Origin of the sequence: Ramlibacter sp. WS9 (assembly GCF_003797765.1) — a bacterium.
GTDB lineage: Bacteria > Pseudomonadota > Gammaproteobacteria > Burkholderiales > Burkholderiaceae_C > Ramlibacter.
The window spans coordinates 57,456-112,735 of sequence record NZ_RKMB01000013.1 but is presented as its reverse complement, the minus strand read 5'-3'; the positions used below and the strand labels follow the sequence as shown (position 1 = coordinate 112,735).

The 55,280-nt window shown below is 65.6% G+C and carries 53 protein-coding genes and 1 tRNA gene (2 of these 54 cut by a window edge); 34 read left to right on the top strand and 20 right to left on the bottom strand.

Annotated features, from left to right (window positions below; genetic code table 11):
* The 4 genes from pheT to EEB15_RS19400 all read left to right on the top strand — a co-directional run.
* On the top strand, positions 1-1,717 hold the 3' portion of the coding sequence (gene pheT / locus EEB15_RS19415; protein ID WP_141511530.1) for a phenylalanine--tRNA ligase subunit beta. 701 nt of this gene lie to the left of the window's left edge; the window shows 1,717 of its 2,418 coding nt (coding positions 702-2,418); its start codon lies beyond the left edge, outside the window; its stop codon occupies positions 1,715-1,717.
* 45 nt (positions 1,718-1,762) lie between these two features.
* Positions 1,763-2,098, top strand: a complete 336-nt coding sequence (locus EEB15_RS19410; RefSeq protein ID WP_141511615.1) for an integration host factor subunit alpha — start codon at positions 1,763-1,765, stop codon at positions 2,096-2,098.
* A gap of 116 nt (positions 2,099-2,214) precedes the next feature.
* Positions 2,215-2,664: a MerR family transcriptional regulator gene (locus EEB15_RS19405; protein ID WP_141511529.1), complete on the top strand. Its 450-nt coding sequence runs from the start codon at positions 2,215-2,217 to the stop codon at positions 2,662-2,664.
* A gap of 105 nt (positions 2,665-2,769) precedes the next feature.
* Positions 2,770-2,846 (top strand) — tRNA-Pro (locus EEB15_RS19400).
* A gap of 33 nt (positions 2,847-2,879) precedes the next feature.
* Here EEB15_RS19400 and EEB15_RS19395 read toward each other — a convergent pair.
* Positions 2,880-4,331, bottom strand: a complete 1,452-nt coding sequence (locus EEB15_RS19395; RefSeq protein WP_141511528.1) for a sensor histidine kinase — start codon at positions 4,329-4,331, stop codon at positions 2,880-2,882.
* On the opposite strand from EEB15_RS19395, the gene EEB15_RS19390 reads away from it, so the two are divergent.
* The 3 genes from EEB15_RS19390 to EEB15_RS19380 are packed head-to-tail and all read left to right on the top strand — an operon-like array spanning position 4,230 to position 8,454.
* Complete coding sequence (locus tag EEB15_RS19390; protein ID WP_233259550.1) at positions 4,230-5,096, top strand: adenylate/guanylate cyclase domain-containing protein; 867 nt, start codon at positions 4,230-4,232, stop codon at positions 5,094-5,096. The two genes, EEB15_RS19395 and EEB15_RS19390, sit on opposite strands and share 102 nt — an antisense overlap.
* Positions 5,097-5,112: 16 nt before the next feature.
* The gene (locus EEB15_RS19385; protein WP_141511526.1) at positions 5,113-6,264 is read left to right on the top strand and encodes a type VI secretion system-associated FHA domain protein; all 1,152 of its coding nucleotides are present in this window, start codon (positions 5,113-5,115) and stop codon (positions 6,262-6,264) included.
* Between the two features lie 60 nt (positions 6,265-6,324).
* A complete protein-coding gene (locus EEB15_RS19380; RefSeq protein ID WP_141511525.1) occupies positions 6,325-8,454 on the top strand; it encodes a serine/threonine-protein kinase in 2,130 nt (709 codons plus the stop codon).
* A 41-nt stretch (positions 8,455-8,495) separates the two neighbouring features.
* On the opposite strand, the gene EEB15_RS19375 is transcribed toward EEB15_RS19380, so the two are convergent.
* The 7 genes from EEB15_RS19375 to EEB15_RS19345 all read right to left on the bottom strand — a co-directional run bounded on the left by EEB15_RS19375 (position 8,496) and on the right by EEB15_RS19345 (position 15,170).
* Complete coding sequence (locus EEB15_RS19375) at positions 8,496-9,044, bottom strand: NUDIX hydrolase (RefSeq protein ID WP_141511524.1); 549 nt, start codon at positions 9,042-9,044, stop codon at positions 8,496-8,498.
* 88 nt (positions 9,045-9,132) lie between these two features.
* Entirely contained in the window at positions 9,133-10,197 is a 1,065-nt protein-coding gene (locus EEB15_RS19370; RefSeq protein WP_141511523.1) for a TRAP transporter substrate-binding protein, read from the bottom strand.
* Positions 10,198-10,269: 72 nt separating this feature from the next.
* The gene (locus EEB15_RS19365; protein WP_141511522.1) at positions 10,270-11,586 is read right to left on the bottom strand and encodes a TRAP transporter large permease; all 1,317 of its coding nucleotides are present in this window, start codon (positions 11,584-11,586) and stop codon (positions 10,270-10,272) included.
* Positions 11,583-12,062 (bottom strand): TRAP transporter small permease, encoded by a 480-nt coding sequence (locus EEB15_RS19360; RefSeq protein ID WP_141511521.1) that lies wholly within the window; start codon positions 12,060-12,062, stop codon positions 11,583-11,585. Before EEB15_RS19360 ends, EEB15_RS19365 begins: the two co-directional genes overlap by 4 nt.
* Positions 12,063-12,173: 111 nt before the next feature.
* A complete protein-coding gene (locus EEB15_RS19355; RefSeq protein WP_141511520.1) occupies positions 12,174-12,875 on the bottom strand; it encodes a fumarylacetoacetate hydrolase family protein in 702 nt (233 codons plus the stop codon).
* Positions 12,872-13,906: a gentisate 1,2-dioxygenase gene (gene gtdA, locus EEB15_RS19350; protein ID WP_141511519.1), complete on the bottom strand. Its 1,035-nt coding sequence runs from the start codon at positions 13,904-13,906 to the stop codon at positions 12,872-12,874. The genes EEB15_RS19355 and gtdA overlap by 4 nt, the downstream gene beginning before the upstream one ends.
* A gap of 67 nt (positions 13,907-13,973) precedes the next feature.
* Positions 13,974-15,170 (bottom strand): 3-hydroxybenzoate 6-monooxygenase, encoded by a 1,197-nt coding sequence (locus tag EEB15_RS19345; RefSeq protein ID WP_141511518.1) that lies wholly within the window; start codon positions 15,168-15,170, stop codon positions 13,974-13,976.
* 90 nt (positions 15,171-15,260) lie between these two features.
* Here EEB15_RS19345 and EEB15_RS19340 point away from each other — a divergent pair, with 90 nt between their 5' ends.
* Complete coding sequence (locus EEB15_RS19340) at positions 15,261-15,698, top strand: MarR family winged helix-turn-helix transcriptional regulator (RefSeq protein ID WP_141511517.1); 438 nt, start codon at positions 15,261-15,263, stop codon at positions 15,696-15,698.
* Between the two features lie 14 nt (positions 15,699-15,712).
* Here the strand turns inward: EEB15_RS19340 and EEB15_RS19335 are convergent, their stop codons facing one another.
* Genes EEB15_RS19335 through EEB15_RS19325 form a run of 3 tightly spaced genes read right to left on the bottom strand, consistent with a single transcriptional unit; the run spans position 15,713 to position 18,896 of the window.
* The gene (locus EEB15_RS19335; RefSeq protein WP_141511516.1) at positions 15,713-16,039 is read right to left on the bottom strand and encodes a 2Fe-2S iron-sulfur cluster-binding protein; all 327 of its coding nucleotides are present in this window, start codon (positions 16,037-16,039) and stop codon (positions 15,713-15,715) included.
* Positions 16,039-17,517 carry a glutamine synthetase family protein gene (locus EEB15_RS19330; protein WP_141511515.1) on the bottom strand — a complete coding sequence of 493 codons (1,479 nt, stop codon included), beginning with the start codon at positions 17,515-17,517 and terminating at the stop codon, positions 16,039-16,041. Before EEB15_RS19330 ends, EEB15_RS19335 begins: the two co-directional genes overlap by 1 nt.
* Positions 17,514-18,896: a Rieske 2Fe-2S domain-containing protein gene (locus EEB15_RS19325; protein WP_141511514.1), complete on the bottom strand. Its 1,383-nt coding sequence runs from the start codon at positions 18,894-18,896 to the stop codon at positions 17,514-17,516. The genes EEB15_RS19330 and EEB15_RS19325 overlap by 4 nt, the downstream gene beginning before the upstream one ends.
* Before the next feature lie 114 nt (positions 18,897-19,010).
* Here EEB15_RS19325 and maiA point away from each other — a divergent pair, with 114 nt between their 5' ends.
* Together maiA and pgeF are read left to right on the top strand one after the other, a co-directional pair.
* On the top strand, positions 19,011-19,652 hold the full coding sequence (maiA, locus tag EEB15_RS19320; RefSeq protein WP_141511513.1) for a maleylacetoacetate isomerase: 642 nt from the start codon (positions 19,011-19,013) through the stop codon (positions 19,650-19,652).
* The gene (gene pgeF, locus EEB15_RS19315; protein ID WP_141511512.1) at positions 19,653-20,396 is read left to right on the top strand and encodes a peptidoglycan editing factor PgeF; all 744 of its coding nucleotides are present in this window, start codon (positions 19,653-19,655) and stop codon (positions 20,394-20,396) included.
* Here pgeF and EEB15_RS34275 read toward each other — a convergent pair.
* Positions 20,328-20,615, bottom strand: coding sequence for a hypothetical protein (locus EEB15_RS34275; protein ID WP_141511511.1), 288 nt, complete (start codon positions 20,613-20,615; stop codon positions 20,328-20,330). The two genes, pgeF and EEB15_RS34275, sit on opposite strands and share 69 nt — an antisense overlap.
* Positions 20,616-20,703: 88 nt before the next feature.
* Between EEB15_RS34275 and EEB15_RS19305 the strand changes: the two genes are divergently transcribed.
* Genes EEB15_RS19305 through phbB form a run of 3 tightly spaced genes read left to right on the top strand, consistent with a single transcriptional unit; the run spans position 20,704 to position 24,404 of the window.
* Positions 20,704-22,395: an alpha/beta hydrolase gene (locus EEB15_RS19305; RefSeq protein WP_141511510.1), complete on the top strand. Its 1,692-nt coding sequence runs from the start codon at positions 20,704-20,706 to the stop codon at positions 22,393-22,395.
* A 53-nt stretch (positions 22,396-22,448) separates the two neighbouring features.
* Positions 22,449-23,630 carry an acetyl-CoA C-acetyltransferase gene (locus EEB15_RS19300; protein ID WP_141511509.1) on the top strand — a complete coding sequence of 394 codons (1,182 nt, stop codon included), beginning with the start codon at positions 22,449-22,451 and terminating at the stop codon, positions 23,628-23,630.
* A gap of 36 nt (positions 23,631-23,666) precedes the next feature.
* A complete protein-coding gene (gene phbB / locus EEB15_RS19295) occupies positions 23,667-24,404 on the top strand; it encodes an acetoacetyl-CoA reductase (RefSeq protein ID WP_141511508.1) in 738 nt (245 codons plus the stop codon).
* A 57-nt stretch (positions 24,405-24,461) separates the two neighbouring features.
* Here phbB and EEB15_RS19290 read toward each other — a convergent pair whose 3' ends face one another.
* Complete coding sequence (locus EEB15_RS19290) at positions 24,462-24,953, bottom strand: RNA-binding protein (RefSeq protein WP_141511507.1); 492 nt, start codon at positions 24,951-24,953, stop codon at positions 24,462-24,464.
* Between the two features lie 88 nt (positions 24,954-25,041).
* On the opposite strand from EEB15_RS19290, the gene EEB15_RS19285 reads away from it, so the two are divergent.
* Positions 25,042-25,575 carry a septal ring lytic transglycosylase RlpA family protein gene (locus EEB15_RS19285; protein WP_199236573.1) on the top strand — a complete coding sequence of 178 codons (534 nt, stop codon included), beginning with the start codon at positions 25,042-25,044 and terminating at the stop codon, positions 25,573-25,575.
* A 20-nt stretch (positions 25,576-25,595) separates the two neighbouring features.
* Here EEB15_RS19285 and EEB15_RS19280 read toward each other — a convergent pair whose 3' ends face one another.
* The gene (locus EEB15_RS19280; protein ID WP_141511506.1) at positions 25,596-26,444 is read right to left on the bottom strand and encodes a GNAT family N-acetyltransferase; all 849 of its coding nucleotides are present in this window, start codon (positions 26,442-26,444) and stop codon (positions 25,596-25,598) included.
* Positions 26,445-26,521: 77 nt separating this feature from the next.
* Between EEB15_RS19280 and EEB15_RS19275 the strand changes: the two genes are divergently transcribed.
* From EEB15_RS19275 to EEB15_RS19245, 7 genes are all read left to right on the top strand, one after another.
* A complete protein-coding gene (locus EEB15_RS19275; protein ID WP_158290168.1) occupies positions 26,522-27,517 on the top strand; it encodes a DnaJ domain-containing protein in 996 nt (331 codons plus the stop codon).
* Entirely contained in the window at positions 27,514-28,509 is a 996-nt protein-coding gene (gene dusA / locus EEB15_RS19270) for a tRNA dihydrouridine(20/20a) synthase DusA (protein ID WP_141511504.1), read from the top strand. Before EEB15_RS19275 ends, dusA begins: the two co-directional genes overlap by 4 nt.
* Positions 28,510-28,679: 170 nt before the next feature.
* Entirely contained in the window at positions 28,680-31,046 is a 2,367-nt protein-coding gene (locus EEB15_RS19265; RefSeq protein ID WP_141511503.1) for a bifunctional salicylyl-CoA 5-hydroxylase/oxidoreductase, read from the top strand.
* Positions 31,046-31,573 (top strand): MarR family winged helix-turn-helix transcriptional regulator, encoded by a 528-nt coding sequence (locus tag EEB15_RS19260; RefSeq protein WP_141511502.1) that lies wholly within the window; start codon positions 31,046-31,048, stop codon positions 31,571-31,573. The genes EEB15_RS19265 and EEB15_RS19260 overlap by 1 nt, the downstream gene beginning before the upstream one ends.
* 9 nt (positions 31,574-31,582) lie before the next feature.
* Positions 31,583-32,446 (top strand): enoyl-CoA hydratase family protein, encoded by an 864-nt coding sequence (locus EEB15_RS19255; protein WP_141511501.1) that lies wholly within the window; start codon positions 31,583-31,585, stop codon positions 32,444-32,446.
* 9 nt (positions 32,447-32,455) lie between these two features.
* Complete coding sequence (locus tag EEB15_RS19250; protein ID WP_141511500.1) at positions 32,456-33,619, top strand: acyl-CoA dehydrogenase family protein; 1,164 nt, start codon at positions 32,456-32,458, stop codon at positions 33,617-33,619.
* A complete protein-coding gene (locus EEB15_RS19245) occupies positions 33,616-34,011 on the top strand; it encodes a RidA family protein (protein ID WP_141511499.1) in 396 nt (131 codons plus the stop codon). The genes EEB15_RS19250 and EEB15_RS19245 overlap by 4 nt, the downstream gene beginning before the upstream one ends.
* A gap of 41 nt (positions 34,012-34,052) precedes the next feature.
* Here the strand turns inward: EEB15_RS19245 and EEB15_RS19240 are convergent, their stop codons facing one another.
* Complete coding sequence (locus EEB15_RS19240) at positions 34,053-34,691, bottom strand: GntR family transcriptional regulator (RefSeq protein ID WP_141511498.1); 639 nt, start codon at positions 34,689-34,691, stop codon at positions 34,053-34,055.
* A gap of 133 nt (positions 34,692-34,824) precedes the next feature.
* Between EEB15_RS19240 and scpA the strand changes: the two genes are divergently transcribed.
* The 12 genes from scpA to EEB15_RS19180 all read left to right on the top strand — a co-directional run bounded on the left by scpA (position 34,825) and on the right by EEB15_RS19180 (position 50,207).
* Complete coding sequence (gene scpA, locus EEB15_RS19235) at positions 34,825-37,014, top strand: methylmalonyl-CoA mutase (protein ID WP_141511497.1); 2,190 nt, start codon at positions 34,825-34,827, stop codon at positions 37,012-37,014.
* Between the two features lie 58 nt (positions 37,015-37,072).
* The gene (locus EEB15_RS19230; protein ID WP_141511496.1) at positions 37,073-37,795 is read left to right on the top strand and encodes an SGNH/GDSL hydrolase family protein; all 723 of its coding nucleotides are present in this window, start codon (positions 37,073-37,075) and stop codon (positions 37,793-37,795) included.
* Positions 37,795-38,817, top strand: coding sequence for a methylmalonyl Co-A mutase-associated GTPase MeaB (gene meaB / locus EEB15_RS19225; RefSeq protein ID WP_141511495.1), 1,023 nt, complete (start codon positions 37,795-37,797; stop codon positions 38,815-38,817). The genes EEB15_RS19230 and meaB overlap by 1 nt, the downstream gene beginning before the upstream one ends.
* 24 nt (positions 38,818-38,841) lie before the next feature.
* Positions 38,842-40,374, top strand: coding sequence for an acyl-CoA carboxylase subunit beta (locus tag EEB15_RS19220; RefSeq protein WP_141511494.1), 1,533 nt, complete (start codon positions 38,842-38,844; stop codon positions 40,372-40,374).
* Between the two features lie 2 nt (positions 40,375-40,376).
* Positions 40,377-41,195 (top strand): YdcF family protein, encoded by an 819-nt coding sequence (locus tag EEB15_RS19215; protein ID WP_233259547.1) that lies wholly within the window; start codon positions 40,377-40,379, stop codon positions 41,193-41,195.
* Positions 41,196-41,209: 14 nt separating this feature from the next.
* Positions 41,210-43,261 (top strand): acetyl-CoA carboxylase biotin carboxylase subunit, encoded by a 2,052-nt coding sequence (accC, locus tag EEB15_RS19210; RefSeq protein ID WP_141511493.1) that lies wholly within the window; start codon positions 41,210-41,212, stop codon positions 43,259-43,261.
* Positions 43,261-44,349 (top strand): alkaline phosphatase D family protein, encoded by a 1,089-nt coding sequence (locus EEB15_RS19205; RefSeq protein WP_141511492.1) that lies wholly within the window; start codon positions 43,261-43,263, stop codon positions 44,347-44,349. The genes accC and EEB15_RS19205 overlap by 1 nt, the downstream gene beginning before the upstream one ends.
* On the top strand, positions 44,346-44,828 hold the full coding sequence (locus EEB15_RS19200) for a VOC family protein (RefSeq protein WP_141511491.1): 483 nt from the start codon (positions 44,346-44,348) through the stop codon (positions 44,826-44,828). The genes EEB15_RS19205 and EEB15_RS19200 overlap by 4 nt, the downstream gene beginning before the upstream one ends.
* A 151-nt stretch (positions 44,829-44,979) precedes the next feature.
* Positions 44,980-46,800: an FAD-dependent oxidoreductase gene (locus EEB15_RS19195; protein WP_141511490.1), complete on the top strand. Its 1,821-nt coding sequence runs from the start codon at positions 44,980-44,982 to the stop codon at positions 46,798-46,800.
* Complete coding sequence (locus EEB15_RS19190; RefSeq protein WP_141511489.1) at positions 46,797-48,656, top strand: 2-oxoacid:acceptor oxidoreductase subunit alpha; 1,860 nt, start codon at positions 46,797-46,799, stop codon at positions 48,654-48,656. The genes EEB15_RS19195 and EEB15_RS19190 overlap by 4 nt, the downstream gene beginning before the upstream one ends.
* Positions 48,653-49,708, top strand: coding sequence for a 2-oxoacid:ferredoxin oxidoreductase subunit beta (locus tag EEB15_RS19185; RefSeq protein ID WP_141511488.1), 1,056 nt, complete (start codon positions 48,653-48,655; stop codon positions 49,706-49,708). The genes EEB15_RS19190 and EEB15_RS19185 overlap by 4 nt, the downstream gene beginning before the upstream one ends.
* A 58-nt stretch (positions 49,709-49,766) precedes the next feature.
* Positions 49,767-50,207, top strand: coding sequence for a cyclic nucleotide-binding/CBS domain-containing protein (locus EEB15_RS19180; protein ID WP_141511487.1), 441 nt, complete (start codon positions 49,767-49,769; stop codon positions 50,205-50,207).
* Positions 50,208-50,227: 20 nt separating this feature from the next.
* Here the strand turns inward: EEB15_RS19180 and EEB15_RS19175 are convergent, their stop codons facing one another.
* From EEB15_RS19175 to EEB15_RS19165, 3 genes are read right to left on the bottom strand one after another with little or no spacing between them, the layout of a single operon-like run.
* Complete coding sequence (locus EEB15_RS19175; RefSeq protein WP_141511486.1) at positions 50,228-51,751, bottom strand: amidase; 1,524 nt, start codon at positions 51,749-51,751, stop codon at positions 50,228-50,230.
* Between the two features lie 10 nt (positions 51,752-51,761).
* A complete protein-coding gene (locus tag EEB15_RS19170; RefSeq protein WP_141511485.1) occupies positions 51,762-52,715 on the bottom strand; it encodes a tripartite tricarboxylate transporter substrate binding protein in 954 nt (317 codons plus the stop codon).
* A 23-nt stretch (positions 52,716-52,738) separates the two neighbouring features.
* A complete protein-coding gene (locus EEB15_RS19165) occupies positions 52,739-53,866 on the bottom strand; it encodes an FAD-binding oxidoreductase (protein ID WP_141511484.1) in 1,128 nt (375 codons plus the stop codon).
* 30 nt (positions 53,867-53,896) lie between these two features.
* Here EEB15_RS19165 and EEB15_RS19160 point away from each other — a divergent pair, with 30 nt between their 5' ends.
* Positions 53,897-54,520: a helix-turn-helix domain-containing protein gene (locus tag EEB15_RS19160; RefSeq protein ID WP_233259546.1), complete on the top strand. Its 624-nt coding sequence runs from the start codon at positions 53,897-53,899 to the stop codon at positions 54,518-54,520.
* 4 nt (positions 54,521-54,524) lie between these two features.
* Here EEB15_RS19160 and rsxB read toward each other — a convergent pair whose 3' ends face one another.
* Both rsxB and EEB15_RS19150 read right to left on the bottom strand, forming a co-directional pair.
* Positions 54,525-55,175: an electron transport complex subunit RsxB gene (rsxB, locus tag EEB15_RS19155; RefSeq protein ID WP_141511483.1), complete on the bottom strand. Its 651-nt coding sequence runs from the start codon at positions 55,173-55,175 to the stop codon at positions 54,525-54,527.
* 7 nt (positions 55,176-55,182) lie between these two features.
* A protein-coding gene (locus EEB15_RS19150) for a polyhydroxyalkanoate depolymerase (protein WP_141511482.1) crosses the window boundary here: on the bottom strand, positions 55,183-55,280 show its 3' portion. It continues 1,261 nt past the right edge of the window; 98 of the gene's 1,359 nt are visible here — the last part of the coding sequence; the start codon falls outside the window, past its right edge — the gene reads right to left on this strand; it ends in the stop codon at positions 55,183-55,185.

Sequence of the window (55,280 nt, the reverse complement as noted above, 5' to 3'; positions counted from 1 at the left end):
GACGCCGCAATGGATGGTCGATCGCCTGGCGCGTTGCGGGCAACGCAGCGTTACGGCACTGGTCGACATTTCGAACTACGTGATGTTCGAGTTCGGCCGCCCGTCGCACATCTTCGACTACGACAAGATTCACGGCGCGCTGGAAGTGCGCTGGGGCAAGCCGGGCGAGCAGCTGAAGCTTCTCAACGGCAATACGGTGACCGTGGACGAGAACGTCGGCGTGATCTCCGACGACAAGGAAGTCGAGTCGCTCGCCGGCATCATGGGCGGCGACGCCACCGCAGTGTCGGACGACACGCGCAATGTCTACGTCGAGGCCGCCTTCTGGTGGCCGCAAGCGATCCAGGGCCGCTCGCGCCGCTACAACTTCTCCACCGACGCCGGCCATCGCTTCGAGCGAGGCGTCGACCCGAGCCAGACGGTGGAGCACATCGAGCACGTCACGCAGCTGATCATCGACATCTGCGGCGGCGAAGCCGGGCCGATGGACGACCAGGTCGCCAAGCTGCCCGAGCAAGAGCCAGTGACCCTGCGCGTCGCGCGCGCGGCCAAGGTGATCGGCATGCCGGTGACGCAAGAGCAATGCAAGGACGCGCTGTCGCGCCTGGGCCTGCCGGTTACGGCCGGCGAGGGCACGCTCACCGTCACGCCACCCCCGTATCGCTTCGACCTCACGATCGAGGAAGACCTGATCGAAGAAGTGGTGCGCATCATCGGCTACGCGAACCTGCCGACCACGCCGCCGCTGGCGCCCATCACGGCCAAGCTGCCGCCCGAGTCACGGCGCAGCCGCTTCGCGGTGCGCCGGCTGCTCGCCGCGCTGGGCTACCAGGAAACCATCAATTTCAGCTTTGTCGAAGAAAGCTGGGAGCGCGACCTGGCGGGCAACGCCGACCCGATCCGCCTGCTGAACCCGATTGCCAGCCAGATGAGCGTGATGCGTTCGTCGCTGCTCGGCTCGCTGCTGCAATCGCTCAAGTTCAACCTGGACCGCAAAGCCGAGCGCGTGCGCGTGTTCGAGTTGGGCCGGGTGTTCTTGCGCGATGCTTCCGTGGTAACCACCGACAGCACCGTGCGGGGCATCCACCAGCCGATGCGCGTTGCCGGCCTGGCGTATGGCGACGTGGATGGCTTGCAATGGGCGCGCAAGGGCGCGGGCGCGGACTTCTACGACATCAAGGGCGATGTGGAAGCCTTGCTCTCGCCGCTGAAGGCGCAATTCAAGCCGGGCACGCATCCTGCGCTGCATCCCGGGCGATGCGCGACGGTGTGGGTCGATGGCCGCGAGATCGGCGTGGTCGGCGAACTGCATCCACGCTGGCGGCAGGGCTGGGAGCTCGCGCATGCGCCTGTCCTGTTCGAACTGGACCTGGACGCGGTCGTGGCGCGGCAGGTGGCCGTGTTCGAGCCGGTGCCCAAGTTCCAGCCGGTGCAGCGCGACATCGCTGTGATCGTCGCCGACGCGGTGACGCACGACGCCGTCATGGAAGCCGTGCATTCGGCACCGACCGGGGGGCTGCTGCAAGGCGCGATGCTGTTCGACCTGTACAAGCCCAAGCAGGCGTCGCCCGGACTGGGCACCCACGAAAAAAGCCTGGCCGTTCGCTTGACGCTGGCGAGCACCGAAGCCACACTGACCGACGATCAGATCGACGCGGCGGTCAAGGCTGTGGTCGACCGCATCGCCGCCGGCCTCGGCGGCCGTTTGAGGGGATAAGGGACGATGGACGCGCTCACAACAACAGTGCAGCAAGACGACACGATGGACTTCGCGGTCGAGAGCCTGGAGACCCCCGCGCTCACGAAGGCCCAACTGGCCGAACTGCTGTTCGAGCAGATCGGGCTGAACAAGCGCGAGTCCAAGGACATGATCGACGCCTTCTTCGACCTGATCTCCGACAGCCTGGTCGAGGGCAAGGACGTCAAGATTTCCGGCTTCGGCAATTTCCAGATCCGCACCAAGGCGCCTCGCCCCGGCCGCAATCCGCGCACCGGCGAAGCGATTCCCATCGATGCGCGCCGCGTGGTCACCTTTCATGCGAGCCACAAGCTCAAAGAGCAGATCCAGGGCAACGGCGGCCCGCCCGAAGCCGCCTGAGTCGCGCCGGTTTTGGGGCGCTCGCCCCAAAAGCAACGCAGTGTGCGGTATTGCCTATGCAGACCCGCCTGTCTTAGAGTAACCTAGCAGCTTTCTCTCCTACAACATTGATTTCAATGGAGAAAGCCCTCCCATCGATACCCGCCAAGCGCTACTTCACCATCGGTGAGGTCAGCGACCTGTGTGGCGTCAAGCCTCACGTGCTACGGTATTGGGAGCAGGAATTCACGCAGCTGCGCCCGATGAAGCGGCGCGGCAACCGGCGGTACTACCAGCACCACGAGGTGCTGATGATCCGCCGCATCCGCGATTTGCTCTACGATCAGGGCTTCACGATCAGCGGCGCGCGCAACAAGCTGCAGGAGCTGGTGCAGGTCGAGCGCGACAAGCGCAAGGCCGGCGAGGTGATGCTGGACGGCGTGGAGGTGATCGAAGTCGAGGATTCGACTTTCGAGGACTTCGAGGACAGCGCGCCGCCCGATGAGCGCGACCTGGTTTCGCAGAAGCTGCTGCTGGTGCGGCGCGAGCTGTTCGAGATTCGCGACCTGCTCTCGTCGACGCATTGACCCATTCGTGAGCCATCGCGGAACCGGCTTTGCCGGGCCGCTGATGGCGCCCCCTTGAGGGGGAGGCGCTGAAGGCGCATCGGGGGTGGGTTATACTCCGAGGCTCGGCGTGTAGCGCAGCCTGGTAGCGCACTTGCATGGGGTGCAAGGGGTCGAAGGTTCGAATCCTTTCACGCCGACCAATCGATCAGAAACTATGGGCCATGACGGCGACGTCATGGCCCATTTTGTTTGGGCAACCGCATCGTGAACACCGTGCCGTTTTCAGGGTCCGATGCGACTTCCAGCGTGCCGTGATGGCCCAGCGCCACTTCACGCGCGATGAAAAGACCCAGCCCGAGATTGGTCGACGGTTCCTTGCCCGTCACCGACTGCGCCGAGAGCTGGACCAGTGGATCGAAGATCACCTGCAGCGACTCCGCGGGGATCGGTTTGCCCTGGTTCTTGACCTCGATGACGATGTCGCTGCTGGTTCCCGTCGCGGTCAAGCCGATGGGGGAGGCCGGGTCGCCGTGCTGAACCGCGTTGTTCAGCAGGTTCGACAGCGCTTGCCTCAAGCGTCCACTGTCGACTTCCGCAGCCAGGCCGTCCGCCACGTCGATGTCGAACTGGCGGCTGGGCTGGCCCGTCTGGACCTCGGCGAGGGCTTCCTGGCAGATCATGCCAATGGAACACGGCGCGGGGTGGATCGGGATTCCTTTGCCGAGCCGGGTGCGCGTGTATTCGAGCAGGTCGCGGATCATCTCGCCCATTTCCTTGGCGCTGCGCTGGATTTGGACGGCCTGCTTTCGGGCTGCCTCGGTCGCGCCCGATTTTTCCATCAGGTGCCCGATCATCCGGATGGCGCTCAGCGGGCTGCGCAAGTCGTGGGCGAGGATGGCCATGAAAGTGTCGCGCGAGAGGGCGAGTTCAGCCGCATAACGCGATGTGGATTCGGCGACCGCCTGATCCACTGCCTCATTGAAGCGGATCATGTCGTCGACGAAGTCTGCGTCGATACCGTCCGGCCTGGCTTTCATCCACAACCTGATCACGCTGGCGCGCAGCGCGCGGTATTCGGCGCCCAGCTGGTTCAAGTCGAATCCCGCGACTTGCCGCAAGGCGCCATGGGTTGCCGCAGCCGTCTCGCGGGTCGACAGGGTCTCGGCCCACCCCTTTGCTTTGTCGGCCTGAGCCGCCGCAGTCTGGCTGGACTCCAGGTCTTTGGCGATAGCCAGCAGGATGGGCTTGGCGTGATCGCGCAGCGCCAACACACTCATGGTGGTCGCCGCCGGCTCCATGGTCTTCGCGAAGGCAAGCCATTCTTCGACGATTGCCTCCATGTTTTCCTTGATGAAGCTGGATAAGGTCATGGCGGTGGGTAGCGTGGGTATTGAATGTTCTAACACAAGCGCGGCCGCGCGGCGTTCCTCCCGTCCGGGCGCGCCCGCACCAAGACGGACTGCCGCCGCCCGCATCGGTTTTTCATTGTTGCGGTTGCCGTCATAGAATCTCTGCGAATGGCTTCTCCACACTTTCGAGCCTGCGGGCGCTGACACATCGTGGCCACCGTCGTATTTGCTGACCTGGTCGGAAGCACCGGCATATTCGAACGGCTCGGGGACGAGGCCGCCGGGCGGTTCGTCACGCAGCTCACCACCGCGTTGGCCAAGACCTTTGAAGAGCACAACGGGCGCGTGGTCAAGCTGCTGGGAGACGGCCTGTTCGTGGTGTTCCCGGCCGAAGGCGACGCGATGGAGGCGTGCGTCGCCATCCAGAAGCGCCTGCAGGAAAGGCCGGTCTACCCGGGCGGCGAGGGCAAAGCCGTCCAGATGCAAATGGGCATCGAGGCCGGCGAGGTGGTCGAGATCGACGGAGATTGCTACGGCGACGCCGTCAACAGTGCGGCCCGCCTGGCCGACCTGGCGGGGGCCGAGCAGATACTCACGACGCAGCGGGTGCGCGAGCAGCTCGTGCCGGAGCAAAAGGAGCAGTTGCGGGCATTGGGGCCTATGTACCTGCGGGGCAAGAACGAGGCCACCCATGTCTTTCGTGTGGAGTGGCAGACCGGCCAGGACGCCGACCAGACGGTGATGGGCGTGTCGATGTCCAAGGTGGTCAAGTCGAGCCAGCTCGAACTCTCCGCGTTGGGCCAGAGCTTGCGCCTGCTCCCGCAGGGTGAAAAGCTCACGCTCGGGCGGGCCACCACAGCCTCGCTGTCGATCAACGATGCGCGCGTCTCGCGCGTGCATGCCACCATCGAGTGGCGCAGCGGGCATTTCGTCTTGAGCGACAACTCCAGCTTCGGCACCTGGGTCTACATGGGCAACCAGAGCGAACCCGTCATCTTGCGGCGTACTGAGTGCTACCTGGTCGGGCAGGGCCAGATTGCCCTGGGTTGCGGACGCGACGCGGAGACCGCGCCGATCGTCGCGTTCTCGGTGAAAGCCTGACTGGACCGGCGCGGCCATGGCGCTACAACTTCACGTCGCGGGCCCCGGCCTCGATGTGGTGCGCAGGATCGAAGCCGGCGATCCCGAACTGGTGCTTGGCCGCGATGCGGACTGCAGCGTGTGCCTGCCCGATCCCCAGCGCAATGTTTCACGCAGACACCTTTCGATCTGGCTGGAGGACGAGGAATTGCATTTCCGCGTCCTGTCTGTTGTCAACGGCGTGGAGATGCCGTTCGGCGAAGCGCCCCCCGGCGCGCGGGGTGTGCTGCCTCTCGGGCAGACATTGAGGGTCGCCGACTACAGCGTCAGCGCCACGCTGGCGCCAGCAAACACCGAGGCACCGCAGTCGACGCCGGCACCGGCGGACCCGTGGGCTGTGTTCAACCGGGACGGCTCGGACGTGAGCCCGGTTCAGGCCGTCCAGCGCGCTTCTCTCGCATCAGGGCAGACGGGGGGCTTTTCGGCGGCGCCGTCGGCCGAGGACGACCCGTTCGGCGACTGGGGCTTCGAAACCACCTTCGGCCCGCCCAAAGTCGCGGGGGCCGGGCAAGAGGAGGCTGACCCGGTCGAGACCGGCGACTTGGCCGCGTTCTTTGAAGGCCTGGGCCTGGATGGTGCGAACCTCGGCGCCTTTGGCGCCGTTGAAAGCGAAGCGCTGGGGCGGCTGGTGCGCACGATGGTGATGGGCCTGCTGGAACTGCACAACAGCGTCGCCGGCGTCAAGAAGGACTTGCGGTCCGAAGACCGCACGATGGTCGCCGTCCGGGACAGCAACCCATTGAAGACCGACTGGCCGGAAGATATCAAATTGCGATTCCTTTTCGGCGGGCGCGTTTCGGGTGTGGGCTTCGTGACGCCCGAGCGCGCGGTGCGCGAGCTGCTGGTCGAACTCATCGCGCACAACAATGCCAGTGCTGCGGCCGCGAGATCGGCGCTGGAGTCGACGTTGCGGGAGTTCGCGCCGGAAGCCCTGAAGACCAGATTTCTGGGCGAGGGACCCAAACTGTTCGAAGGCACCCGAACCTGGGATGCCTACGCCCGGTACTACCAGGAACAGGAGCACGACATGCCCAAGTGGGCGCAGCGCCTGCTCGACAAGTACTTCACCGAGGCCTACCTGCGGGAAAGCGTGCGTATCCGCCGCGAGACACCACCGCGCAAGCGTTGACGTTTACCCGGGGGGCGCAGGCTAGAATCTGTTTCTCCCCGTTACCGCACACCAGTTGTTGTGAGTCTCAAAAAGCTTGGCCGCTATGACCTCGTTCGCGTTCTCGGCAAAGGCGCGATGGGAGTGGTGTACGAGGGCAGAGACCCCAACCTCGACCGGCGCGTAGCCATCAAGACGGTGAAGGTGGAAAACCTCTCCGAGGAAGCCGCCACCGAATACGAACACCGCTTCCGTACCGAAGCCAGGTCGGCCGCGCGCCTGCAGCACCCGAACATCGTCAGCGTCTACGACTCCGACCGCGACGGCGACATCGCCTTCCTGGTCATGGAATACATCCATGGCGACGACCTGAAGCACCACCTGGACAAGGGTGTGCGCTACTCGCTCGAGCAGTCGCTGAAGATGGTGCGCGACCTGCTGTCGGCGCTCGACTACGCACACAAGCAGAACATCGTGCACCGCGATGTCAAGCCCGCCAACTTGCTGATCGAACCGGGCGGGCGCGTGAAGCTCACCGACTTCGGCGTCGCCCGCATCCAGGATTCCGGCGAGGCGACCCGTACCCAGGGCAGCATGGTCGGCACGCTGAAGTACATGTCGCCCGAGCAGGTGCAGGGCCAGAAGATCGACTCCCGCGCCGACCTTTTCTCCGTCGGCGTGGTGCTCTACCAGTTGCTGACGGACAAGCGTCCTTTCGACGGCGACAACGACTTTTCCATCATCCACCAGATCATCGGACACACACCGGCGGCGCCGAGTACCTTCAACGGCCGCCTGCCGACAGCCATCGACGCCGTCGTGGCCCGCGCGCTGGCAAAGGATCGCGACCAGCGCTTTGCAACGGCGCGCGACTTCGCGAGCGCCCTGCAGTCGGCCATCCGCCGCGCCGAAGACGCCACCGTGGTGCCGCCTGCGAATCCGCTGAAGACGGACGAACGTGCGGGCACGGGCTCCAAGCCGGGCCGCACCGGGACCAACGCCAGTGCCACCACCCCCGGGGGGGGCACCGTGACGCAGGAACTGGAACTGGTGTACTGGAAAGACATCAAGGACTCCACCGAACCGGACGAGATCGAGGGCTTTCTGCTCAAATTTCCGGATGGTATCTATGCCGATCTGGCGCGCAAGCGGTTGCGCAAGCTCGAGGGCAGCGGCATTGTGGCCGACCAGACGATCTTGAGCGACACCCGCATACGCCTGGACCAGGATCAGGATCTGGATGCGACGCGCCTGCTGCATTCGGGCACGACGCCTTCAGTCATTGCGCCTCCAGTTGCCCCGGCCGGGCCGGCGACCGAAGACCCGACGGCTCCCCCGGGAGCGAAAGCCGACGCGTCGGTTCCGCTGTCGGGTTTGCCCCACGACGCCGCGGTGACGTTGATCCTGTCGCCCGGCAAGGCGCGGGGAACGGTTGTCTATGAGACCGATTTCCCCGAGACCATCGTCGCGCCCGATGAGGCGGCATGGGCTGCAGGTCTTCTGCCGAAAGAGGCTCCCCCTGCGCCTTCGGACGCCCCCGCGCCGGCTGCAAAGCCCGCGGCCAAGCCGGTGAAGAAGGCGCCGGTCGGTCTATGGGTTGCGGCCGGTGCTGTCGCGGTGGCGGGCATTGCCGCCATATTCCTGTTTGTGGGGCGCGGTGATGCAGACCCCGCTGCGTCGGCGCCTTTGAGCGCGGCTTCGGCGCCTGCATCGGCGGCGGCCCCGCCGGTGGCCGTCGCCGCCGCACCCGAGCCTGGTCCCGCCGAGCCTACACCATCATTGACGGTGCCCCCGGCGGCTGGGCCTGGCGTGCCTCTGCTCCCCGCGCCAGCATCTTCTTCGCCTGTGCCTTCCGCGGCGCAGCCGGCAAGGTTTGCGAGCGCAGCCGCCGCCAAACCCGCAAGCGCGCCACGGCGAGTGGCCAGCGCGGTCAAGCCGAAGGCGGCTCCCGCTTCAGTGGCCGAACCGCCGCGCCCCGTTCCATCCGAGCCGCGCCGCGAAGAGCCGCGAGTGGTGGCTTCGGCGCCGGTGCCGGTGCTGCCGACGGTCAGTCCCGTCGACGACTGCAAAGACAGGGTGTTCCTGTCGCGCGAGTTCTGCCTGGCTGAACAATGCGCCAAACCCGGCACGCGCAATCACCCGCTGTGCATCAAGCGGCGCGAGGAAATCCGGCTGCGCGAAGACAGCAAGGTCCGCCAGGGTCCGCAGTAGCCCGCTCGGGGCGCGCCCCGGCCAGGGCCGATTGACAGGTCCTAGGCGATGTCGATGTTGTGCACCTCGAAGCGGCCGCGGCGGCGGTCTTCGAAGAAGCACAGCAGCGTTTCCTTCACCGTCTTGAATGCCAGTTCTTCCCAGGGGATTTCCGCTTCCGTGAACAGGCGGGCCTCGATGGTTTCATGGCCCGGATCGAACCGGTCGGAAACCAGCTTGGCCCGGTAGTAGAGGTGCACCTGGCCGACAGCGGCCACGCTCAGCACGGCCTGCAGGCCCTCCATCTCGAACTGGGCCCCGGCTTCCTCGTCGGTCTCGCGTGCCGCGCCCCCCATCGTCGTTTCGGCCAGCTCCATGAACCCCGCAGGCAAGGTCCATTTGCCCCAGCGCGGCTCGATGTTGCGCTTGCACAGCAGCACCTGCTCGCCCCAGTACGGCACAGTGCCGACCACGTTGAGCGGGTTTTCGTAGTGGATGGTGTCGCAAGCCGGGCAGACCGCGCGTTCGCGTGTGTCGCCGTCGTCGGGAACGCGGTAGACCACGGCAGCGCCGCAATTCCGGCAGTGTTTGATGGGGGTGCGAAACGGCATGGCCCCAGTTTACGGGGAATGACAAATGACTTCGCGCCGTGCGCTCAATGACAAATGACCAGCACAGTCATTCGTCATTCGTCATCTGTCATTTCTTCGCGGGTGCAGCGGCCTTGCCGTGCTTTTCGATCAATGCGCGGGCGGTCTCGAGCAGCTTCTTGCCGTCGTGGCCGCGCTTGTTCATGTCTTCGACCCATTCGACTTCGACCAGGCGCGACTTGCGCTTGAATTCCTGCGCGTCGGCGGCCGGGATGGTGTAGATCGTGTTCTTGCGGTCTTCCGCCGCCTTGCGGCCATTCGGGTCGTTACCCTGCTGCACCTTGCCCAGCCAGCCCGAGGTGGCCATGCCGGAGTTGTTGTCGATGACCTTCTTCAGGTCGGGCGCGAGCGAGTTGTACTTGGCTTTGTTCATCGCCATCACGAAGGTCGTGGTGTACAGGGCGCCGCCGGCCGGCTCGAACTCGCTGTGGAACTTGGTGAGTTCGTGGACCTTGACCGAAGGCACGACTTCCCAGGGAATGACGCAGCCTTCGATGGTGCCCTTGGACAGCGCATCGGGAATCTGTGGCAGTGGCATGCCCACCGGCGTTGCGCCGAGGTAGCCCAGCATCTTGGTGATCTGGCGCGTCGGTCCGCGCACCTTCATGCCCTTCAGGTCGTCCGCCGTCTTGATCAGCTTTTCCTTGGTATGGAACATGCCGGGACCGTGCACGTGCAGGGCGAGCACCTGGACGTCCTTGAATTCGTCCGGTGCCATCGTCTGGAAGTACTCCCAATACGCCTTGGACGTGGCTTCGGCGTTGTTCATGATGAACGGCAGCTCGAACACTTCGATGCGCGGGAAGCGCCCGGCCGTGTTGGCGGGCAGGGTCCAGACGATGTCGACCACGCCGTCCTTGGCCTGGTCATAGAGCTGCACGGGCGTGCCACCCAACTGCATGGCGGGATAGGCCTCGAACTTGATGCGGCCGCCGGACTCCTTCTCGACCTTGTCCATCCAGGGCTTGTGCATGCTCAGCCACACGTTGGACTGTGGCGCCATGAAGGTGTGGAACTTGAGGGTCACGGCCTGCTGGGCGAGGGCGCTCAGCCCCGGCGCGCCGAGTGTCACGGCAGCAGCGGAGGACTTGAGGAGGGTACGGCGTTGGATCATGTTGTTCTCCAGGAAGGGTGCTAACTTAACGCAGGGTGCGGGACCGGGACTTCGGGGCTTTCCCTCAACGGGTCAATTGATGTACTTCACCAGCCAGAGCGAAATGGCGGGGAAGAAGAGCAGCAGCAGGGTGCGCAGCGTGTCGCTGATCAGGAAGGGCATCACGCCGCGGTAGCTTTCGCCGATCGGGACATCCTTTGCCATGCCGTTGACGACATACACGTTCAGGCCGACCGGCGGCGCGAGCAGGCCAAACCCCACCGTCATCAGCACCATGATGCCGAACCAGATCGCCACCGATTCCTTGGGCATGCCGAAGTCCAGGCCCATCACCATCGGGAAGAAGATCGGGATGGTGAGCAGGATCATCGAGAGCTCGTCCATCACCGCGCCCAGCACCACGTAGAAGAGCAGAATGGCGGCCACCACGGCCACCGGTGCCAAGCCCCAGCCGGCCACCACGGCCGCGAGCTGATTCGGAACCTGCGTCAGGGCGAGCGCCGAGTTCATCAGGTCGGCGCCGATGAAGATCATGAAGATCATCGCCGAGCTTTCGGCCGTCGCGTAGAAGCATTGCTTGAACTTGGCCCAGGTGATCTCGCGCTTGATCAAGGCCGCGACGAAGGTGGAAGCGGCGCCGACGGCCGCGCCCTCCGTTGGCGTGAACAGCCCCCCGTAGATGCCGCCAAAGACGATGGTGAAGACGATCGCGATGGGCAGAATGCCCCAGAGGGCCTCCAGCGTGAATCGGGGCGCCTCGTCGTGCTCGGGTGCATGGCCGGGCACGACTCGCACGTAGATGGCGATGGCGATCATGTAGCCGACCATCGCGATGATCCCCGGGATCATCGCAGCGGCGAACAGCTTGGCGATGTTCTGCTCGGCCAGGATAGCGTAGATCACCAGCGGCACGGAAGGCGGGATGAGGATGCCCAGTGTGCCGCCTGCGGCCAGCGTGCCCGTGGCGAGGCGGCCCGAATAGCCGTGGCGCTTCATCTCCGGCAGCGCCACGGAAGTGATGGTGGCGGCCGTGGCCACGGAAGATCCGCAGATCGCGCCGAATGCGGCGCAGGCCATGACGGCGGCCATCGCCAGCCCGCCCTTGAAGCGCGACATCACCACGCTCGCAAAACCGAACAGCGCCTTGGAGATGCCACCCTGCGTCGCGAAATTGCCCATCAGGATGAACAGCGGAATCACCGAGAGGTCGTAGCTCGCGAAGCGGGCGAAGGCCTGGGTGTTCAGAAAGCTCGCCAGCGGGGCCCAACCGGCCTGGAGCACATAGCCGATGCAACCGGCGACGAACATGGACACGGCGATGGGCGCGCGCAGCGCCATCAACAGCAGCATGATGCCGAAGATGAGAAGGGTGAGAACCAGCGGGCTCATTCGGTGACCCCTTCGACCGTGAACCCGCGCACGCTTTGGGCTAGCCCGATCACGGCCGTCAGCACCAGCGGCGGAACCATGGCGGCATAAACCACCCATTCCGGAAAGCCCAGCATCATCGTCCCCGAGTTGGTGTCGTAGGCGTTGAGCCCACCCAGCGTCGCACGCCACGCCAAGAGCGCCATCATGGCGGCCAGCAGCAGGGCGCCGGCGCGATCCAGGCCGGCGTTCGTTCGCTCACTGGCCTTGGCGGTGAAGAAGTCGACGATGATGTTGCCGCGCCTGAGTTGGCACCAGGGCATGAACAGCGCGATGGCCGCACCCGCCGCGACGCCCGTCAGTTCGAAATCGCCCGCCAGCGTGGCGCCGAACAGGTTGCGGCCGATGAGGCTCACGCACGTGATGAGCGTGATCGTCGTCAGCAGGACGCCGGCCAGGATGGCGCACAGCTTGGCCAGTTTTTCTAGGACGCGCAAACGGTTTCTCCTCTTTGCGGGATTGTCGAACCCGCCCCGCGGCGCGGCGGCCTGCGTCGGGACAGTTGCGCGATTATCGAACAAGCCGTCCGATCAACGCGCACCCAGCCTTCAAGCGCCTGTGATCCGGACCGAAAGCGTCTCCAGCCCGGCGATGCCCCCTACCAGCGTATCGCCCTCGACCACGGCAGCGACGCCTTCCGGCGTGCCGCTGTAGATCAGGTCGCCGGGCGCCAGGTCCCAGGCGGCGGAGACGTGCTCGATGATCTCGCCGATGTTCCAGATCAACTTGGCAACATTGCTGCGTTGCTTGTCCTTGCCGTTGACCTGGAGGTAGATCTCCGCATTGGCCACGTCACCGGCCTGCGCGGCGGGTGTGATCGGGCCGATCGGTGCCGATTGCTCGAAAGCCTTGCCGATGCACCACGGGCGGCCCTGCTTCTTCATCTCGCCTTGCAGGTCCCGCCGCGTCATGTCCAGGCCCACGGCATAGCCCCAGATGTGCTTGTGCGCGTCGGCGGCCTTGATGTTCCTGCCGCCGATGCCGATGGCCAGGACCAGCTCGATTTCGTGTTGCAGGTCCTTGGTGAGCGTGGGGTAGGCCACGGTGCCCGTCTCGCCCGCGTTCACCGGCACTGCCGTGTCGGCGGGCTTCAGGAAGAAGAACGGCGGCTCGCGGCCGGTGAAACCCATCTCCTTGGCGTGCTCGACGTAGTTGCGGCCCACGCAGTAGATGCGGTGCACCGGAAAACGTTCGGTGCGCCCGACCACCGGCACCGACGCGGCCGGTGCGGGATTGAAAACATAGCTCATGACAACCTCTCTTCTTGGTGGATGCCCAGCGCCTGGTGCACCGGGCGGTCGGAAAAACTGAATAGCACGCAGCCACGCTCCGACGTGAAGCGGGCAGTGTGCCATGACGGCACGACGAAATGGTCGTGCGGCCCGAAGGCGTAGCGCCATGTCTGAGCGCCATGCTCGATGACGGCTTCGCCTTCGCCTTCGACCACGCTGTACACGGCGCCGTCGGTCTGGCGCCACGGCTTGCCCACGAATCCGGCGGGCAGTTTCTGCATGAACGTGGCCATCGTGGGCATGGGCGCGCCGCCGGTGAGCGGGTTGAGGTAGCGCAGCTTGACGCCGTCCCAGGCGTCGACCGGTGCGTCGCGCTCCAGCCGCTCCAGCGCTTCACGGCTGCGTTCGTACGGGTAGCTGAAGATGGGGGATGTCTTGCCGAACGGCGCATCGTGCCGCACAGGCGCCATGTTGTGGCCGTAGCGCGCAAGGCTGGTGCCCTCGGCGCGGCTCACGGCCTGCGACTTGCTGGCGCCGTTCTCCGCGAAGCCGGCGTCGAAGAAGCGGATCATCGGGATGTCGAGGCCGTCGAGCCAGACCACCGGCGCATCTCCGTCGTGCCCATGGTCGTGAAAGGTCCAGCTGGGCGTGATGATGAAATCCCCGGGACGCATCGTTGTCCGCTCACCGTCCACGGCCGTGTAGGCGCCAGAGCCTTCGACGATGAAGCGCAGCGCGCTTTGGGTGTGGCGATGGCTGGGCGCCACTTCGCCCGGCAGGATCAACTGCAGGCCCGCGTAGAGCGATTGCGTGATCGCGGACTGGCCGCGCAGCGCGGGGTTCTCGAGGATCAACACGCGGCGCACTGCTTCTTCCGCCGTGATGGCTTCGCCCGCGCGCATCAGGAAGGGCCGCACCTCGTCGTACTTCCACAGCGCCGGCACGCACGGGGTGGCCGGCTGCTGCGGCACCAGCGAATGCAGGACCTCCCACAGGGGGGTGAGGTGGTGGGGCGCCATGTCCCGATAAAGCTGTTCGCGAATGTTCATTTCAAATACTTCTTCCCAGGTAGGCGCCTTCGGTCTCCAGGCGCGATTGCAATGCCGCCGTGTTGACTCATGTGTCGAACAGGTTGGCGGGAGATATGCCGTCGTACATCCACTTCAGGCCCGCGAATCCAGCCGACTCCTTGCCGCTCTGGAACATCTGGTTGCGCAGTTCGCGCTGCACGCCGGCGGCGTGGTAGATATCGCCATAGAAACGCGCCGTCAATTGCACGCGCCCGGTTCGCAGGTAGCGGGCTTGCTGGTACTTCTGGAAGGCTTCTTGCACATTTCCATCCGTGAAGCGCAGCGCCTCGCCCAGCACCACTGCGTCCTCGATGGCCTGGCCCGCGCCCTGCGCGAGGTATTGCAGCATCGGATGCGCGGCGTCGCCCAGCAGCGTGACTCGCCCGTCGCTCCAGTTCTTCACCGGATCGCGGTCGCACAGCACCCACATCTTCCAGGTCTCGATCTTGCCGAGCAGTTCGCGCACTTGCGGCACGGCTTGCGCAAAGCGCTCGTTGAGTTCGGCGGTGTCGCCGAAGGTGTTCCAGCCCTCGTCGTATTTGTTGCTGTGGAAAACGGCGACCAGGTTGAACAACTCGCCGCGGCGCAGGGGGTAGTGCACCAGGTGTGTCTTCTCGCCGCCCCAGAGCTGCACGTCGTCGCTCCACAGGTGCGCGGGCACGTCCTCGCGCTTGAGGACCGCGCGGTAGGCGATGTGGCCCGATACGCGCGGCTTGCCGTCGCCGACCACGGCTTCACGGATGCGGCTCCACAGGCCATCGGCGCCAATGAGTGCATCGCCGCGCAGCTGCTCGCCGCCCGCTAGCCGCACCGTGATGCCTTCGCCGTCCTGGGCGAACGACTCGACCTTGCTCGACGTGCGGAGGACGACGCCGGGCAAGGCCTTGCAGGCATCGAGGAAGACCTGGTGCAGGTCGGCCCGGTAGATCACGCCATACGGATAGCCGTACGCAGCCCGCGCCACGTCGCCGAGCGGCACGCGCACGACCTTCTCGCCCGTGCGTACGTCGTTCATCCCGAGCCCGGTGGGGAAGAACGCGACCTGGTTGACTGCCTCGGTGAGGCCCAGGTATTCGAACATCTTGAAGATGTTGGGGCCGAGCTGGATGCCGGCGCCGATCTCGCCGAACGCTGCGGATTGCTCGAGCACAGTGACGCGATGGCCAGCGCGCGCAAGCACGTGGGCCGCGGCGAGCCCGCCAATGCCGCCGCCCGCGACGATCACGTTCAAGGGCTTGGCCATTCGATGCTGTCTCCGTGTGTTTTGGAAAAAAGATAAGCATACATATTATTTGTCGCAACTGCAAGCGCCGGCCGTCGCTACACTCGCCGCATGGCAAAGAGCTTCGATTTCCAGCATGCACCCGGCCACCTCATCCGGCGGGCGCACCAGGTGGCCGTGGCGATCTTCATGGAGGAGACCGGTGGGTTCGATGTGACACCGGTGCAGTTCGCGATCCTGAATGCATTGATCGAAGACCCGGGCGAAGACCAGGTCACCCTGGCCGGCAAGGTCGCCTTCGACGCCGCGACGTTCGGCTCGGTCATCGGCCGGCTGGAGGCCAAGGGCTGGGTTCGCCGCGAGCCGGATGCGGTGGACCGCCGCCGGAAGCTCTTGTGGGTCACACCCGAGGGCGAGGAAGCAGCGCTGCAGATGAAGCGCGCCGTCGGCAAGGCGCAGAGCCGCATCGTCTCGCCACTGGAGGCGGCGGAGCGACAGCAACTGGTGAACTTGCTCGGCAAGCTCGTGGCCGGCCACGAGTCAGGCTGACGCCGGCAGGCGCTTCAGTACTGGTTGGCCGGCAGGTCCGCAGTCAGGCCGTCCAACCCTTCGGTGAGCGCGATCTGGCATGACAGGCGGCTGTTCGCGCGGCGCGGCGAGGCGGTGAACCCGAGCATGGCGTCCTCATCGGCGCTGCGCGGCGGCAACCGGCCGGCATACGGTTCGTGCACATAGACATGGCAAGTGCCGCACGTCATCATGCCGCCGCATTCGCCTTCGATGCCCTTCACGTTGGCCGCCACCGCGGCCTGCATCAGGCTCTGGCCGGTTTTGCATTGAAGGTCGAGCGGCGCGGCAGCGCCATCGGGGACAAGGTGAACGGTGATCATCAAAAACGGCTGAAGTATTCGCGCCGCTGAAAGTCCTCTTTGTCCTCCGCCTCGTCCCAGCGCGTGAGCTCTTGCTGCTTGATGCGGCTGAAGTAGCGGACGAACGGTTCCCCCAGCGCAGCGGTGAGGACGGTGTCGGCGTCCAGCGCTGCCAGCGCCTCGCCCAGGCTGGTGGGCAGCATCTGCGCGCCGGTGGCGTAGGGTGCATCGGTGGCGGGTGGCGCCTTCAGCCGGCGTTCCAGGCCGTCGAGGCCCGCATGAATTTGCGAGGCCATGTACAGATAGGGGTTGGCCGCCGGCTCGCCGATGCGGTTCTCGATGCGGGTGGACGCGTCGCCGCACTCGCCGATGACGCGCAGCATCGCGCCGCGGTTGTCACGCCCCCACAGCACGGCTTGCGGAGCCAGTGCGTTGGGCCGGAAACGGCCGAAGCCGTTGACAGTGGGCGTGCAGAACACCGCCATCGCGCGCGCGTGTTCGAGCAGGCCGGCCAGGTAGTGCTCGCCGGGTTCCGACAGGGTGTAGCGGGCGTCCGCGGGCGTGCTGCCTTGAAGCGGCGCGTCGCACATGAAAATGTTCTTGCCGCTCTTCGCATCGACCAGCGACTGGTGCAGGTGCCAGCCACTGGACATGATGTTCGGAAACGGCGGCCGGCACATGAAGCTCGCGTGGTAGCCCGCGCGGCGCAGGGCCTGCTTCACGCCATTGCGGAACAGCACCATGTTGTCGGCGGCCGTGAGGGCGTCGGTGACGTCGAACACAGCCTCCACCTGGCTGGGCCCAAGCTCGATTTCCAGCGAGAGCAACGGCAGGCCCAGCGCCTGCGCGGTGTGCTGCACGATGCGCAGCGGCTCCTCGGCCATGTCGAACCAGGCTTCGTTGAGGAGGTTGTAGCCGGGGTGGACCATGCTCACCGCCGGCGGGGGGCCGGGCCAGCCGGCTTGCATGGGATCGAGCTGCGCCCGCGTGTCTTCGATGCGGTAGATGTGGAACTCGATCTCGAGGCCGCACTTCATCGCCAGGCCCGCGTCATCGAGCCGCGCCAGCGCGCGCTGCAATACGCGGCGCGTGTCCAGCTCCACCGGTGCGCCATTCTGGAACCACGGTTGGCTCAGTACCCAGCCGGTCCCGGGCGTCCACGGCAACTGCCGGAAGCTGGATGGCTCCGCCAGCAGCAAAAGGTTGCTCGCGAATTCGAATCCCGGCAGCTCGGCGACCCCGCCCGGCTCGAAGATCTTGAACGCCGTGCGGTCGGAGCTGTCCTTGAGCATCAGGCTGCTCACCATGCCCACGCCTTCTTCCATCGCCCGCTTCGCTGCGGACGCGACCAGGGTCTTGCCGCGCGTGACGCCGTGCAGATCGCACCAGGCGAAGCGCATCAGCTCCAGCCCGGTGGCGTCGATCGTCCGCGCCGTCTTGCGCAGCGCCTGTTCGCGCCGTTCGTCGTGGATGCCGCAGCGCTGCGCGAAGGTGGTCATGCGGCAACCGCGGGCGTCGCCGCTGCCGCCCAGGGTGCCTTGTCGCGTTTCGCGCGCGCCTGTTCGCGCCACCATTGCGGCCACGTGCCCGCGGGTGCGATGCCGTCGACGGTGTCGGGCCCCGCGATGGCCCCAGCCTGCGCACCGTCGGCAACACCGGGGGCCGTGCCGCCCGATTGAACTGCCTCGATCGCCTTCAAGAGGTTGCGGCGGTTGGCCATGATGACCTTGTCGCTGGTGCCCAGGTGCTCGAGGGTCCGGTCCTGGATGGGCCCCATGCTTTCGACCGCCCACTGGTCGTGAACGTTGATGTCGTCTTCGCCCATGCCGAGGTAGGTGCGCGTCATTTGCTCTTCGGCGTTGAAGCCCCAGTTGTTGTGCCGTCCGGCCTTGGGGATGTAGTCCGGCAAACTGATGTACTGCAGCCGCTGGTTGCGCATCGCTTCCTTGTCCACCGGGCCGCCGAAGCTGGTGAAGACGGTGTACCAATAGGTGTGGGTGTCGTCCACCGGCAGGTGCATCTGCGTGATGGTCAGCGTTTCGGACAGCGGGATCACGAAGGTGTGCGGGAAGACCGCCTGCGTGACGCGCACGTGCGTCAGCTGTTCGGTCATGGGGCGCAAGGCCGTGAGCTGCAGCCCCCAGGGCGTGGGCTCGAAGCTGATCTCGGGCTGGTGGAACTCGCGCATGATGCGCGTCATCGGCCAGCGCTCGCCGCCCGCATCGCCGGCGCTGGCGCTGCGGAACTGCTTGCCGCCGGCGTTGTCACCGATGTTCTCCAGCGCTTCGTCCTGCAGGTAGCGATGCAGGAAAGAAGGGTGGGCCGGGTCGATGCCGACTTCGAAAGCCTGCAGCCAGTTGCATTGCCACAGCCCCTTGAAGGCGAAGGTGTGCGACGCGGGCGCGGCGAAGCAATCGAAAGCGGGGAAGGGCGGCGGCGTCGTGCCCTCATCGCCCAGCCATGCGAACACGATGCCGCTCTTTTCCAGCACCGGGTAGCTGCGTTGCCGCACGCGCTCGCACAGTTTGCTGCCCGCGGGCTCGGCCGGCGTCTCCATGCAGCGGCCGTCCGCTGCGAATTTCCAGCCGTGGAACGGGCAGCGCAGGCCATCGCCTTCGTTGCGGCCGAAGGACAGGTCCGCGCCGCGATGCGGGCAGGCACGGTCGAGAAGGCCGAACTGCCCCTGCGCGTCCTTGAAGAGCACCAGGTCTTGCCCCAGCGCGCGCAGAGCCTTGACGGGACGCTGCGCCATGCGCGGGTCCAGCGCCGGATCGAATTCATCCACCAGCGCCACCGGTTGCCAGTAGCTGCGCATCACGGCGCCGCAGGCCGTGCCGGGACCGATGCGTGTCAAGAGTTCGTTCTGGTCGGACTTCATCAAGGGTTCCTGCCGGGGGTGCTGCCAATGGAAAAACCAGTGTAAGGCGACTTCGCCGCGCTCGCCAGGCGAGGAGGGGCGCGCATGGGGCCGATCAGGGTTTATCCTTCTCGCATGAAGCTATACAACTACTTCCGATCTTCCGCGTCTTTCCGGGTCCGCATCGCGCTGGAACTCAAGGGGCTTTCGTACGACTACCTTCCCGTCCACCTGGTGAAGGGCGAGCACAAGCAGGCGGACTACGCCGCCGTGTCGCCCACGCTGCTGGTGCCCACGCTGGAGCTCGACACGGGCGAGCACCTCGGGCAATCGATGGCCATCATCGAGTACCTGGACGAGACCCATCCCGAGCCGGCGCTGCTGCCACGTGACGCGCTGGGCCGCGCCCACGTCCGGGCGCTGGCGCAACTGATTGCGTGCGAAATCCACCCGCTGAACAACCTGCGCGTGCTCAAGTACCTCACGCGCGAGTTGAAGGTGGAGGAAGAGGCCAAGAACACCTGGTACCGGCACTGGGTACGCGACGGGCTGGAGGCCTTCGAGCGCGAACTGTCGCGCCTGCCTGCCTCGACGTTTTGCTACGGCGACACGCCCACACTGGCCGACTGCTGCCTGGTGCCGCAGATTTTCAACGGCAAGCGGTTCAACTGTGATTTCGCTGGCCTGCCGCGGACCATGGCCGCGTTCGACGCCTGCATGGCGCATCCCGCCTTCCAGAAGGCGCAGCCTTCGAGCTGCCCGGACAACGAGAACTGAATGTCATTTCCCGCCGACTGGATCGTGCCGGATTGGCCCGCGCCGCGGAACGTCCGCGCAATCTGTACCTCGCGGGCAGGCGGGGTCTCCATCGCGCCTTATGACAGCCTGAACCTGGGCGACCACGTGGGCGACGATCCCGCTGCGGTGCGCCGCAACCGCCAGGTCTTCAATGACGCGCTTGGCGCACGGCCCGTGTTCCTTGCGCAGGTGCACGGCGTCAAGACTGCCTCGCTGTCACCGGAAACGCCCGACGGCACAACGGCGGACGGATGCGTCACCGGGCACAGGGGCGTCGCCTGCACGATCATGGTCGCCGACTGTTTGCCCGTGCTGCTCACCGACGTGCGTGGCACTGCCGTTGGCGCCGCGCACGCGGGCTGGCGTGGTTTGGCCGAGGGCGTGATCGAAGCCGCCGTGACGGCGATGCCGCGCGGCGAGCGCATGGCATGGCTTGGCCCGTGCATCGGCCCCGATGCGTTCGAAGTGGGTGCGGAAGTGCGAGACGCGTTCGTTTCGCGGGACGCCAGCGCGGCACAGTACTTCAAGACGCATGGTGAAGGCAAGTTCCTGGCGGACTTGCCCGGGCTCGCGCGGCAGCGATTGCAGGCGCTGGGCGTGACTGCGATCTATGGCAATGACAGCAGCACCCCGTGGTGCACCGTCAGCAATCCTTCAAGGTTCTTTTCGCACCGGAGGGACCGCGTCAGCGGCCGGCTCGCCGCCTCCGTCTGGCTGGCGTGACTCTTGCGCCGCGTGCTTCGCCAACTCATCCGCTTCCCGCGCCCTGATCGCTTTTCTGCGTGCGGGCGTGCCGATCAAATAGATCACCAACGAGACAGGACCGACGCCGTAGAGTACAAAGGTGAAGAACGCACCGACGACGGAGCCCACCGGGCTGGTGGCTTCGGCGACGGCCATCATGAGCGCGACATACAGCCAGGCGATAACGATCAGATACATCGATGGGAGGCTAATTGATGTTGCACTGCAGCATGAGAACTGAGATACTTCGGGTAAACCCGGATAAAACGGGATACAGGAGACAAAGATGAATTCTGAACCAGTCTGGGCGCAGGCCGCCCAGCAGTTCCAGCAGACCTTCGGCGACCAGTGGGGCAAGGCCCTCCAGTCGTTCGGCGGGCTTGACCTGGGGCAAGGCATGTCCAACATGCCCCAACTGAGCTTTTCCCCCGAGAAACTGCAGGCGTTGCAGCAGGCGTACCTGTCCGAGGCCGCCGAGCTGTGGAACACGGGGCTCACGGCGAGCCCCACCGCAGTCGACAAACGCTTTTCGGCGGACGCATGGGCGTCCAACCCCGTCGCCGCGTTTTCCGCTTCGGTCTATTTGTTGAACGCCCGCACCTTGCTCGGATTGGCGGAAGCAGCCGAAACAGACGCGAAGACCAAGGCGAAACTGCGCTTTGCTGTCGAGCAGTTCATGGCGGCGTCCGCCCCCAGCAACTTCATGTGCCTCAACGCCGAAGCGCAGAAGAAGGCGATTGAAACGAAGGGCGAAAGCATAGCCAAGGGCGTGCAGAACCTGCTCAAGGACATCCAGCAGGGCCACGTCTCGATGACCGACGAGAGCCTGTTCGAGGTCGGCAAGAACGTCGCCACCACCGAAGGCGCCGTGGTGTTCGAAAACGACCTGTTCCAGCTGATCGAATACAAGCCGCTCACGGCGAAGGTCTACGAAAAGCCGTTCCTCGTGGTGCCGCCGTGCATCAACAAGTTTTATATCCTCGACCTGCAGCCGGAAAATTCGCTGATCCGTCACCTCGTGGCCGAGGGCCATCGGACGTTCGTGATCAGCTGGCGCAACCCGGACGACTCGCTCCAGGACAAGACCTGGGACGACTACGTCGGCGACGGCCCGATCAAGGCCATCGAAGTGGTGCAGGAGATCAGCGGCGCGAAGGAGATCAATGCACTGGGCTTCTGCGTCGGCGGCACGCTGCTGGGCACGTCGCTCGCGGTGCTGGCTGCGCGCGGTGAAAAGCCGGTGGCGTCGGCCACTTTGCTCACCACCTTCCTCGACTTCAGCGACACGGGCATTCTCGACCTCTTCGTCGACGAAGCCTTCGTCAAATTCCGCGAGATGCAATTGAGCCGCGGCGGCATCCTGAAGGGCCAGGAGCTCGCGTCCACCTTCAGCTTCCTGCGCCCGAACGACCTGGTCTGGAACTACGTCGTCGGCAATTACCTCAAGGGTGAAACGCCGCCGCCGTTCGACCTGTTGTACTGGAACAGTGACTCCACCAACCTGCCGGGGCCGATGTACACCTGGTACCTGCGCAACACCTACTTCGAGAACAACCTCGTGAAGCCGGGCAAGGTCACGGTCTGCGGCGAGAAGGTGGACTTGTCGAACGTCGATATCCCGGTCTACATCTACGGCTCGCGCGAAGACCACATCGTCCCCATCGGCGGCGCGTACGCATCGACGCAGCACTTGCCGGGCAAGAAGCGCTTCGTGATGGGCGCGTCGGGCCACATCGCCGGCGTGATCAACCCGCCGTCCAAGAACAAGCGGTCCTACTGGACCAACGACAAGTTGCCCAAGACGCACGAGGAGTGGGTCAAGGGCGCGAAAGAACATCCCGGCAGCTGGTGGACCGACTGGTCGAGCTGGCTGAAACCCCACGCGGGCAAGCAAATTGCTGCGCCCAAGAGCTACGGCAAGGGCAAGTACAAGGCCATCGAGCCCGCGCCCGGCCGGTACGTAAGAGCCAAGGCTTGACCGGCCTTCGCGTTCAGGAACACATTACACAAGTCACCCTTCAGGAGAAAAACATGGAAGACATCGTCATCGTTTCAGCCGTCCGCACAGCCGTCGGCAAGTTCGGCGGCTCGCTCGCCAAGATCCCGGCCACCGAGCTGGGCGCGCTCGTGATCAAGGAAGCCCTGGCGCGTGCCAAGGTCGATCCCGCGCTCGTGGGTGAAGTGATCATGGGCCAGGTGCTGGCCGCAGGCGCCGGGCAAAACCCAGCGCGCCAGGCTTCGCTCAAGGCCGGCCTGCCCAAGGAAGTGCCCGCGCTGACGATCAACGCCGTCTGCGGTTCCGGCCTGAAGGCCGTGATGCTGGCCGCGCAAGCCATCGCCTGGGGCGACAGCGAGATCGTGGTGGCCGGCGGCCAGGAAAACATGAGTGCCGCGCCGCACGTGCTGCCCAACTCCCGCGACGGCCAGCGCATGGGCGACTGGAAGCTGCAGGACACGATGATCGTGGACGGCCTGTGGGACGTCTACAACCAGTACCACATGGGCGTCACGGCCGAGAACGTCGCCAAGGCGCACGACATCAGCCGCGACGCGCAGGACAAGCTTGCGCTCGGCAGCCAGCAGAAGGCCACCGCCGCGCAGGAAGCCGGCAAGTTCAAGGATGAGATCGTCACCGTGACCATCCCGCAGAAAAAGGGCGACCCGGTTCTCTTCAACGCCGACGAGTTCATCAACAAGAAGACCAGCGCCGAAGCGCTGGCCGGGCTGCGTCCCGCGTTCGACAAGGCGGGCAGCGTCACGGCCGGCAATGCCTCCGGCTTGAACGACGGCGCCGCCGCGCTCGTGCTGATGAGCGCCAAGAAAGCTGCTGAGTTGGGCCTGAAGCCCCTGGCACGCATCAAGGCCTTCGGCACCAGCGGGCTCGATCCCGCCACCATGGGCATGGGCCCGGTGCCCGCGACGCGCAAGGCACTCGAGCGCGCCGGCTGGACGGCCGCCGACGTCGACCTGTTCGAATTGAACGAAGCTTTCGCCGCGCAGGCGTGCGCCGTCAACAAGGAACTCGGCATCGACGCATCGAAGGTCAACGTGAACGGCGGCGCCATCGCCATCGGGCACCCGATCGGTGCGTCCGGCGCGCGCATCCTGGTAACGCTTCTGCACGAGATGCAACGGCGTGAAGCCAAGAAGGGCATCGCTGCCCTGTGCATCGGTGGCGGCATGGGGGTTTCCCTCGCTGTCGAACGCGCCTGAACCTGTACAACCAACAACAACCTCAAGGAGACTCGAATGAGCCAGAAAATTGCATACGTGACCGGCGGCATGGGCGGCATCGGTACCTCGATCTGCCAGCGCCTGCACAAGGAAGGCTTCAAGGTCATCGCCGGCTGCGGCCCGACGCGTGACTTCGAAAAGTGGATCGGCGAGCAAAAGGCGCTGGGCTACACCTTCTACGCATCGGTCGGCAATGTCGGCGCCTGGGAATCGACGGTCGAAGCTTTCGGCAAGGCCAAGGCCGAGCACGGCCCGATCGACGTGCTGGTGAACAACGCCGGCATCACCCGTGACCGCATGTTCATCAAGATGACGCGCGAAGACTGGGACGCCGTGATCGAGACCAACCTCAACTCGATGTTCAACGTCACCAAGCAGGTGGTGGGCGACATGGTCGAGCGGGGCTGGGGCCGCATCATCAACATCTCGTCTGTGAACGGCGAGAAGGGCCAGGCGGGCCAGACGAACTACTCCGCCGCCAAAGCCGGTATGCACGGCTTCAGCATGGCGCTGGCGCAAGAGCTGGCGAACAAGGGCGTGACCGTCAACACCGTGAGCCCCGGCTACATCGGCACCGACATGGTCAAGGCGATTCGTCCCGACGTGCTGGACAAGATCGTCGCGACGATCCCGGTCAAGCGCCTGGGCCAGCCGGAAGAGATCGCCTCGATCATCGCGTGGCTGGCTTCGGAAGAGGGCGGCTATGCGACCGGTGCCGACTTCTCTGTGAACGGCGGCCTGCACATGGGCTGACGCGCGAAGCGCGCCTCAATGACAAAGCCCGCCATCGGCGGGCTTTGTCTTGTCCATTTACTCCACCAAATCCTCGATCACGAGGTGCCGGTACTTCTGGCCGTAAGAGATCGGCGCGTCTTTCAGCACCTCCATGATGTGCCCGGTTTCTTTGCCGGTTGGTGCATGGATCATGAGTGCGCAATGGCCCTGGCTGGCAAGCTGGGCAAAGTGGCGGACCGTGTCGGCCTCGGTTCCCGCCGAGGGCAGCGGGATGTCGGCATTGCCCACCGTGCGGGCGACCTTCTCCTGGATGTCTTGCGAGGTCAAGAGCGAGATCGATTCGCCACTGTAGCCATCCTCCTCGAGCGCATGCTCGGCGTTCCGGGCGTCCTGTTCAGTCGGGAACATGAGGAACATGTAGCCGGTGGGGTAGAACACGCCGCGCATCGTCAGCATGTTGGGTTCAAGCGCAAAAGGCTTCATATCGGCTCCTTCGAGTTGTGAACCAATGTACGGCGCACGGCTGGGCCCGCCTGTCAGCGGCTTCTCGTTGGGCTTGTAGGACACGCTGCCGTTGGGTGCCTGCCGGATACCGCTGGCAAATCGGGGCGCGCTTGCGTACATTCGCCCCACAAACCGTCTAAAGGATGCGCACTTGATTTCGGAACGGCCCCGTCAACACATTCCCGCCTGGACGGTGGTGGCTGCATTGAGCCTTGTCAGCGGATGCGCAACGACGCCTCCAAGCGGTCGCCCGGTATACGAAGAGCCAGCTGTTGCACCGCCAGCTTTTGCACCGAAAAAGTCAGCTGCAGCACCGAAAGAACCTCCTGTTGCCCCGACAGAGTCTGCTGTCGGACTGGAAGAGGCAGCTGCTGCGCCGACCAGGCCGCCGGCCGCCGTGATTGGCCGCGGCAAAGCCTCTTGGTATGGACCACGCTTCCACCGCAAGCGCACGGCGAACGGTGAGCGTTTCGACATGAACGAATTGACGGCGGCGCATCGGACGCTCCCGTTTGGCTCGCTTGTGCGCGTGCGCAACCTTCAAAACGGCCTGGAGGTGGTCGTGCGCATCAACGACCGCGGCCCTTGGTTCCGCAATCGCATCATTGACCTCAGCAAGGCAGCGGCCGCAGCGCTCAATTTATTGGTGGAGGGCGAGGCCTTGGTCATCCTGACCGAGCCTTGACGAAGCCTGAACGGCGCGGTTCAGCCCAACTCAAAACTCGTGATCCCGTAGAGGCCTTGCATGTTCAGGGCCGGCGGCCGGCCCGTGTACATGCGCGCGGTCTCGAACACGATGCGCATGTCGTGGCGCTTCGCGAGCGCCACTGCAGCTGCGTTGACCTCCGGCAGATCGAGATAGATTGATTCGTCTGCGCTCGCCTGGGAACACAGTGCGAGGAACAGTCCCTCCGCGATATGTTCTCGTTCTGCGAATAGCGGCCCGATCTTCCAGCCGCTGCGGCAGCGGCGGACCACCCCGTAGCCTTGCAGCCGGCCATCCTCGATCCAGCCGCGCGCCGCGGCGTCAGGCTGCGTGAGCCAAGCCCGAAGGAAGGCCGTCCGCTCGGCGGGGAAGTACGCCTTGTCGAATGTGCAAACGGTGGACAAGGGCAGGCGGGCGAGGTCGACGACTCGCGCGTCATCGGGCGCGGGCGTTCCGCCGCGTCCCTCATAACGCACGTTGCGCCAGGCCAGCTCGAACCCCGACTTCCGGTAATTGGCCTGCTGCGCAACGACGCCGTCGAGCCCGACCTGCCGACCCGCGGCGGAAGCCATCCCGTGCTCCCACAGTGCCCAGCCCAAGCCGCGGCCGCGCCATTCCGGCCGCACGATGTACAGGCCCAGGAATGCGAAGCCGGGTTCGTACTTGACCACGGAGATCGAGGCCGCCGCCTCGCCATTGCGCGTGCCCACGAAGAAGCCTTGCGGGTCGGCGGCGCGAAAGGTCTCGGCGTCGTGCAGGCCGGGGTTCCAGCCTTCTTCGGCGGCCCACTCGATCGCGAGCGCGACCTCGTCGCGGCTCATTGTTCGAGTGACGTAGCCTGTTTCCATGTCGCCATCCTAAATCCCCGTCTTCCCCTCGTAACGCCGCTATTATGGTGCGCTGCAACATACGCACGTTGAGGTTTATGCACGTCGAAGACCCCTACCACGATCTCGGTCTGCGCCCCGATTCGACCGATGAAGAGGTGAAGGCCGCCTGGCGCCGGCTCTCCGCGCAGTGGCATCCCGATCGCAACAAAAGTCCCCACGCGCTGCGCAATATCCAGCGCATCAACCGCGCGCTGGAGGAGATTCGCAGGGCCCGCAAGAACCCAGAGGCCGGCGCGGACGAAACCTCTACGCCGGCCGCTCCTGCGGCGCAACACGTTGTGCACCTCACGCTCGAAGAGGTGGTCACCGGCTGCACGAAGGAAGTGCGCGGCGAGCTGGTCGAGGATTGCAGCGACTGCGCAGGTTCCGGGTTGCAGCCCCATGCGAGCCAATGCAAGGAGTGCGATGGCTCAGGCCTCATCCGGCAGGGTCTCTGGTTCGGGTGGGTCTCTCAGACCGTGGAATGCAGCGCGTGCCAGGGGCAGGGCACGACGCGTCCAGCATGCGCAGCCTGTGGTGCCAGCGGCAAGGCTCTCGCGATCAAGTACGCCTGCCGGGCCAAGGTCGCACCGGGTGCCCGTGCCGGCGACATGTTGGACGTCAGCGCGCGCGTACAGGGCCGCAAGCGCACGCTGGCCCTGCGGCTGCGCGTGGAGTTGCATCCACACGACCTCTTCACGGCCGATGCCGACGGGACACTGAACTGCGTCATGCCCGTCGACGGCTTTGCCTGGATGGCCAATCGATGGATCGAAGTGCCCACGCCGCGCGGACTGCAGCAAATGAAGCTGCGGCGCGACGCCTTGGGCTATCGCATCAAGGGCGCGGGCCTGCCCTGGGGCAGCGAAGGGAGAACAGGCGATTGCATCGTCACCGTGGTGCCGTTGTTTCCGGAGGTGCTGAGCCCCGAGCAGGAAGCCGCGGTCGATCTGCTGGTCAAGAGCAACTCCGGCGCGGCTGGAACAGCGGCGGGTGCTCGGACCGCGGAGTGGAGGCGGCTTCTGGAAAAGTGGCAGAGTCGAGCTTTATGAAGCAACAAGATGGACGATGGCGCATGAGCGTCGCACCGATGATGGACTGGACCGACCGCCATTGCCGCTACTTCCATCGACTGCTGAGCCGCCACGCGCTGCTGTACACCGAGATGGTGACGACCGGCGCCTTGGTGCACGGCAATGTGCCGCGCCACCTCGACTTCAGCGCGGAAGAACATCCGGTGGCGTTGCAACTCGGTGGCAGCGACGCGGATGAGCTCGCCTTCAGCGCCCGCCTGGGCGCGCAATGGGGTTACGACGAGATCAACCTCAACTGCGGCTGCCCGAGTGAGCGGGTGCAGCGCGGCTCGTTCGGCGCCTGCCTCATGTCCGAGCCGAAGCTCGTGGCCGACTGCGTCAAGGCGATGGTGGATGTGGTCGACGTTCCCGTGACCGTGAAGCACCGCATCGGCATCGACAAGGACGAGAGCTACGAGTTCGTGCGGGACTTCGTGGGCACGGTGAGCGAGGCGGGTTGCAAGGTTTTCCTCGTTCATGCGCGCAATGCCTGGCTCAAGGGCCTGTCGCCGAAGGAAAACCGCGAGGTCCCGCCGTTGCGCTACGAGACGGTGCGACGCCTCAAGCAGGATTTTCCGGATCTGCTGTTTGCCGTGAACGGCGGCATCACGACCCTTCAGCAGGTGACTGAGCAATTGGCGGTGGTCGATGGGGTGATGGTCGGCCGGGAGGCGTATCACAACCCCTGGTGGCTTTCGCAGTGGGACGCGCAGTTCTACGGGGAGCCCGAGGCTGGCCTTACCCGCGAATCGGTCGAGCAGCAGATGACGGAGTACATGGTTCGGGAACAGAAGGAACGCGGTACGCCCTGGAGTTCGATTGCCCGCCACATGCTGGGCTTGCGCAACGGCCTGCCGGGGGCGCGCCGCTGGCGTCAGGTCTGGAGCGATCACAAGCTCAAGGAGTTGCATCCACGCGACGTGATGGCGCTGGCGCACAGGACAGTGGATACGCGCGCGGCGGCGCTTTGAGTCCGCGACCGCTTGCCGCCAGCTTCGTGACCGGCACCACTCTGGATCTCAACGGTGGGCGCTTGATGCGCTGAATCGGTGCTTGCACTGCCACGGTGCCTGACGCTAAAATACTTTAACTCTAAACAAATTAGAAATAAAGTAAATCCGATGCAAGCTGGAGAACGCGCATGAACATCGTCTGCATCGGCGGCGGCCCCGCCGGCCTCTATTTCGCGCTGCTGATGAAGCAGCAGGACCCGTCGCACGAGATCACGGTGGTCGAGCGCAACCGGCCATACGACACCTTTGGCTGGGGCGTGGTGTTCTCCGACCAGACGCTGGGCAACCTGCAGCAGGCCGACCCGCCCACGGCGGCGCTGATCCTGGATGCCTTCAGCCATTGGGACGACATCGAGGTCAACATCCGCGGCCACAAGATCGTCTCGGGCGGCCATGGCTTTTGCGGCATCGGCCGCAAGCGTCTGCTCAACATCCTGCAGCGGCGCTGCGAGGACCTGGGCGTGAAGCTGGTGTTCGAGACCGACGCGCAAAGCGACGCGGACTATCCGGATGCCGACCTCATCATCGCCAGCGATGGCCTGAACAGCCGCATCCGCACCCAGCATGCCGCGAGTTACCAGCCCGACATCGACATGCGCAAGTGCCGGTTCGTCTGGCTGGGCACGAACAAGCTGTTCGAGGCCTTCACCTTCGCGTTCGAAGAGACCGAGCACGGCTGGTTTCAGGCGCACGCCTACCGGTTCGATGCCGAAACCTCCACCTTCATCGTCGAAGCGCCGGAAGACGTGTGGCTGAAGGCCGGCCTGGACAAGATGGAGAAGGAAGACGCCATCGCATTCTGCGAGAAGCTGTTTGCCAAGTATCTGGACGGCCACAAGCTGATGTCCAATGCCAGCCACCTGCGCGGCTCCGCGCAGTGGATCAAGTTTCCGCGCGTGGTCTGCGAGCATTGGGTGCACAACGGCGGCGCCGACGGCATGACACCGGTGGTGCTGATGGGCGACGCGGCGCATACGGCGCATTTCTCCATCGGCTCGGGCACCAAGCTGGCGCTGGAAGACTCGATCGAGCTGGCGCGCTGCATCGGCAAGCGGCCCGGTGACCTGGGCGCCGCGCTGCAGGACTACGAGGCCGTGCGCAGCATCGAGGTGCTGAAGATCCAGAACGCCGCCCGCAACTCCACGGAGTGGTTCGAGAACGTCAAGCGCTACGTGAACCTGCCGCCGGAGCAGTTCGCCTATTCGCTGCTCACGCGCAGCCAGCGCATCAGCCACGAGAACCTGCGGCTGCGCGACAAGGGTTATGTGGAGCGCTACGAGGACTGGATCGCCGAGAAGGCGGGCGCGTACCGCGCGCCGGCGCAGTCTCCGATCCCGCCGATGTTCACGCCCTTCACGCTGCGCGGCGTCACATTGAAGAACCGCGTCGTGGTTTCGCCTATGGCGCAGTACTCCTGCATCGACGGCTTGCCGGCCGACTACCACCTGGTGCACCTGGGCGCTCGCGCCACGGGTGGTGCCGGCATGGTAGTGGCTGAGATGACCTGCCCGACGCCCGATGCCCGCATCACACCCGGTTGCCCCGGCCTGTGGAGCGAGGCGCAGCGCGATGGCTGGAAGCGGATCGTCGACTTCGTGCACGTCAACAGCGACGCGAAGATCGCCATGCAGCTCGGGCATGCGGGCGCCAAGGGTTCGACCCGTGTGCCGTGGGAAGGCGAGGACCAACCTCTCGCACAGGACAACTGGGCGCTGATTTCCGCGTCGCCGCAGCAGTACCTGGACGGCGTGAGCGACTGGTCGCGCGCGATGACTCGCGCCGACATGGACCGCGTGCGCAATGATTTCGTCCACAGCACGCGCCTGGCCGCCGAGGCCGGCTTCGATTGGCTCGAACTGCATTGCGCGCACGGCTACCTCTTGTCCAGCTTCATCTCGCCGCTGACCAATCTGCGCACCGACGAGTACGGCGGCTCGCTGGAGAATCGTCTGCGCTACCCGCTGGAGGTGTTCCATGCGATGCGGGCGGTGTGGCCCGAGCAGCTGCCGGTGTCAGTGCGGATTTCGGCGCACGACTGGGTCGAGGGTGGCATTTCGCCCGACGACGCGGTGGAGATCGCCCGGGCTTTCAAAGCCGCGGGCGCCGACATGATCGATTGCTCGTCCGGCCAGGTGAGCAAGAAGCAGAAGCCGGTCTACGGCCGTATGTATCAGACGCCGTTTGCCGACCGTATCCGCAACGAGGCCGGTATTGCGACCATCGCCGTCGGCGCGATCTCCGAGGCCGACCACGTCAACAGCATCATCGCCGCCGGCCGTGCCGACCTGTGCGCGATCGCGCGCCCGCACCTGGCCAATCCGTCGTGGACACTGCTCGAAGCCGCCAAGATCGGCTACCTGGACGTGGCATGGCCGAAGCAATACCGATCGGCCAAGACGCAGCTCGAACGCAACCTCGAGCGCGAGCGCAGCATAGCAGCGCAAGCCGGCGGCCTGTCGGCCATCGAGCAGGCCAACCGCGCGTTGGGGGTTTGATGAAAGGCTCGTTACTTGACGCCTCCTACCGCGCGCTCGACGCGGCTCACGAACTCGGGCACGAGGCCAGGGCGCAAGGCGCGGACCACGCGACACTGAAGCTGTGGCTGCGCATGCTGTCCTGCGTGACCGAGATCGAGGCCGAAATCCGCGGCCGCCTGCGCGAACGCTTCGGTATCTCGCTGGGGCGCTTCGACTACCTCGCCCAGCTGCACCGGCATGCCGAAGGGCTCAAGATGAGCGAGTTGTCGCGGCACCTGATGGTGACCGGCGGCAACGTCACCACGTTGACCGACGACCTGGAGCGCGAAGGATTGGTCGCGCGCGAAAGCTGCCCGACCGACCGCCGCGCGTGGATCGTGCGCCTGACGCCGCAGGGGCGCCGCGGCTTCGAGACCATGGCGAGCGAACATGAACAATGGATTTTGGAGCTGTTCGGCGGGCTGGATGCCAGGACCGTGCAGCAATTGCACCAACAGTTGGGCGCGCTGCGCATGCACGTGGTGCTGAACGAGACATCCGCTTAAGGAGACCCCATGAACGAGAACGACACTTCCCGCATCGACCCAGGCCTCTTGGCCGGCAACCGCAAACAGCTGGCCGGCTACCGCGCCACGCATTTCCTCTGGGAAGTCAAGGACGCGGTCGCCACCATCACCCTCAACCGGCCGGAGCGCAAGAACCCGCTGACGTTCGAGTCGTATGCGGAATTGCGCGACCTGTTCGGCCAACTGAAATACGCGACCGACGTGCATGCGGTGGTGGTGGTAGGTGCCGGCGACAACTTCTGCTCCGGCGGCGACGTGCACGAGATCATCGGTCCGCTGGTCAAGCTGAAGGCACCCGAGCTGCTGATGTTCACCCGCATGACCGGCGACCTGGTCAAGACGATGCGGGCCTGCCCGCAACCGATTGTGGCCGCGATCGACGGCGTGTGCGCCGGCGCCGGTGCCATCGTGGCGATGGCCTCTGACTTGCGCCTGGGCACTGTGCGGAGCAAGACGGCGTTTCTCTTCAACCGCGTGGGCCTCGCGGGCTGCGACATGGGCGCCTGCGCCATGTTGCCGCGCATCATCGGCCAGGGCCGCGCCAGTGAGCTGCTCTACACCGGGCGCTCGCTCGGCGGCGAGGAGGGCGAACGCTGGGGATTTTTCAACCGGCTGTGCGCGCCCGAGACCGTGCTGTCCGAAGCCCAGGCACTGGCGCGTGACCTGGCGCAAGGCCCGACTTTTGCCAATGGCATCACCAAGACCATGCTGCACCAGGAATGGGCCATGACCATCGAGCAGGCGATCGAAGCCGAGGCGCAAGCCCAGGCGATCTGCATGATGACCGAGGACTTCACGCGCGCTTACGACGCCTTCGTGGCGAAGAGCAAGCCACGTTTCGAGGGCAACTGAGAGCTGAACATGAGCGATAGCCAATACCTGGCCTGGCCGTTCTTCGAGGAGCGGCATCGCGCGCTGGCCCGCGAACTGGAAGCCTGGGCTGCTGCGAATGTGCCGCACGACCACAGTGCCGACGTCGATACCGAATGCCGGACTCTCGTGCGTTCGCTGGGTGCGGCCGGCTGGCTCAAGCACGCCGTCGGTGGCAAGCCATACGGCGCGGCAGACGCCATCGACACGCGTGCGATCTGCCTGATCCGCGAAACCCTGGCGCGGCACAGCGGCCTGGCGGATTTCGCCTTCGCGATGCAAGGACTGGGCTCGGGTGCGATCAGTTTGCAGGGCACGCCGGAGCAGAAGGAGCGCTATCTTTCGCGCGTGGTTAGCGGTGAGGCCATCGCGGCCTTCGCGCTGTCGGAGCCGAATGCGGGCTCCGACGTCGCTGCGATGCAGTGCAGCGCGCACGTGGAAGGCGACGTGGCCATCCTCAACGGCGAAAAGACCTGGATCTCCAACGGCGGCATCGCCGACTTCTACGTCGTGTTCTGCCGCACCGGTGAGGCACCGGGTGCGCGCGGCATCTCCGCGTTCATCGTCGATGCCGGCACGCCGGGCTTCGAGATCGCCGAGCGCATCGACGTGATCGCGCCGCACCCGCTGGCGCGCCTGCGCTTCACCGACTGCCGCGTGCCCCTGACCCAACGCGTGGGCGAGGCGGGCGAGGGCTTCAAGGTGGCGATGCGCACGCTGGATGTGTTCCGCACGTCGGTCGCCGGCGCCGCGCTCGGCTTCGCGCGACGGGCGATGGACGAAGCGCTGCAGCGCGCCACCACGCGCAAGATGTTCAATCAGGTGCTGGCGGACTTCCAGCTCACGCAGGCCAAGCTGGCGCAGATGGCGACCACGATCGACAGTTCGGCACTGCTGATCTACCGCGCTGCGTGGCAGCGCGACCAGGGAAAGAGCGTGACGAAGGAAGCGGCGATGGCCAAGCTCACCGCCACCGAAGGCGCGCAGCAAGTCATCGACGCCGCCGTGCAGATGTTCGGCGGGCAGGGCGTGGTGAGCGGCGAAACGGTCGAGCGGCTGTATCGCGAGATCCGCTCTCTCAGAATTTACGAAGGCGCGACGGAAGTGCAACAGCTCATCATCGGGCGCGAACTACTCAAGGAAATGAAGGCATGACCAGTGAAGTGATCCTCCCGGCCGGATGGCCGCGCCCCAAGGGCTATTCGAACGGCGTCGTCGCCAGCGGCCGCATGCTGTTCATCGCCGGCATGATCGGATGGGATTCGCAGGGGCAGTTCCACACCGACGATTTCGCGGCGCAGGCCCGCCAGGCGTTGCAGAACATCGCGGACGTGCTGCGCGAAGCCGGCGGCAAGCCGGAACACATCGTGCGCATGACGTGGTACGTGACCGACAAGCGCGAGTACATGGCCGCTGCCAGGGAAATTGGCCAGGCGTTTCGCGAAATCATCGGCTCCTATAACGCAGCGATGACGGCCGTGGAAGTGAAGGCGCTGATCGAAGACCGCGCGAAGGTGGAGATCGAGGCGACGGCCGTGTTGCCCTGAGCCTTCTCGGGTCGGCCGCCTTGGCCGACTCGCGTCACGGGCTATGCCGCCGCTTCGAGCCCGTTGCTGAAGTGCTCCTGCATCCTGCGCACGGCGCCCTTTGCGTCGCGGTGCGCCAGCGCCTCCATGATGGCCCGGTGCTCCAGCATCGACTCCTTCACTCGCCCTGACTTGAGCAGCGAGTTGTGGCGATTGAGCTTCATCACTTTGCGCAGGTCCGCCACCATCTGATCGCGCCAGCGATTGCCCGCGATCTCCAGCAGGCGCATGTGGAAGCGCTCGTTGATGGTGAAGAACTTGTCGCGGTTGCCGGCGGCGGCTTCGAGCTGCTTGTGGAGTGCCTGCAGGTCAGCGATCTCTGCGTCCGTGGCGCGCTCGGCCACCACGCCGGCAGCGTCGCTTTCCAGCAGTGAAAGCAGGTGGTAGACATCGGTCAGGTCTTTCTCCGATACCTCGGTCACATAGGCGCCACGGCGCACTTTCATCGTGACCAGGCCTTCCGCCGCCAGCACCTTGAGCGCCTCGCGCAGCGGGGTGCGGCTGATGCCGTATTCCTCGGCGAGCTTCATCTCGTCGATCCAGCTGCCGGGCTCCAGCTCGCGCTTGAAGATGCGCTGGCGCAGCAGTTCGGCAACCTCCTGGTAGAGGGCGCGGGGGGCGAGTGAGACGGCAGCGGCCATGGCAGTGATTTTAGGGGTAACTCAATTCTTTATCAATAATTATGAATGATGTAAGATACGGGTAAACGCGCACAGTTGCACTTGAACCGTGGCCCTTGATACTTGCCAAGCCGCGACCAACCGGAACCGACCCATGAGCCAGCCCGACCCCGAATTCGCGCCTACCAATCTCGAAGCCTGGGCGCTGGCCGCCGCCAAGTCAGCGCCGGGCGGTGACCTCAATCGCCTGAGCTGGGTCACGCCCGATGGCATCGAAGTGAAGCCGTTGTACACGGCGCGCGACGTCGAGGGCTTGGCCTACACGGATACCTTGCCCGGCTTCGAGCCGTACCTGCGCGGCCCGCAGGCGACGATGTACGCGGCCCGTCCGTGGACCATCCGGCAGTACGCGGGCTTCTCAACGGCCGAGGAATCGAATGCCTTCTATCGCAAGGGCCTGGCGGGCGGCGGGCAGGGCGTGTCGGTGGCGTTCGACCTGGCCACGCACCGCGGCTACGACAGCGACCACCCGCGCGTGACCGGCGACGTCGGCAAGGCCGGTGTCGCGATTGACTCCGTGGAGGACATGAAGATCCTGTTCGACGGCATCCCGCTCGACAAGGTCTCGGTCTCCATGACCATGAACGGCGCCGTGCTGCCGGTGCTGGCGGGCTACGTCGTCGCGGCCGAAGAGCAGGGCGTGTCGCAGGACAAATTGAGCGGGACCATCCAGAACGACATCCTCAAGGAGTTCATGGTCCGCAACACGTACATCTACCCGCCCAAACCGAGCATGCGGATCATCGGCGACATCATCGAGTACACGGCGAAGAACATGCCGAAGTTCAACTCGATTTCGATCTCGGGCTATCACATGCAAGAGGCGGGCGCAAACCAGGCGCTGGAACTGGCCTTCACCCTGGCGGACGGCAAAGAGTACGTGAAGACGGCGCTGGCCAAGGGCCTGGATGTGGACGAGTTCGCCGGCCGGCTCTCGTTCTTCTGGGCGATCGGCATGAACTTCTACCTGGAAGTGGCCAAGATGCGCGCCGCGCGCTTGCTGTGGTGCCGGATCATGAAGGGCTTCAACGCCAAGAGCCCGAAGAGCCTGATGTTGCGCACGCATTGCCAGACCTCGGGTTGGTCGCTGACCGAGCAGGACCCGTACAACAACGTGGTGCGCACCACCATCGAGGCCATGGCGGCGGTGTTCGGCGGCACGCAGTCGCTGCACACCAATTCCCTGGACGAGGCCATCGCGCTGCCAACGGCTTTTTCCTCGCGCATCGCTCGCAACACCCAGCTGATCATCCAGGAAGAAACCCACATCACCAACGTGATCGACCCCTGGGCCGGCAGCTACATGATGGAGAAGCTGACGCAAGACATGGCCGACGCGGCCTGGAAGATCATCGAGGAAGTGGAAGCCATGGGCGGCATGGTGCGCGCCGTCGACTCCGGTTGGGCCAAGTTGAAGATCGAGGCGGCAGCCGCCGAGAAGCAGGCGCGCATCGACTCGGGCCGCGACGTGATCGTGGGCGTCAACAAGTACCGGCTGGACAAGGAAGACAAGCATGACATCCTGGAGGTCGACAATGTCATGGTGCGTGACCAGCAGATCGCGCGGCTGAAGTCCATCCGGACCAAGCGTGATGCGGCGAAGGTGCAGGCCGCGCTGGACGCGCTGACGGCGGCGGCCGAGAAGGGAGCATCAGGAAGCGACGCTCAAGGCGCCGCGGGCAACCTGCTCGACCTGAGCATTCAGGCCGTGCGCCTGCGCGCCACGGTGGGTGAGGTGTCCGATGCATTGGAGAAAGTTTTTGGGCGCCATCGCGCCGATACGCAAAAGGTGACCGGTGTGTATGCAGCTGCTTACGACTCGGCCGAGGGCTGGGACAAACTGAAGTCCGAGATCGCGGGCTTTGCCGAGGAGCAGGGCCGCCGCCCGCGCGTGATGATCTCGAAGCTGGGCCAGGACGGCCATGACCGCGGCGCGAAGGTCGTGGCCACGGCCTTCGCCGACCTGGGTTTCGACGTGGACATGGGCCCCTTGTTCCAGACGCCGGAAGAGTGCGCGCGCCAAGCCATCGAAAACGACGTGCACGCTGTCGGTGTGTCCACCCTGGCGGCGGGCCACAAGACGCTTGTTCCCGCGATCATCGAAGAGCTGAAGAAGCAGGGCGCGGACGACATCATCGTCTTCGTCGGCGGCGTGGTGCCGCAGCAGGACTACGAGTTCCTCTACAACGCCGGCGTGAAAGGCATCTACGGCCCTGGCACGCCGATCCCCGCGAGCGCCAAGGACGTGCTCGAACAAATCCGGAAGGCGCTGGCGGCCAAATGAGGTTCGCGCAGCGCTTCTTTCACCCTCTCCCTCTGGGAGAGGGCCGGGGTGAGGGCGCATGAGCGTCGGAATCTTCGCCGCGAAAATCGCGCTCGGCCCGGTGCTGTTGCCGCAGGCCCGTTGGCTGCGGCGCACGGCGCTGCGTTTGCCCGAGGCCGCGGGGCCGCGGCAGGGCCAGGTGGGCGAGGGCGAGACGGTCTTGCGCGTGCTCGTGGTCGGAGATTCCGCGGCCGCGGGTGTGGGCGTGACGGACCAGACGCAGGCACTCACCATGCAGCTTGCACACGCGCTTTCCGACGCGTTGCGCGGCGCTATCGGCTGGCAACTGGTTGCGCAGTCGGGTATCAATACCGCGGAATGCAGGGCACTGGCCGCGCAGGCGAACCTGCAGGCGGCGGACGTGGTTGTGACCGTGCTCGGCGTCAACGATGTGAGTTCGCAGACGACGGCCTCGCGTTTTGCGCAGGGGCTTTCGCTGCTCTGGGCAGACCTGCAGCAGCGCACGGGCGCGCAACGGCTGGTGGTCTGCGGCGTTCCTCCGATGCATCTCTTCCCGGCGATTCCCCAGCCGCTGCGCTGGTACCTGGGCCGGTATGCCATGTGGCTCGACCGGGCCGGCCAGCGTTGGACCGAGCAGGAGCGCCTGGGCTATTGCCCTGTCGACTGGCCGGCGGATGACGGATTCGTGGCGGCCGACGGCTTCCATCCCGGCGCGGCGTTGTATCCGTTGTGGGCGCAGCGGTTGGCGGGCCTGATTGCTGGCCAGAGGGTCCCGTCGTGATGAACCTGGCCGAACAAGTGCTGGGTTCGCCAGGCGCGGCGCAACGCCGAGCCATCGCCAAGGCCATCACGTTGCTGGAGTCCACGCGGGCCGACCACCGGCTGCGCGCCGATGAGTTGCTCACCGCGATCCTCCCGCACGCCGGCAAGTCTTTCCGGCTCGGCATCAGCGGCGTTCCGGGCGTGGGCAAGAGCACGTTCATCGAAGCGCTGGGCTTGTATCTCATCGCAAAGGGCCATCGCGTCGCGGTGCTCACCATCGATCCCTCGAGCACGGTGTCCGGCGGTTCCATCCTGGGCGACAAGACGCGCATGGAGAAGCTCTCGGTGCACGAGATGGCCTACATCCGGCCCAGCCCCTCCAGCGGGACGCTGGGTGGCGTGGCCGAGAAGACGCGTGAGGCCATGCTGGTGTGCGAGGCGGCGGGCTACGACATCGTCATCGTCGAAACCGTGGGAGTGGGCCAGAGCGAAACCGCCGTGGCCGGCATGACCGACATGTTCGCGCTGATGCAACTGCCCAATGCGGGCGACGATTTGCAGGCGATCAAGAAGGGCGTGATGGAGCTGGCGGACCTGGTGGTGATCAACAAGGCCGATCTGGATGCGGATGCGGCGACTCGGGCGCAGGCGCAGATTACGAGTGCACTGCGTTTGTTCGGGCAGCACGGCCATCCGGGCCATGCGCATCATGACCAGAAGATTTGGCATCCCACCGTCATCCAGCTGAGTGCCCTGCTGGGCCAGGGTGTAGACCGGTTCTGGGACGAGGTCGAGAAGTTCAAGACACTGCAAACTTCGAATGGGCAACTGGCCGCACGGCGCCGGCACCAGGCGCTGGCCTGGATGTGGGAGCGGATCGAAGCCGGACTGAGGCAGAACTTTCGCAGCGACCCGCAGGTGCGCGAATTGCTGCCCGGGTTGATGAAACAGGTCGAACAGGGGAAGCTGGCGTCGTCGACAGCCGCCAGGCAACTGCTCGATATGCACAAACACATGGATGCCGGATCAAGTCCGGCATGACAGGAACGGTACGGAGAACATCAAATGCACGACATCCTCGACCAACTTGAAAAGAAGCGCGCGGCGGCACGCCTGGGCGGCGGTCAAAAGCGCATCGACGCCCAGCACAAGAAGGGCAAACTGACGGCGCGCGAACGCCTGGAACTGCTGCTGGACGAGGGCACCTTCGAAGAATGGGACATGTTCGTCGAACACCGCTGCACCGACTTCGGCATGGAGAACAACAAGGTTCCAGGCGACGGCGTCGTGACGGGCTACGGGATGATCAACGGCCGCCTGGTCTTCGTCTTCAGCCAGGATTTCACGGTGTTCGGCGGCGCGCTGTCGGAAGCCCATGCCGAGAAGATCTGCAAGGTGATGGACCAGGCCATGAAAGTCGGCGCACCGGTCATCGGCCTGAACGACTCGGGCGGTGCGCGCATCCAGGAAGGCGTGGCATCGCTGGGCGGGTACGCCGATGTCTTCCAGCGGAACGTCATGGCCTCGGGCGTGGTGCCGCAGATCAGCATGATCATGGGTCCTTGCGCGGGCGGCGCCGTGTATTCACCCGCCATGACCGACTTCATCTTCATGGTGAAGGACAGCTCGTACATGTTCGTGACGGGGCCGGAAGTGGTGAAGACCGTGACGCACGAGGAAGTGACGGCGGAAGAACTGGGCGGCGCGATCTCGCACACCACACGCAGCGGCGTGGCCGACCTGGCGTTCGACAACGACGTCGAGGCGCTGCTGATGCTGCGGCGCCTGTACAACTACCTTCCGCTCAACAACCGCGAGAAGGCGCCCGTGCGTCCCAGCAAGGACCCGGCGGATCGCATGGACCTGTCGTTGGACACGCTGGTGCCGGACAACGCCAACAAGCCCTACGACATGAAGGAGCTGATCGCCAAGACGGTGGACGACGGCGACTTCTTCGAGATCCAGCCCGAGTACGCCAAGAACATCATCGTGGGCTTCGGCCGCATGGAAGGCCAGACCGTGGGCATCGTCGCCAACCAGCCGCTGGTGCTGGCGGGCTGCCTGGACATCAAGAGCTCGATCAAGGCCGCGCGCTTCGTGCGCTTCTGCGATGCGTTCAACATCCCCGTCATCACCTTCGTCGACGTCCCGGGCTTCATGCCGGGGACCAGCCAGGAGTACGGCGGCATCATCAAGCACGGTGCCAAACTGCTATACGCGTACGCCGAGTGCACGGTGCCGAAGATCACCGTCATCACCCGCAAGGCTTACGGCGGCGCGTATGACGTGATGAGCTCCAAACACCTGCGCGGCGACGTGAACTTTGCTTGGCCGAACGCCGAGATCGCAGTGATGGGCGCCAAGGGCGCGGTGGAAATCATCTTCCGTGAAGACAAAGGCGACCCGGCCAAACTTGCCGCCAAAGAGGCCGAGTACAAGGCCCGCTTCGCCAACCCGTTCGTGGCGGGTGCCCGCGGCTTCATCGACGATGTGATCCTTCCGCATGAAACGCGCAAGCGCATTTGCCGCTCGCTCATCATGCTGCGCGACAAGAAGCTGGAGAACCCGTGGCGCAAGCACGGGAACATCCCCCTGTAGAAATGGCCCACCCCCGAAGCGCCTTCGGCGATGCCCCCGTGAAGACACGTCTGATGGAGAAGATGGCTTGCCTCTTCGCGGGCGTGCTGCTGATCGCCGACGCGATCTTCCTGATGTCTCTCGGCGTGTTCAGCGTGGGTGTGATGCTGCCGCTGGCGATGGGCTTGACGCTGCTGGGCCTGGGTCTGCGATGGACTGCGATGCAGCAATGGCTGGCTGCGCGGCGGCGCCGCCGCATCGCGTGGCGGTGGGCGTGGGCAGCGTTGACGGCCTGGGCCGTGACGGTGGTGATGTTCTGGTCTGTATTGGCCCGCGCCGGAAGCGACTCGACCGGTGCGCCGGCGCCCGCGGCCATCGTCGTGCTCGGCTCCGGCACGCCCAATGGAAAAGCTTCACCCGTCCTCTCAGCCCGGCTCGACCTGGCGTTGAAGCAAGCGGCGCTCTATCCGCAGGCCATCGTGGTGGTGAGTGGCGGGGTGGACTTCGGGCAGACCCGCAGCGAGGCCGCGATCATGGGCGACTACCTGCGTAGCGCAGGTCTCGGCGCGGAGCGCATCGTGCAGGAAGAGCGAAGCACGAGCACTGAAGAGAACCTGCTGTTTACCAAGCCTTTATTGGAGCAGCGTGGGCTGACGCTGCAAGGCCCGGTGCAACTGGTCACCAGCGACTTCCACACGCTGCGCGCGGGCTGGATTGCACGCAGCGCCGGCTACCAGCAGGTTTCCATGGCCGGGGCGCCGACGCCTCTGTACGTTCGCTACAACGCGTGGCTGCGCGAGTATTTCGCGGTGCTGCTCGGGTTTGTGCGGCGCGAGTTCTAGAAAAGAAGACAACCATGTTCACGAAAATCCTCATCGCCAACCGTGGCGAAATTGCCTGCCGCGTCATCAAGACCGCGAAGAAGATGGGCATCAAGACGGTGGCCGTCTATTCCGATGCCGACCGCGACGCACGCCACGTGGAGCTGGCCGATGAGGCGGTGCACATCGGCGCGGCGCCGTCGCGCGAGTCCTACCTGCAGGCGGACCGCATCATCGCCGCGTGCAAGCAGACCGGTGCGCAGGCGGTGCATCCCGGCTACGGCTTCCTGTCGGAGAACGAGGCGTTTGCGCGCCGAGTCGAGGAAGAGGGCATCATCTTTATCGGGCCCAAGCACTACTCCATCGCGGCGATGGGCGACAAGATCGCGTCCAAGAAACTGGCCAACGAGGCCAAGGTCAACACCATCCCGGGCTGGAACGACGCGATCCAATCGGCCGAGCGCGCCGTGGAGATTGCGAAGGACATCGGCTACCCCGTGATGATCAAGGCCTCGGCCGGCGGCGGCGGCAAGGGATTGCGCGTTGCCTTCAACGACAAGGAAGCGTTCGAAGGCTTCACCGCGTGCCAGAACGAGGCGCGCAACAGCTTCGGCGACGACCGCGTCTTCATCGAGAAGTTCGTGGAGGAACCGCGCCATATCGAGATCCAGGTGCTGGGCGATTCGCACGGCAACGTGATCTACCTGAACGAGCGCGAGTGCTCCATCCAGCGCCGCCACCAGAAGGTGATCGAGGAAGCGCCTTCTCCCTTCATCAGCGACGAGACGCGCAAAGCCATGGGCGAGCAGGCCGTGGCGCTGGCCAAGGCCGTGAAGTACCAGAGCGCGGGCACGGTGGAGTTCGTGGTCGGCAAGGACCAGAGCTTCTATTTCCTGGAGATGAACACGCGCCTGCAGGTGGAGCACCCGGTGACGGAGTGCATTACGGGCCTGGACCTTGTCGAACTGATGATTCGAGTGGCGGCAGGTGAGAAGCTCCCCATCGCCCAGAAGGACGTGCAGCGCAACGGCTGGGCCATCGAATGCCGCATCAACGCCGAGGACCCGTTCCGCAACTTCCTGCCCAGCACCGGCCGGTTGGTCCGCTTCCAGCCGCCGAAGGAAAGCATGTGGGCTTCGGACACCGAGCACCTGCAAGGCGTGCGCGTGGACACCGGCGTGCAGGACGGCGGCGAGATCCCGATGTATTACGACTCGATGATCGCCAAGCTCATCGTGCACGGCAAGGACCGCAACGAGGCGATCGGCAAGATGCGTGAAGCCCTCAACGGCTTCGTGATTCGCGGCATCAGCAGCAACATCCCTTTCCAGGCCGCGCTGCTGGCGCACCCGAAGTTCGTTGCCGGTGATTTCAACACCGGCTTCATCGCCGAGCACTACGGCAAGGGCTTCCACGCCGAGGACGTGCCCCATGACGACCCGGACTTCCTGGTGGCGCTGGCGGCCTACGTCAACCGCCGCACCTTGCAGCGCGCGGCCGGCATCAGCGGCCAGATGCCCGGACACCAGTTCACGGTGGGCGAGGACTTCGTCGTCGTCCTGCTGGGCGCGGATGGCCAACACGAGCGCAAGTCCGCGAGCGTGCGCGACTTCGAAGCCCAGTCCGGTTCCAGCGCCGTGGAAACAGCCGGCAAGCGCTATGAGATCTGCAGCCCCAGATGGCACCTGGGGGCGGGCCGGATCCGCGGCACGGCCAACGGCCAGGCTTTCACTGCGCAGGTGGAACGGGGCGTGGGCAAGAACCCGCTGGCGATCCGCGTCATCCACAACGGCACTCGGCTCGACACTTTGGTGCTGACGCCGCGCGCGGCGGAACTGCACGCGCTGATGCCCTACAAGGCGCCCCCGGACATGAGCCGCTACGTGCTGTCCCCCATGCCGGGCCTGCTCGTGGAAGTGGCGGTGCAGCCGGGCCAGAAGGTGCAGGCGGGCGAACGTGTCGCCGTGATCGAAGCCATGAAGATGGAGAACGTATTGTTCGCCGCGGCGGACGGCGTGGTGGGCAAGGTGCTGGCGGCCAAGGGCGAGAGCCTCGTCGTGGACCAGCCCATCGTGGAGTTCACCTGATGATGAAAAGACGTGAGCTGCTGGCCGGCGGCATTGCACTCGGTGCAGTCGGTGCGCTCGCAGGCTGCGCGGCGCCCAAGGTGCGGCCCGCCATCGCGCCGGCCTCGGCCGACGCTGCGCCGCTGCGCCGCATTGCCTTTGCCTCGTGCATCGACCAGAACAAGCGCGAGCAGCCGATCTGGGACACGGTATTGGCCGACCAGCCGGACCTGTTTATCTTCGGCGGCGACAACGTTTACTGTCCCGTTCCGTATTCGCTGGCCAACCTGCGCCGCGCGTACGCCATGGCTGTGGAGCAACCCGGCATGGCGCGCCTTCGCCGCACCGTGCCCCATATGGCGATCTGGGACGACCACGACTACGGGTCCAACGACGGCGGCGCCGAGTTCGCCTACAAGGGCGAGTCCAAGACCGAATTCCTCGAGTTCTGGAAGGTCCCCGCCAACGATCCGCGCCGCGGCCGTGATGGCCTGTACCACGCGCAGGTTTTCGGCCCGCCGGGCCAGCGCGTGCAGGTCATCCTGCTGGATGCCCGCTGGTTCCGGTCGCCGTGGAAGGTGACCGACCAGCGCAATGCGCCGGGCAAGGAGCGCTTCGTGCCGGACACCGACGCGAACAAGACCATGCTCGGCGAAGCGCAGTGGGGCTGGCTGGAAGCGCAGTTGAGGGAACCCGCGCAGGTGCGGCTCATCGTTTCCGGCGTGCAGGTCGTGACCGAAGGCCACGGCTGGGAGCGCTGGGGCAACTTCCCGCTGCAGCGCGAACGCCTCTACAAGCTGGTTGCCCACACGCGAGCCCAGGGCGTGGTCTTCCTGTCCGGGGACAGGCACATCGGTGCGCTGTACCGTGAAGAGGCCGGCACGCCTTATCCGTTCTACGAGCTCACATCCAGCGGCGTCACCCATCCCTGGCGCGACGCCGTGGAGGCGGGACCGAACCGTCTTGGAGACCTTTTCAAAGAGCAACACTACGGCGCCGTGGAGATCGACTGGGACGCAAAGGCGCTGCGCCTGGCCGTCAAGGACATCGCCGGGGCACCGGCGCGCAGCCGGCTCATCGCATTCAACGAACTGGAGGTTCGCACATGACCCCACGCCCCTTCAAAGTCCTGGGCATCCAGCAGATCGCCATCGGCGGGCCCGACAAGCTGCGGCTTCAAAAGCTGTGGGTCGACATGTTCGGCCTGCAGGTCACCGGCACCTTCAAGAGCGACCGCGAGAACGTGGACGAAGACATCTGCACGCTGGGCAGCGGGCCCTTCAAGGTCGAAGTGGACCTGATGCAGCCGCTGGACCCGGAAAAGAAGCCCGCGGTCCACCAGACGCCGCTCAATCACATCGGGCTGTGGATCGACGATCTGCCCGCCGCCGTGGAATGGCTCAGCGCGAACGGCATGCGCTTCGCACCCGGCGGCATCCGTCGGGGCGCGTCGGGTTTCGACATCTGCTTCGTGCATCCAAAAGGTAACGAAGAGTCTCCGGTGGGTGGCGAGGGCGTGCTGATCGAACTGGTCCAGGCCCCTCCTGAAGTCGTGAACGCTTTCGCGCAGCTGGAACTGGACCGCTGACGCGAAACTGACGCGGCAGCGGCGGGGCTGGGGAATCCCCCGAGAGCCTGAAGGGTTGACGCAAGCGTAGACTGGCCGATGGGGCAACAATGCCCCCAGACCCGCAAGCCCCGACCGGGGGCGACGACGCGGGCAAGGCAAGGAGACAGCGTTGCAGCGAACCGATATTGCCGACCCGGCCTATTTTCACAAGGTCGTTGATTGCCAGTACGCCTGTCCGGCGCACACCCCCGTTCCCGAATACATACGGTTGATCGCGCAGGGCCGCTACAGCGACGCCTACATGATCAACTGGGTGTCCAACGTGTTCCCGGGCATCCTGGGCCGCACCTGCGACCGGCCGTGCGAGCCCGCCTGCCGCCGCAGCCGGGTGGAAGAAAACAACACGGGGGCGCCCGAGCCGGTGGCGATCTGCCGGCTCAAGCGCGTCGCGGCCGACATGAAGGACGACGTGGCCGGGCGCATGCCGAAGGTCGGGCCCAAGAACGGCAAGCGGATTGCCTGCGTCGGCGCAGGCCCTGCCTCGCTGACCGTCGCGCGCGACCTGGCACCGCTGGGCTACGACGTCACCATTTTCGACGGCGAGGCCAAGGCCGGCGGCTTCATGTGGAGCCAGATTCCGCGCTTCCGGCTACCGGAGTCGGTCATCGATGAGGAGACTGGCTACATCCTGAACCTGGGCGTGAACTTCGTCAGCGGCAAGCGCATCGAGTCGATGAAGGCGCTGATGACCGAGGGCTACGACGCCATTTTCGTGGGCTGCGGCGCGCCCCGTGGCCGCAACCTCGAACTGCCGGGCCGAGCCGAGGCGGCGGCCAACATTCACATCGGGATCGACTGGCTGGCGTCGGTCTCGTTCGGCCATGTCACCAAGATCGGCAAGCGGGTGATCGTGCTGGGCGGCGGCAACACGGCCATGGACTGCTGCCGTTCATCCCGCCGCCTCGGCGGCGAGGATGTGAAGGTGATCGTGCGCAGCGGCTTCGAGGAGATGAAGGCGTCGCCCTGGGAAAAGGAAGACGCGATGCACGAGGGCATCCCGATCGTCAATTTCCACGTGCCCAAGGCGTTCGTGCACGAGGGAGGCAAGCTCAAGGGCATGACCTTCGAGATCGTGAAGGCGGAGTACGACGCCAAGGGCAAGCGCCAACTGGTACCGACCGGCGAGCCTGACGCCTTCTTCGAGTGCGACGATGTGCTGGTCGCTGTCGGCCAGGAAAACGCCTTCCCGTGGATCGAGCGCGATTGCGGCGTCGCCTTCGACGAGTGGGGCCTGCCCAAGCTGTCCAAGGACACCTTCCAATCGAGCGTGCCCAACGTCTTCTTCGGCGGCGACTCGGCCTTCGGGCCCAAGAACATCATCACCGCCGTGGCGCATGGCCATGAAGCGGCGGTGTCGATCGACAAGCTGCTGCAGGGCGAGGAAACGCATGTCCGTCCGGCGCCGATGACCAACCTGATGTCGCAGAAGATGGGCATCCACGAGTGGAGCTACGACAACGACACCAGCAACGACCTGCGCTACAAGGTGCCATGGGCCAAGGCCGAGAAGGCTCTGGCGAGCATCAAGGTGGAGGTGGAACTGGGCTTCGACGTCGCCACGGCGATCAAGGAGGCGGGGCGCTGCCTGAACTGCGATGTTCAGACGGTGTTCGTGGAAAGCGCGTGCATCGAGTGCGACGCCTGCGTCGACATCTGCCCGATGGACTGCATCACCTTCACCAATGACGGCGAAGAAGCCGACTTGCGAACGCGGCTGAAAGCGCCGGCGCTGAACCTGGCGCAAGATCTTTATGTGTCGGGTGGACTCAAGACGGGACGGATCATGGTGAAAGACGAAGACGTCTGCCTGCACTGCGGCTTGTGCGCCGAACGCTGCCCGACCGGCGCTTGGGACATGCAGAAATTCCTGCTCAACACCACGCAGGCGGGGCCGGCCTGCCGCAGCAAGGTCGAGGAGGCCGTGGCATGAGCAGAATAGAAGCCGTCAACGATTTCGTCATCAAGTTCGCCAACGTGAACGGTTCGGGGTCGGCGTCCGCCAACGAGCTGTTCGCCAAGTCCATCCTGCGCATGGGCGTGCCTGTCAGCCCACGCAACATCTTTCCCAGCAATATCCAGGGCCTGCCCACCTGGTACGAGGTGCGCGTGAACGAGCGCGGCTACCAGGGCCGGCGCGGCGGCATCGACATGATGGTGGCGATGAACCCGCAGACCTGGGACGCCGACGTGGCCGAGCTGGAGCCGGGCGGCTACCTCTTCTACGACAGCACGCGGCCGCTGCCGCCATCGAAGTTCCGGCCCGACATCACGGTGATCGGCATGCCGCTCACCGAGATCTGCAACGCGGTCTATAGCGACCCGCGCCAGCGCCAGCTGTTCAAGAACATCGTCTATGTCGGGGCGTTGTCGGTGCTGCTGGAGATCGAACCCGAGGTCATCGAGAAGCTGTTCGGCGAGCAGTACAAGGGCAAGGAAAAGCTGCTGGCCTCCAACGTTCAGGCTCTGCACCTGGGCCGCGACTTCGCCAAGGAGCACCTGCAGGGCCCGCTGGGCATTCGCGTGAAACGTGCCGACAAGGTGGGCGACCATATCTTCGTGGACGGCAATGCCGCGGCGGCGCTGGGCTGCGTGTACGGCGGCGCGACGGTCGCAGCCTGGTACCCGATCACGCCGTCATCGTCGGTTGCCGAGGCGTTCCAGAAGTATTGCGGCAAATTCCGTGTGGACCCGGCCACCGGGCAGAACAAGTTCGCCATCGTGCAGGCCGAGGACGAGATCGCCTCGATCGGCATGGTGGTGGGCGCGGGCTGGAACGGCGCACGGGCTTTCACGGCGACATCCGGCCCGGGTGTGTCGTTGATGACGGAATTCATCGGCCTGGCCTACTTCGCCGAGATCCCGGTGACCATCATCAACGTGCAGCGCGGCGGGCCCTCTACCGGCATGCCCACGCGCACACAGCAGGCCGACATCCTGTCGTGCGCCTATGCCTCGCACGGCGACACCAAGCACGTGCTGCTGCTGCCGGAAGACCCGCACGAGTGCTTCGAGCATGCGGCCTGCGCGCTGGACCTGGCCGACCGTTTGCAGACGCCGGTGTTCGTGATGACCGACCTGGACATCGGCATGAACCAGCGGTTGTGCAAGCCCTTCGCCTGGAATGACAGCCGTTTCTACGACCGGGGCAAGGTGATGACGGCCGAGGAACTGGAGGCCGGCAAGGACTTCGGCCGCTACAAGGACGTGGATGGTGACGGCATCCCCTGGCGCACGCTGCCGGGCACGCACCCGACCAAAGGCAGCTACTTCACGCGCGGCACCACGCGCGACCCGTACGCGCGCTACAGCGAGCGCGGGCCGGACTACATCTACAACGTCGAGCGCCTGCTCAAGAAGTTCGCGACCGCGGCGACGCTGGTGCCGCAGCCCGTGTTGCGGCCCGCCGCGCGCAAAACGCGGCAGGGCGTCATCTACTTCGGGTCGACGAGCCCGGCGATGCAGGAAGCACTGGACGTGCTGCCGGAAGAGGATATTCACCTGGACGCCCTGCGCTTGCGGGCCTTCCCATTCCCGGCCACGGTGGCGCAGTTCATCGCCGACCACGACGAAGTGTTCGTGGTGGAACAGAACCGCGACGCCCAGATGCGCAGCCTGCTGGTCAACGAACTCGACGTGGACCCGAACAAGCTGGTCAAGGTTCTGCACTATGACGGCACGCCCATCACCGCGCGATTCATCATCAACGCGATCATCAAGCACGCTTCCTCCCAACCCTCCCGGGGGCGGGCTGAGGTGGCGGCACGGGTGCAGGAGGCCCAACCATGACCTACATCGCCAAACCGCGCCTTCGCCACCCGACGCTGGAAACCAACAAGGTCGGCTACACCCGGCGCGACTACGAAGGCAAGATTTCGACGCTGTGCGCGGGCTGCGGGCACGACTCGATCTCCGCCGCGATCATCCAGGCTTGCTGGGAGCTGGACATCGAGCCGCACCGCGTGGCCAAGCTGTCGGGCATCGGGTGCAGCTCCAAGACGCCGGATTATTTTCTTGGTGCCTCGCACGGCTTCAACACGGTGCACGGGCGCATGCCTTCGGTGCTGACGGGCGCCAATCTGGCGAACCGGGATCTGCTCTACCTGGGCGTTTCGGGCGATGGCGACTCGGCGTCCATCGGCTTGGGCCAGTTCGCGCATGCGATGCGGCGCGGCGTGCGCATGGCCTACATCGTCGAGAACAACGGCGTCTACGGGCTGACCAAGGGCCAGTTCTCGGCCACGGCCGACAGCGGCTCCAAGAGCAAGAAGGGCGTGATCAACAGCGACAGCCCGGTCGACCTGGTGGCCATGGCGCTGGAGCTGGGCGCGACTTACGTGGGCCGTGCCTTCTCGGGCAACAAGGAGCAGCTGGTGCCGCTCATCAAGGGCGCGATCTCGCATGGCGGCGCGGCTTTCATCGACGTGATCAGCCCTTGCGTGGCGTTCAACAACCACCCGGGCAGCACCAAGAGTTACGACTATGTGCGCGAGCACAACGAAGCGGTGAGCCGCATCGACTTCATCGCTCACCGCGATGAGATCACTGTCCAAGCTGCGCCGGGTGAAGTTGTCGACGTGCGGCAGCACGATGGCTCGCTGCTGCGCCTGCGCAGCCTGCACGCGGACTACGACGCGACGAATCGTTACAGCGCCATGGCGTACATGCAGCAGCATCAGGCACGGGGCGAAATCGTGACCGGCTTGCTGTACGTGGATCCACTCGCGACCGACCTGCACATGGCACTGAACACCAGTGCGGCGCCACTCAACACACTGGAAGCCGCGCAGCTGTGCCCGGGTGGGCCCGCTCTCGACAAAATCAACGCGTCGCTGCGCTAGCGGCGCACTAGTTGGCGCATTCTTTGCAAGGCTTTCATCGCTCAACAGGGGTCGCACCATGACCGAACGCACCGTCTTCCAGTCCATGTCCCACAAGCACGTGCTCAGCCTGGGGCCCACGGCCAGTGTCTGGGAAGCGGCGTGCGTGATGACGCGCGCGAGCTGCGGCAGCGTGTTGATCATGGAGCCGCCCGAAAAACTGCTCGGCATTGTCACTGAGCGCGACCTGATGACACGGGTGCTGGCGAAGGCGCTCAACCCGGAGAAGACACAGGTCTCGGCGGTGATGACGCACAACCCGCAATGCGTGTCGCCCGAAACGGCGGTGTCCGATGCCGTCGTCATCATGATCGAACGGGGCTTTCGCCACCTTCCCATCGTCGGGCCGGGGGGCAAGATCCTGGGTGTGTTCTCGGTGCGCGATGCGCTGCCGCGCGAGATCGGCGCGGCGATGAGCGTCACTGAGTTCAACGAGACGGTCAACGACGCGCTGGGTTGAAGCGCGCCGGTCTTTGGCGCCTAGACAGCGACAGGCGCCGCGCCGTTGGAGCCACCGTCCACGAGCGGCGGATGCGTCACGATGCTCTTGAGCTCGGGCCTCGGCTGCTCGAGCGCGGTGAAGTCCGGCACGGGCCTGGCCGTATCGGCATCGCCGGCCCATGCCTCCTCGAGCGCCTTCGCTGCCCGCAGCAACGCGGCGTCTTCCCGCAGGCGCCCGATCACCTGCAAGCCGAACGGCATGCCTTGTTCGTCGCGGCCGCAAGGCAGCGACAGCGCCGGGTTCGTGGCGAGCGTCACGACGTAGGTCAGGCCCAGCCAGTGGTAGTAGTTGCGCATGGCCTGGCCGTCGATCTCTTTGGCATACAGCTCGGTCCAGGGGAAGGCGGACACCGGCGTGGTCGGCGCAATGATCAGGTCGTAGCGCTCGAATGCGCGGGCGAACTGCCGGGCAATGTGGGTCTGCTGCAGGTGAGCCCAGGCGCGATCGCCGAGGGTGATCGAGCCGGCCATCTCGACGTTGGCGCGCACGTTGGGGCCCAGGGTTTCCGGCGCGTTCTTGTAAACGTCCGCGTAGGCGGCAACGAAAGCCTCGGCGCGCAGCACGTCGAAGGCGCGGTCGGCGTCGCCCAACTCCAGTTCAATGGGCTCGCACGCCGCCACCAGCGGCCGAATCGACTCGACGCGCGAGCGGAATGTGCGGCGAACGCCTGGGTCGACGATGCACAGGCCGAAGTCCTCGGTGTACCCCACGCGCAGCCCCGACAAATCCGCTGCGCCTGCGGGCCAGAACGCCTCGGGCGCGGCCGCATGAGAGAGCGGATCGCGCGTGTCGACGCCCAGGCTTGCGGAGAGCATCAGCGAGACGTCGTCGACGGATCGCCCCATCGGCCCCAGGACGGAAATCACCGACCAGCCCAACGCACGCGCATTGTTGGCGACGAGCCCCGGCGACGGGCGCAATCCGACGACGCCGCACAACGCAGCCGGAATGCGCAGCGATCCGCCGGTGTCCGAGCCGGTGCACAGCGGCAGCAAATCGCACGCCAGCGCTGCGGCCGACCCGCCGGACGAGCCGCCGGCGTTGAGCGATGGATCGAACGGATTTCCGGTGGCACCCCATACCGGATTGCGGGTGTTCGCCCCCGCGCCCATGTCGGGCACGTTGGTCTTGGCGGTCACGATCGCGCCGGCGCGCCGCAGCCGTGCGACCAGCGTGTTGTCGGCAGCCGGCACGTTGCCGCGCAGGCCGACGTTGCCGTGCGTGGTGAGCAGCCCGGCCGTGTCCTGCAGGTCTTTGACGCCCAGGGGCAGCCCGTGCAGGGGCCCGAGGGCGTCGCCGCGCATCACGGCGGCTTCCGCGGCGCGTGCGTGCTCCCGCGCCCGCTCGAAGTCGGTGGCCGTGACCGCATTGACCGCGGGGTTGTACCGTTCGATGCGTGCGATGCACGCGTCGAGCAATTCGACCGGGGATATCTGGCGCGTGCCGATCAGGCGCCGCAAGCGCGCCGCGCTGAGCTGGGGTAGGTCGTGATCGTGTGCCATGCCGTCCTCTTCAATCCGCCTGAATCTTCGCCTTGTGCACATAGGCGCGCAATTGCGGCAACTCCCTGGCCACCTTGGTGTCGTACACGCTGCCGGGCTGGTAGGCCACATCCAGGCCGGCCTTCTGAAGGCTGTCGCGAATGACCGGGTCCGCCAGTGTGTCGATCAGCGCCTTGCTCAAGGCTTTCTGCACGGGCTGCGGCAAGCCGCGCGGTGCCACGACAGCGATCCACGGCACCATCTCGAAATCGGGGTAGCCCGATTCGGCGATGGTCGGCACGTTGGGCAGCGACGGCGAGCGCTGCAGCGAGGTGACCGCGATGGCCTTGACGCGGCCGGCCTGCAGCATCGGCAGGGCAGCAACGTTGGTATCGAAAGTGAACTGCACCTGGCCCGCGATCAGGTCCGTCATCGCGGGTGCGCTGCCTTTGTATGGCACGTGCAGCAGGTCCGCGCCGGACACCAGCTTGAACATCTCGCCGGCAAAGTGCGATGTCGTTCCCGAACCGAACGATCCATACGCCAGCTTGGCGGGCCGCGCCTTGGCCAATGCCACGACTTCCTTCACGTTGGCGGCGGGCACGGACGGGTTGGCCAGCAACACGAGCGGCGACGTGCCGATGAGGCCGATGGATTCGAAGCTCTTCTGCGGATCGAAAGCGAGCTTGGGCCGCAGCGCGGGCGTGACGGTGAACGTGGTGTTGGAGCTGATGAGGAGCGCGTAGCCATCGGCCGCCGCCTGGGCTACCGCGGTCGCGCCGATGGCCGTTCCCGCGCCGGCCTTGTTGTCCACGACCACCGGCTGCCCCAGCCGCTGCGCCATGCCCTTGGCCACGATGCGGCCGATGACGTCGGTCGCTCCGCCGGGTGGGTAGGGCACGACCAGAGTGATGGGGCGGTCGGGGAAGGCCGCAGCCGAGGCGCTTGCGACGAGGGCGGCCAGAAGGAATGCGAAGCGTTTCATGAGTGTCCTTGCAAGTGAAGTGTTCAGCGCAGGCGGTTCGGCGAGACGAGGCGCGCGTCCACACCCTGCGCATGCAGGGCCGCAGGCAGTGGCTCGTGGAGCACGAGTGCGGCCGCCAGTTCGGAGGCGCCGGCCGCACTCTGGATGCCATAGCCGCCTTGGCCGGCGAGCCAGAAAAATCCCTCGCAGCCGTCGTCCCAGCCGATGACGATTTCGCCGTCCGGTGCAAACGTGCGCAAGCCGGCCCAGGTTGCGCTGGGGCGCCGGATGCTGAGCGTCGTGGCGGTCTCGATCTGGTGAATGCCCATCGCGATGTCGAGTTCCTCCGGCACCACGTCGTGGGCCACGGTGGGGTCTGCGTTCGCGGGCGAGCCGAGCAACTGCCCCGCGTCCGGCTTGAAGTAGTAGCTCTCGTCGATGCCCGCCACGGCCGGCCAGGCGGAGACATCGACGCCCTCGGGCGGCTTGAATGTGAAGGCGCTGCGCCGGCGTGGCTCCAGGCCAAGCGGTGCGGCGCCGAAGACGCGCGCAACCGCGTCAGCCCAGGCGCCCGCCGCGTCAACGACGACGCGCGCGCGCAGCAACTCTCCGCCCGTCAATTCGATTTTCCAGGCATCGCCATCGCGCGTGGCACCCACAACTTCTGCGCCGGTGCGCACGACGCCACCCGACGCGCGAAGCCCGCGCAGGAAGCCCTGGTGCAGTGCACCGACGTCGATGTCCTGCGCGTCGCTCTCGAACAGTGCGCCGTGCACCGTCTCGGGCCGCAGGCAGGGCGCTTTCGCCAGCGTTGCGGCGGCGTCCAGCCGCTCGACGCGGCTGCCGGTGGCCTCCAGCTCGGCCTGCGTCTCGCCCAGCAAGTGGGCTTGCTCGTGCGTGGCGACGTACAGCGCGCCGCGCGGGGCGAGCAGGGCATGCTCCGCAAAGCCGGCCGGCGGTGCCTGGTAGAAGGCCCGGCTGGCACGGGTGAGGGCGCGCACCATCGGCGGCCCGTAGCTTTCCATGAACATGGCGGCGGACCGGCCTGTGGCGTGGTAGCCGGGCTGGGTCTCGCGCTCGAGCACGGCCACTGCGCAGCGCGGGGCCAGTCGGTAGCCCAGGGAAGCCCCGGCGATGCCGGCGCCGATGATGGCAACATCAAATTCTCGCATTTGAGAATTCTCTCATGCGAGAATCATGCCATGAGCTCAGGGAAAACCATGAGGAGAGTCCCGGCGGCGCAGGCGCTGCCGGACCGCGCGCGTGTGGGCGCGCGCCTGCGTGAAATCCGCAAGCAGCGGCGGCTGACCTTGAAGGCGCTGTCCGCGAGCTCGGGCGTGGCGCTGTCCACCTTGTCGAAGATGGAACTCGGCCAGGTATCGGCCAGTTACGAAAAACTTGCGGCCGTGGCCCGCGCGCTCTCTGTGGACATCGCGCAGCTGTTCGGCGCGGCGGGAGCGGAGCCGTCGCCCGATGATGCGGGTGCTCCGCTGGCCGTGCGGTCGGTGCTGGCCTCGGCGCCGCGCTACGACACCGAGAACTACGACCTGCGCATGCTGGCCACGGCTTTCCCGACCAAGCGCATGACGCCCGCGTGGGGCCGCATCGACGCGCGCTCGCTCACCGAGTTCAACGATTTCGTGCGCCACCCCGGCCAGGAATTCGTGATGGTGCTGTCGGGCAGCGTGCGTATCCGGTTCGAGACGGGCGAGTCGATCGCGCTCAAGCGCATGGAGAGCGCGTATTTCGACAGCGGTGTGGGCCACGTGTACCTCAGCACCAGCAAGCAGCCGGCGCAGTTGGTGGTCGTGATGTCGCCCGCGTGAGGCTCTAGCCGCGATTGGCGCGCGCGCGGGCGAGTGCCGCCTCGATCACCGAGCGCTTGCGGTCGGCCTCGGCGCCTTCGGCGCCATGCGTGTGGGACGGCAAGTCCGCGAGCTTGGCCTTCGCCTTGGCTTCAAGCCGCTGCGCGTTTTCTTCTTCTTCGCGGGCCATACGCATGAGGTGAAATTCGTACCTTTCCAGCCCCTCGGCGGCTTGTGCCGCTGACCACGCCTGCCAGCCGGTACGCTGTCCGGTCACGTTCTCCAGGCTGATGCAGTCCACCGGGCAGGCCGGGATGCACAACTCGCAGCCCGTGCAATACGGCTCGATCACCGTATGCATGAGCTTGTTGCTGCCCATGATGGCGTCGGTCGGGCAGACCTTGATGCACAACGTGCAGCCAATGCACCAGGCTTCATCGATCACGGCGACCGCGCGCGGGCCTTCGACGCCGTTGGCCGGGTTCAATGGCAGAACCGGCCTGCCAGTGATCGCGGCCAGCCGGGCAACGCCTTCCGCGCCGCCTGGCGGGCACTGGTTGATCTCTGCCTCGCCCGCGGCAACAGCCTGCGCGTAGCCCGCGCAATCCAGATAGCCGCAGCGGGTGCACTGGGTCTGGGGCAGGGCGGCGTGCAGCCGCGCGGCCAGCGCGTCCACGATAAGACTAGGCCGTCGTTCGCTGGCGGCCTGCTGGCTTTTTCACGGTCACGGGCTTGGCCGCGGCGCTCGACCGCTTGCCGCTGTCCGCAAGCACCGGGCCTT

What these genes read in the sequence shown, in the direction of transcription:
- EEB15_RS19410 (WP_141511615.1), top strand. Translation starts at nt 1,763, where the DNA reads ATGGACTTCGCGGTCGAGAGCCTGGAGACCCCCGCGCTCACGAAGGCC.
- EEB15_RS19405 (WP_141511529.1), top strand. Translation starts at nt 2,215, where the DNA reads ATGGAGAAAGCCCTCCCATCGATACCCGCCAAGCGCTACTTCACCATC.
- EEB15_RS19385 (WP_141511526.1), top strand. Translation starts at nt 5,113, where the DNA reads ATGGCGCTACAACTTCACGTCGCGGGCCCCGGCCTCGATGTGGTGCGC.
- EEB15_RS19375 (WP_141511524.1), bottom strand. Translation starts at nt 9,044, where the DNA reads ATGCCGTTTCGCACCCCCATCAAACACTGCCGGAATTGCGGCGCTGCC.
- EEB15_RS19370 (WP_141511523.1), bottom strand. Translation starts at nt 10,197, where the DNA reads ATGATCCAACGCCGTACCCTCCTCAAGTCCTCCGCTGCTGCCGTGACA.
- EEB15_RS19365 (WP_141511522.1), bottom strand. Translation starts at nt 11,586, where the DNA reads ATGAGCCCGCTGGTTCTCACCCTTCTCATCTTCGGCATCATGCTGCTG.
- EEB15_RS19355 (WP_141511520.1), bottom strand. Translation starts at nt 12,875, where the DNA reads ATGAGCTATGTTTTCAATCCCGCACCGGCCGCGTCGGTGCCGGTGGTC.
- gtdA (WP_141511519.1), bottom strand. Translation starts at nt 13,906, where the DNA reads ATGAACATTCGCGAACAGCTTTATCGGGACATGGCGCCCCACCACCTC.
- EEB15_RS19345 (WP_141511518.1), bottom strand. Translation starts at nt 15,170, where the DNA reads ATGGCCAAGCCCTTGAACGTGATCGTCGCGGGCGGCGGCATTGGCGGG.
- EEB15_RS19340 (WP_141511517.1), top strand. Translation starts at nt 15,261, where the DNA reads ATGGCAAAGAGCTTCGATTTCCAGCATGCACCCGGCCACCTCATCCGG.
- EEB15_RS19335 (WP_141511516.1), bottom strand. Translation starts at nt 16,039, where the DNA reads ATGATCACCGTTCACCTTGTCCCCGATGGCGCTGCCGCGCCGCTCGAC.
- EEB15_RS19330 (WP_141511515.1), bottom strand. Translation starts at nt 17,517, where the DNA reads ATGACCACCTTCGCGCAGCGCTGCGGCATCCACGACGAACGGCGCGAA.
- EEB15_RS19325 (WP_141511514.1), bottom strand. Translation starts at nt 18,896, where the DNA reads ATGAAGTCCGACCAGAACGAACTCTTGACACGCATCGGTCCCGGCACG.
- maiA (WP_141511513.1), top strand. Translation starts at nt 19,011, where the DNA reads ATGAAGCTATACAACTACTTCCGATCTTCCGCGTCTTTCCGGGTCCGC.
- pgeF (WP_141511512.1), top strand. Translation starts at nt 19,653, where the DNA reads ATGTCATTTCCCGCCGACTGGATCGTGCCGGATTGGCCCGCGCCGCGG.
- EEB15_RS34275 (WP_141511511.1), bottom strand. Translation starts at nt 20,615, where the DNA reads ATGTATCTGATCGTTATCGCCTGGCTGTATGTCGCGCTCATGATGGCC.
- EEB15_RS19305 (WP_141511510.1), top strand. Translation starts at nt 20,704, where the DNA reads ATGAATTCTGAACCAGTCTGGGCGCAGGCCGCCCAGCAGTTCCAGCAG.
- EEB15_RS19300 (WP_141511509.1), top strand. Translation starts at nt 22,449, where the DNA reads ATGGAAGACATCGTCATCGTTTCAGCCGTCCGCACAGCCGTCGGCAAG.
- phbB (WP_141511508.1), top strand. Translation starts at nt 23,667, where the DNA reads ATGAGCCAGAAAATTGCATACGTGACCGGCGGCATGGGCGGCATCGGT.
- EEB15_RS19280 (WP_141511506.1), bottom strand. Translation starts at nt 26,444, where the DNA reads ATGGAAACAGGCTACGTCACTCGAACAATGAGCCGCGACGAGGTCGCG.
- EEB15_RS19275 (WP_158290168.1), top strand. Translation starts at nt 26,522, where the DNA reads ATGCACGTCGAAGACCCCTACCACGATCTCGGTCTGCGCCCCGATTCG.
- dusA (WP_141511504.1), top strand. Translation starts at nt 27,514, where the DNA reads ATGAAGCAACAAGATGGACGATGGCGCATGAGCGTCGCACCGATGATG.
- EEB15_RS19265 (WP_141511503.1), top strand. Translation starts at nt 28,680, where the DNA reads ATGAACATCGTCTGCATCGGCGGCGGCCCCGCCGGCCTCTATTTCGCG.
- EEB15_RS19260 (WP_141511502.1), top strand. Translation starts at nt 31,046, where the DNA reads ATGAAAGGCTCGTTACTTGACGCCTCCTACCGCGCGCTCGACGCGGCT.
- EEB15_RS19255 (WP_141511501.1), top strand. Translation starts at nt 31,583, where the DNA reads ATGAACGAGAACGACACTTCCCGCATCGACCCAGGCCTCTTGGCCGGC.
- EEB15_RS19250 (WP_141511500.1), top strand. Translation starts at nt 32,456, where the DNA reads ATGAGCGATAGCCAATACCTGGCCTGGCCGTTCTTCGAGGAGCGGCAT.
- EEB15_RS19245 (WP_141511499.1), top strand. Translation starts at nt 33,616, where the DNA reads ATGACCAGTGAAGTGATCCTCCCGGCCGGATGGCCGCGCCCCAAGGGC.
- EEB15_RS19240 (WP_141511498.1), bottom strand. Translation starts at nt 34,691, where the DNA reads ATGGCCGCTGCCGTCTCACTCGCCCCCCGCGCCCTCTACCAGGAGGTT.
- scpA (WP_141511497.1), top strand. Translation starts at nt 34,825, where the DNA reads ATGAGCCAGCCCGACCCCGAATTCGCGCCTACCAATCTCGAAGCCTGG.
- EEB15_RS19230 (WP_141511496.1), top strand. Translation starts at nt 37,073, where the DNA reads ATGAGCGTCGGAATCTTCGCCGCGAAAATCGCGCTCGGCCCGGTGCTG.
- meaB (WP_141511495.1), top strand. Translation starts at nt 37,795, where the DNA reads ATGAACCTGGCCGAACAAGTGCTGGGTTCGCCAGGCGCGGCGCAACGC.
- EEB15_RS19220 (WP_141511494.1), top strand. Translation starts at nt 38,842, where the DNA reads ATGCACGACATCCTCGACCAACTTGAAAAGAAGCGCGCGGCGGCACGC.
- EEB15_RS19215 (WP_233259547.1), top strand. Translation starts at nt 40,377, where the DNA reads ATGGCCCACCCCCGAAGCGCCTTCGGCGATGCCCCCGTGAAGACACGT.
- accC (WP_141511493.1), top strand. Translation starts at nt 41,210, where the DNA reads ATGTTCACGAAAATCCTCATCGCCAACCGTGGCGAAATTGCCTGCCGC.
- EEB15_RS19205 (WP_141511492.1), top strand. Translation starts at nt 43,261, where the DNA reads ATGATGAAAAGACGTGAGCTGCTGGCCGGCGGCATTGCACTCGGTGCA.
- EEB15_RS19200 (WP_141511491.1), top strand. Translation starts at nt 44,346, where the DNA reads ATGACCCCACGCCCCTTCAAAGTCCTGGGCATCCAGCAGATCGCCATC.
- EEB15_RS19190 (WP_141511489.1), top strand. Translation starts at nt 46,797, where the DNA reads ATGAGCAGAATAGAAGCCGTCAACGATTTCGTCATCAAGTTCGCCAAC.
- EEB15_RS19185 (WP_141511488.1), top strand. Translation starts at nt 48,653, where the DNA reads ATGACCTACATCGCCAAACCGCGCCTTCGCCACCCGACGCTGGAAACC.
- EEB15_RS19180 (WP_141511487.1), top strand. Translation starts at nt 49,767, where the DNA reads ATGACCGAACGCACCGTCTTCCAGTCCATGTCCCACAAGCACGTGCTC.
- EEB15_RS19175 (WP_141511486.1), bottom strand. Translation starts at nt 51,751, where the DNA reads ATGGCACACGATCACGACCTACCCCAGCTCAGCGCGGCGCGCTTGCGG.
- EEB15_RS19170 (WP_141511485.1), bottom strand. Translation starts at nt 52,715, where the DNA reads ATGAAACGCTTCGCATTCCTTCTGGCCGCCCTCGTCGCAAGCGCCTCG.
- EEB15_RS19165 (WP_141511484.1), bottom strand. Translation starts at nt 53,866, where the DNA reads ATGCGAGAATTTGATGTTGCCATCATCGGCGCCGGCATCGCCGGGGCT.
- EEB15_RS19160 (WP_233259546.1), top strand. Translation starts at nt 53,897, where the DNA reads ATGAGCTCAGGGAAAACCATGAGGAGAGTCCCGGCGGCGCAGGCGCTG.